The sequence below is a fragment of the Natronococcus sp. A-GB7 genome, assembly GCF_029688865.1.
Lineage (GTDB): Archaea > Halobacteriota > Halobacteria > Halobacteriales > Natrialbaceae > Natronococcus.
The window spans coordinates 56086-101718 of sequence record NZ_JARUKV010000019.1 but is presented as its reverse complement, the minus strand read 5'-3'; the positions used below and the strand labels follow the sequence as shown (position 1 = coordinate 101718).

42 protein-coding genes and 1 tRNA gene (1 of these 43 only partly in view) are annotated in these 45633 nt (G+C 66.5%); 19 read left to right on the top strand and 24 right to left on the bottom strand.

The annotated features are described in order from the left end of the window. Positions 1 to 810: 810 nt before the first annotated feature. A tRNA-Ser gene (locus tag QA609_RS16920) sits at positions 811 to 895 on the bottom strand. A 125-nt stretch (positions 896 to 1020) separates the two neighbouring features. On the opposite strand from QA609_RS16920, the gene QA609_RS16915 reads away from it, so the two are divergent. Continuing rightward, on the top strand, positions 1021 to 1977 hold the full coding sequence (locus QA609_RS16915; RefSeq protein ID WP_278303787.1) for a MoxR family ATPase: 957 nt from the start codon (positions 1021 to 1023) through the stop codon (positions 1975 to 1977). Between the two features lie 26 nt (positions 1978 to 2003). Next, positions 2004 to 2144: a hypothetical protein gene (locus QA609_RS16910; protein ID WP_278303786.1), complete on the top strand. Its 141-nt coding sequence runs from the start codon at positions 2004 to 2006 to the stop codon at positions 2142 to 2144. 354 nt (positions 2145 to 2498) lie between these two features. Here QA609_RS16910 and ppc read toward each other — a convergent pair whose 3' ends face one another. The 4 genes from ppc to QA609_RS16890 all read right to left on the bottom strand — a co-directional run bounded on the left by ppc (position 2499) and on the right by QA609_RS16890 (position 10053). After that, the gene (ppc, locus tag QA609_RS16905; protein ID WP_278303785.1) at positions 2499 to 5189 is read right to left on the bottom strand and encodes a phosphoenolpyruvate carboxylase; all 2691 of its coding nucleotides are present in this window, start codon (positions 5187 to 5189) and stop codon (positions 2499 to 2501) included. A gap of 588 nt (positions 5190 to 5777) precedes the next feature. Further along, positions 5778 to 6752: an electron transfer flavoprotein subunit alpha/FixB family protein gene (locus tag QA609_RS16900; RefSeq protein WP_278303783.1), complete on the bottom strand. Its 975-nt coding sequence runs from the start codon at positions 6750 to 6752 to the stop codon at positions 5778 to 5780. After that, the gene (locus QA609_RS16895; protein ID WP_278303782.1) at positions 6749 to 7519 is read right to left on the bottom strand and encodes an electron transfer flavoprotein subunit beta/FixA family protein; all 771 of its coding nucleotides are present in this window, start codon (positions 7517 to 7519) and stop codon (positions 6749 to 6751) included. Before QA609_RS16895 ends, QA609_RS16900 begins: the two co-directional genes overlap by 4 nt. 2 nt (positions 7520 to 7521) lie before the next feature. Continuing rightward, the gene (locus QA609_RS16890) at positions 7522 to 10053 is read right to left on the bottom strand and encodes an FAD-dependent oxidoreductase (RefSeq protein ID WP_278303781.1); all 2532 of its coding nucleotides are present in this window, start codon (positions 10051 to 10053) and stop codon (positions 7522 to 7524) included. A 309-nt stretch (positions 10054 to 10362) separates the two neighbouring features. Here QA609_RS16890 and QA609_RS16885 point away from each other — a divergent pair, with 309 nt between their 5' ends. After that, positions 10363 to 12078 (top strand): formate--tetrahydrofolate ligase, encoded by a 1716-nt coding sequence (locus QA609_RS16885; RefSeq protein ID WP_278303780.1) that lies wholly within the window; start codon positions 10363 to 10365, stop codon positions 12076 to 12078. Between the two features lie 5 nt (positions 12079 to 12083). Here the strand turns inward: QA609_RS16885 and QA609_RS16880 are convergent, their stop codons facing one another. Beyond that, entirely contained in the window at positions 12084 to 12656 is a 573-nt protein-coding gene (locus QA609_RS16880) for a hypothetical protein (RefSeq protein ID WP_278303779.1), read from the bottom strand. A gap of 154 nt (positions 12657 to 12810) precedes the next feature. Here QA609_RS16880 and fdhF point away from each other — a divergent pair, with 154 nt between their 5' ends. Then, positions 12811 to 14946 (top strand): formate dehydrogenase subunit alpha, encoded by a 2136-nt coding sequence (gene fdhF / locus QA609_RS16875; RefSeq protein WP_278303778.1) that lies wholly within the window; start codon positions 12811 to 12813, stop codon positions 14944 to 14946. A 68-nt stretch (positions 14947 to 15014) separates the two neighbouring features. Here fdhF and QA609_RS16870 read toward each other — a convergent pair whose 3' ends face one another. Both QA609_RS16870 and QA609_RS16865 read right to left on the bottom strand, forming a co-directional pair. After that, positions 15015 to 16871 carry a BCCT family transporter gene (locus QA609_RS16870; protein WP_278303777.1) on the bottom strand — a complete coding sequence of 619 codons (1857 nt, stop codon included), beginning with the start codon at positions 16869 to 16871 and terminating at the stop codon, positions 15015 to 15017. Positions 16872 to 16962: 91 nt separating this feature from the next. Beyond that, positions 16963 to 18186, bottom strand: a complete 1224-nt coding sequence (locus QA609_RS16865) for an NAD-binding protein (protein WP_278303776.1) — start codon at positions 18184 to 18186, stop codon at positions 16963 to 16965. Positions 18187 to 18357: 171 nt separating this feature from the next. Between QA609_RS16865 and QA609_RS16860 the strand changes: the two genes are divergently transcribed. From QA609_RS16860 to QA609_RS16845, 4 genes are all read left to right on the top strand, one after another. Beyond that, a complete protein-coding gene (locus QA609_RS16860) occupies positions 18358 to 18795 on the top strand; it encodes a universal stress protein (protein WP_278303775.1) in 438 nt (145 codons plus the stop codon). A gap of 137 nt (positions 18796 to 18932) precedes the next feature. Next, a complete protein-coding gene (locus QA609_RS16855; RefSeq protein ID WP_278303774.1) occupies positions 18933 to 19103 on the top strand; it encodes a hypothetical protein in 171 nt (56 codons plus the stop codon). Between the two features lie 37 nt (positions 19104 to 19140). Next, positions 19141 to 19296, top strand: coding sequence for a hypothetical protein (locus tag QA609_RS16850; RefSeq protein WP_278303773.1), 156 nt, complete (start codon positions 19141 to 19143; stop codon positions 19294 to 19296). 86 nt (positions 19297 to 19382) lie between these two features. Next, positions 19383 to 19805: a universal stress protein gene (locus tag QA609_RS16845; RefSeq protein WP_278303772.1), complete on the top strand. Its 423-nt coding sequence runs from the start codon at positions 19383 to 19385 to the stop codon at positions 19803 to 19805. Between the two features lie 79 nt (positions 19806 to 19884). Here QA609_RS16845 and QA609_RS16840 read toward each other — a convergent pair whose 3' ends face one another. Both QA609_RS16840 and QA609_RS16835 read right to left on the bottom strand, forming a co-directional pair. Next, positions 19885 to 21681, bottom strand: coding sequence for a BCCT family transporter (locus QA609_RS16840; protein ID WP_278303771.1), 1797 nt, complete (start codon positions 21679 to 21681; stop codon positions 19885 to 19887). A 315-nt stretch (positions 21682 to 21996) separates the two neighbouring features. Continuing rightward, positions 21997 to 22302 carry a hypothetical protein gene (locus QA609_RS16835; RefSeq protein ID WP_278303770.1) on the bottom strand — a complete coding sequence of 102 codons (306 nt, stop codon included), beginning with the start codon at positions 22300 to 22302 and terminating at the stop codon, positions 21997 to 21999. A gap of 195 nt (positions 22303 to 22497) precedes the next feature. Here QA609_RS16835 and QA609_RS16830 point away from each other — a divergent pair, with 195 nt between their 5' ends. Continuing rightward, the gene (locus tag QA609_RS16830) at positions 22498 to 23868 is read left to right on the top strand and encodes an aminomethyl transferase family protein (protein WP_278303769.1); all 1371 of its coding nucleotides are present in this window, start codon (positions 22498 to 22500) and stop codon (positions 23866 to 23868) included. Then, on the top strand, positions 23868 to 24734 hold the full coding sequence (locus tag QA609_RS16825; protein ID WP_278303768.1) for a methylenetetrahydrofolate reductase: 867 nt from the start codon (positions 23868 to 23870) through the stop codon (positions 24732 to 24734). Before QA609_RS16830 ends, QA609_RS16825 begins: the two co-directional genes overlap by 1 nt. Positions 24735 to 24737: 3 nt before the next feature. Here the strand turns inward: QA609_RS16825 and epsC are convergent, their stop codons facing one another. After that, positions 24738 to 25595, bottom strand: coding sequence for a serine O-acetyltransferase EpsC (epsC, locus tag QA609_RS16820; RefSeq protein ID WP_278303767.1), 858 nt, complete (start codon positions 25593 to 25595; stop codon positions 24738 to 24740). 97 nt (positions 25596 to 25692) lie between these two features. Here epsC and QA609_RS16815 point away from each other — a divergent pair, with 97 nt between their 5' ends. Further along, complete coding sequence (locus QA609_RS16815; protein ID WP_278303766.1) at positions 25693 to 26565, top strand: tetrahydrofolate dehydrogenase/cyclohydrolase catalytic domain-containing protein; 873 nt, start codon at positions 25693 to 25695, stop codon at positions 26563 to 26565. Here QA609_RS16815 and QA609_RS16810 read toward each other — a convergent pair. Beyond that, positions 26562 to 26732: a hypothetical protein gene (locus tag QA609_RS16810; RefSeq protein ID WP_278303765.1), complete on the bottom strand. Its 171-nt coding sequence runs from the start codon at positions 26730 to 26732 to the stop codon at positions 26562 to 26564. The genes QA609_RS16815 and QA609_RS16810 overlap by 4 nt on opposite strands. Positions 26733 to 27056: 324 nt before the next feature. Between QA609_RS16810 and QA609_RS16805 the strand changes: the two genes are divergently transcribed. Then, positions 27057 to 27512 carry a hypothetical protein gene (locus QA609_RS16805; RefSeq protein WP_278303764.1) on the top strand — a complete coding sequence of 152 codons (456 nt, stop codon included), beginning with the start codon at positions 27057 to 27059 and terminating at the stop codon, positions 27510 to 27512. On the opposite strand, the gene QA609_RS16800 is transcribed toward QA609_RS16805, so the two are convergent. Beyond that, complete coding sequence (locus tag QA609_RS16800) at positions 27497 to 28189, bottom strand: O-methyltransferase (protein ID WP_278303763.1); 693 nt, start codon at positions 28187 to 28189, stop codon at positions 27497 to 27499. The two genes, QA609_RS16805 and QA609_RS16800, sit on opposite strands and share 16 nt — an antisense overlap. Positions 28190 to 28245: 56 nt before the next feature. After that, positions 28246 to 29508 (bottom strand): Zn-dependent hydrolase, encoded by a 1263-nt coding sequence (locus QA609_RS16795; RefSeq protein ID WP_278303762.1) that lies wholly within the window; start codon positions 29506 to 29508, stop codon positions 28246 to 28248. Positions 29509 to 29597: 89 nt separating this feature from the next. Here QA609_RS16795 and QA609_RS16790 point away from each other — a divergent pair, with 89 nt between their 5' ends. Beyond that, the gene (locus QA609_RS16790) at positions 29598 to 30065 is read left to right on the top strand and encodes a dCTP deaminase (protein ID WP_278303761.1); all 468 of its coding nucleotides are present in this window, start codon (positions 29598 to 29600) and stop codon (positions 30063 to 30065) included. Between the two features lie 73 nt (positions 30066 to 30138). Further along, positions 30139 to 30675 carry a hypothetical protein gene (locus QA609_RS16785; RefSeq protein ID WP_278303760.1) on the top strand — a complete coding sequence of 179 codons (537 nt, stop codon included), beginning with the start codon at positions 30139 to 30141 and terminating at the stop codon, positions 30673 to 30675. Positions 30676 to 30886: 211 nt separating this feature from the next. Here QA609_RS16785 and QA609_RS16780 read toward each other — a convergent pair whose 3' ends face one another. Further along, positions 30887 to 31924 carry a DMT family transporter gene (locus QA609_RS16780; RefSeq protein ID WP_278303759.1) on the bottom strand — a complete coding sequence of 346 codons (1038 nt, stop codon included), beginning with the start codon at positions 31922 to 31924 and terminating at the stop codon, positions 30887 to 30889. Positions 31925 to 32093: 169 nt separating this feature from the next. Continuing rightward, positions 32094 to 33668, bottom strand: coding sequence for a long-chain fatty acid--CoA ligase (locus QA609_RS16775; protein ID WP_278303758.1), 1575 nt, complete (start codon positions 33666 to 33668; stop codon positions 32094 to 32096). A 157-nt stretch (positions 33669 to 33825) separates the two neighbouring features. Here QA609_RS16775 and QA609_RS16770 point away from each other — a divergent pair, with 157 nt between their 5' ends. Continuing rightward, on the top strand, positions 33826 to 34434 hold the full coding sequence (locus QA609_RS16770) for a universal stress protein (protein ID WP_278303757.1): 609 nt from the start codon (positions 33826 to 33828) through the stop codon (positions 34432 to 34434). Between the two features lie 28 nt (positions 34435 to 34462). Here the strand turns inward: QA609_RS16770 and QA609_RS16765 are convergent, their stop codons facing one another. Then, the gene (locus QA609_RS16765) at positions 34463 to 35110 is read right to left on the bottom strand and encodes a hypothetical protein (protein WP_278303756.1); all 648 of its coding nucleotides are present in this window, start codon (positions 35108 to 35110) and stop codon (positions 34463 to 34465) included. A 237-nt stretch (positions 35111 to 35347) separates the two neighbouring features. Between QA609_RS16765 and QA609_RS16760 the strand changes: the two genes are divergently transcribed. Further along, positions 35348 to 35749 carry a MoaD/ThiS family protein gene (locus QA609_RS16760; protein WP_278303755.1) on the top strand — a complete coding sequence of 134 codons (402 nt, stop codon included), beginning with the start codon at positions 35348 to 35350 and terminating at the stop codon, positions 35747 to 35749. Positions 35750 to 35845: 96 nt separating this feature from the next. Here the strand turns inward: QA609_RS16760 and QA609_RS16755 are convergent, their stop codons facing one another. Further along, entirely contained in the window at positions 35846 to 36166 is a 321-nt protein-coding gene (locus QA609_RS16755; RefSeq protein WP_278303754.1) for an Htur_1727 family rSAM-partnered candidate RiPP, read from the bottom strand. Positions 36167 to 36283: 117 nt separating this feature from the next. On the opposite strand from QA609_RS16755, the gene QA609_RS16750 reads away from it, so the two are divergent. Both QA609_RS16750 and QA609_RS16745 read left to right on the top strand, forming a co-directional pair. Continuing rightward, positions 36284 to 37372: a radical SAM protein gene (locus QA609_RS16750; RefSeq protein ID WP_278303753.1), complete on the top strand. Its 1089-nt coding sequence runs from the start codon at positions 36284 to 36286 to the stop codon at positions 37370 to 37372. A gap of 39 nt (positions 37373 to 37411) precedes the next feature. After that, positions 37412 to 38632 carry an FAD-dependent oxidoreductase gene (locus QA609_RS16745; protein ID WP_278303752.1) on the top strand — a complete coding sequence of 407 codons (1221 nt, stop codon included), beginning with the start codon at positions 37412 to 37414 and terminating at the stop codon, positions 38630 to 38632. On the opposite strand, the gene kynU is transcribed toward QA609_RS16745, so the two are convergent. Next, complete coding sequence (kynU, locus tag QA609_RS16740; RefSeq protein ID WP_278303751.1) at positions 38629 to 39927, bottom strand: kynureninase; 1299 nt, start codon at positions 39925 to 39927, stop codon at positions 38629 to 38631. The genes QA609_RS16745 and kynU overlap by 4 nt on opposite strands. A gap of 114 nt (positions 39928 to 40041) precedes the next feature. Here kynU and QA609_RS16735 point away from each other — a divergent pair, with 114 nt between their 5' ends. Then, on the top strand, positions 40042 to 40980 hold the full coding sequence (locus QA609_RS16735) for an alpha/beta hydrolase (protein WP_278303750.1): 939 nt from the start codon (positions 40042 to 40044) through the stop codon (positions 40978 to 40980). 13 nt (positions 40981 to 40993) lie between these two features. On the opposite strand, the gene QA609_RS16730 is transcribed toward QA609_RS16735, so the two are convergent. The 5 genes from QA609_RS16730 to QA609_RS16710 form a co-directional block, all read right to left on the bottom strand. Next, positions 40994 to 41662 (bottom strand): type 1 glutamine amidotransferase, encoded by a 669-nt coding sequence (locus QA609_RS16730; RefSeq protein ID WP_278303748.1) that lies wholly within the window; start codon positions 41660 to 41662, stop codon positions 40994 to 40996. Positions 41663 to 41748: 86 nt separating this feature from the next. Then, positions 41749 to 43578, bottom strand: a complete 1830-nt coding sequence (locus QA609_RS16725; RefSeq protein WP_278303789.1) for an acetyl-CoA carboxylase biotin carboxylase subunit — start codon at positions 43576 to 43578, stop codon at positions 41749 to 41751. A gap of 109 nt (positions 43579 to 43687) precedes the next feature. Beyond that, the gene (locus QA609_RS16720) at positions 43688 to 44437 is read right to left on the bottom strand and encodes a hypothetical protein (protein WP_278303746.1); all 750 of its coding nucleotides are present in this window, start codon (positions 44435 to 44437) and stop codon (positions 43688 to 43690) included. 206 nt (positions 44438 to 44643) lie between these two features. Next, positions 44644 to 44967: a hypothetical protein gene (locus QA609_RS16715; RefSeq protein ID WP_278303745.1), complete on the bottom strand. Its 324-nt coding sequence runs from the start codon at positions 44965 to 44967 to the stop codon at positions 44644 to 44646. A gap of 1 nt (position 44968) precedes the next feature. Then, positions 44969 to 45633, bottom strand: partial view of an acyl-CoA carboxylase subunit beta gene (locus QA609_RS16710; protein ID WP_278303788.1) — the 3' portion only. 880 nt of this gene lie beyond the right edge of the window; only the last 665 of its 1545 coding nucleotides appear in the window; its start codon lies off the right edge, out of view — the gene reads right to left on this strand; the stop codon is at positions 44969 to 44971.

Sequence of the window (45633 nt, the reverse complement as noted above, 5' to 3'; positions counted from 1 at the left end):
CTTGATTTCATTGTGTAGTCGATTAGATAGACATACTACATATGAGTATTGTATAGTGGCTACGTCTTTGCAATGCTCGATACTGTCTACTCTCGTGTAAGTAGCTGCTACAGCCGTGCTGACTATGCGCTGTATATTCGGCACGGCCCTCCAGACACATCTGTTAGTAGATAGAAGTGATCGCGTCAGGTTCGCCTACCGACGTATCGAATCGATCCGTTCAGGCCCAGCCTCAAGAACTGGTGAGGAGACGCACTGTGAGGAAGATTTGAACCACGCCCGAGAACCTGCGCGAAGCGCAGAACCTCGGTCTAATTCAAATCTCTGACGTCGTTTTCCGCTCACGGATGTCGAGCACACGCTACGCGGTGCTCGACGGTGTGGTTCGCGGAAAAGCGCCGAGAGGGAGATTTGAACCACGCGAAGACGGTCATCCTCGCTCCGTTCGGATGCTGCGTCTTCCCTCGTTCAAACTCCTCTGTGTTGTTTTCAGCAGCACGGACGACTCGCTACGCTCGTCGTTTGGTACTGCTGAAAGGCGCCGAGAGAAAGATTTGAACCACGCCCGAGAACCTGCGCGAAGCGCAGAACCTCGGTCCAACTCGAATCTCTGACGTCGTTTTTAGCAGCACGGACGACTCGCTACGCTCGTCGTTTTGTGCTGCTGAAAAGCGCCGAGAGGGAGATTTGAACCACGGTCGTTCCGCTCGCTGCGCTCGCTTCATTCCCTGTTTCAAATCTCATGGTTGTTTTACAGCAACGAGTAGTTCGCGCCGCTACGCGTCGCTCACTGCTTTGTTGCTGCAAAAGCGCCGAGAGGGAGATTTGAACTCCCGAGTCCGTGAGGACAGCAGATTTCGAATCTGCCGCCTTGGCCGGGCTAGGCTATCTCGGCTCACCCCTATCTACCGCGGTGATGTTTTTATCCGTTTCGAATCGTCGCGCCGCCTGGGAACCGCTGACGTCCGAACGTGACAGTCGGACGAAAGACGTTTTACGCGAGCCTTCGAGGTCGACGCCATGGACGTTACCCAGGCCAGCCGCGAGTGTTCGACCGTCCTCGAGGAGATCGGCGACGCCGTCGTCTGCGATCGGTCCTTCCTCGAGGAGATCCTCGTCGGCGTCGTCGGGCGGGGCCACGTCCTCCTCGAGGACGTCCCAGGGACGGGCAAGACGCTGACGGCTCGCAGCGTCGCCACCGCGCTCGGGCTCTCGTTCTCCCGGATTCAGTTCACGCCCGATCTGCTGCCGACCGACGTTACGGGTACGCACGTCTTCGACGAACGCGATCGGAGCTTCGAGTTCAACGAGGGGCCGCTGTTCGCCAACATCGTACTCGCCGACGAGATCAACCGCGCACCGCCGAAAACCCAGGCCGCGCTGCTCGAGGCCATGGAGGAGGGCCAGGTCACCGTCGACGGCGAGACGCGCCCGCTGCCGGACCCCTTCTTCGTCATCGCGACCCAGAACCCCGTCGAGCAGGAGGGGACGTTCCCGCTGCCCGAGGCGCAGGTCGATCGCTTCCTGATCAAGACGTCGATGGGCTACCCCGACGCCGAGGGCGAGGTCGAACTGCTGCGACGGCGCGCGAGCCGCGAGGCTGGGAGTCCAACCGTCTCGACGGTCCTCGAGCCCGAAGAGATCGACTCGCTTCGGCAGGTACCCGAGACAGTTCGGGTCGACGAGGACCTGCTCGAGTACGTCGCTACCGTCGCCCGCGAGACCCGCGGCGACGGCCGGGTCGAGGTCGGCGTCTCCCCGCGGGGCACCCAGCGGCTGTTCGAGGCCGCCCGCGCGTACGCGGCGCTGGTCGGTCGGGAGTACGTCACCCCCGACGACATCAAGCGAGTCGCCGAACCGGTGCTCGCCCACCGGCTCGTGTTGACCCCCGACGCGACGGTCAATCGGGTCGAGAAGAGCGCGATCGTCGAGAACGTCCTCGAGAGCGTTCCGGTGCCGACGCTCGAGCGACAATGATCGGCGCTGCACTCTAGCGGTTCGCGATGGTACTCGCGCTGGTCGGTGGTCTCGCCGAGATCGTCTTCAACAGCGGCGGATCCCTCCTCGTGCTGGCACTTCCAGTCGGGATTCTCGGAGTGTCGCTCGAGCTGTACCAGTTTCATCGGCTCGACTCGAGCGGTTGAGAACGCGGTAGTGGTCTGCTTCGAAGAAGACCGTGTATCCGAGTACGCTGCTCAGACTGGCAACACGGAATTTCCACGTCCTCCCCAGCCGATTCGCTCACGGGTCGTTCCTCCCCGTTCGCTCATCCACTGGCAGAGCAAGCTCTGCCAAGCCCTTCGCTCGTGTTACTTGCGAAGACCTCGCACAATGTCGTCGATCGGTTCTCGCTATCGCTCGAACCTGATCGACAGCGTGCGCCACCGCAGCGGAGGCCAGTCGAGCCAGTCGATACATGTGTACCGTTGTGTTGTGCGATAGCTGTTTGAGACAAAACCAACGGCTGAGAACCGGGTTCGAAGGGCTAACTCGAGCTACTACCCGGTGTTTTTCATCCCGGCGGCGATCCCCTTCACCGTCAGCCGAAGGGTTCGCTCCTCGATGTCAGTACGGTGGGTACGATCGAGCAGGTAGACCTGTAGCAGGTTCAGCGGGTCGACGTAGGGGTTCCGTCGCTCGAGGTTTTCGCCGAGCCAGTCACGGGTGTGAAGCTCCTCGCGCTGGCCGATCGTCGTCACCAGCTCGGCCGCACGCTCGTACTCCTCGCTCAGCCGCGGGAAGAACCGATCCCGGAGGTCGGCGTCGGCCATTCCCGCGTAGGTCTCGGCGATCTCGAGTTCGGTTCGGGACAGCGAGAGCGCGGCGTTGTCGAGCGTCGTTCGGAAGAACGGCCACTCCTCGTACATCTCCTGGAGGGTCTCCTCGGAGCCGCCGTCCTCGAGGTAGGCGTCGAGCCCCGTCGCCAGGGCGTACCAGCCCGGCAGGATACACCGCGACTGGGTCCAGGAGAACACCCACGGGATCGCCCGGAGGTCCTCGACGGTGCGCTCGCCGGATCGCGAGGCCGGCCGGGAACCGAGGTCGAGGTCCTCGATGACGGTGATCGGCGTCGCCTGCTCGAAGTACCGGACGAACCCGTCGCTCTCGAGGAGGTCGCGGTACTCCTGGCGGGCGGCGTCGGCCATCGTCTCCATCGCGTCGATCCACTCCTCGTCGACCCTCTCCTCGGGCTGTTGCTCGGCGTAGAGCCGGGACCGGAGCTGGGCGTTCAGCATCTGCTCGATGTTGCGTTCAGCGATGCGGGGGTTGCCGTACTTCTCGGCGATCGCTTCGCCCTGTTCGGTGAACTTCACCTGGCCCGTTACAGTGGAGTTCGGTAGCGCGAGCAGCGCCTCGTTCATCGGACCGCCACCCCGCGAGATCGAGCCCCCGCGGCCGTGGAACAGCCGCATCGTCACGTCGTGATCGTCGCAGATCTCGCCCAGGCGGCGCTGGTTCTTGTACAGCGACCAGTTCGCGGCGAGGAAACCGTTCTCCTTGTTCGAGTCCGAGTAGCCGAGCATGATCTCCTGGGTGTCGCCGCGAGCCTCGAGGGCCTGGACGTAGGCCTCGTTCTCGAACAGCGTCCCCATGATCCGACGGGCACCCGAGAGGGCGTACTCCGTCTCGAGCAGCGGGACGATGTCGAGCCCGCAGTGTTCGGGTAGGGAGACGACGCCGGCCTGATCCGCGAGGAAGAGTACCTCGAGGACGTGGCTGGGCTCCTCGGTCATCGAGATAGCGTAGGTGTCGATCGCGTGGACGCCGTACTCGGTCTGCCAGTCGCCGAGCTCGTCGAACAGCGTCAGCACCCGCTCGGAGTCCTCCGAGAGCCCCTCGGTCTCGGTGAGATCGATCACGGGCTCGTCCTGGAGGACCGCGTCGGTCAGGAGCTCGACCCGTTCGTCCTCGTCGAGTCCGTGGTAGTCGATCCCCTCGCGCTCCAGCGCCGCGGCGATGGCGTCGGTGTGTTTCTGCTGGTGGTCCCGGAGGTCCATGCTGGCGAGCGAGAAACCGAAGGTGGCGACCCGCCGCCGGATCGGGTCGACGTGGGCGTCGACGACGCTCTCGGCGCCGTTGTCACGCAGGCTCTTGGCGACGACCTCGAGATCGTCGAGCAGTTCGTCGACCTCCTCGTAACCGCCCGGGCGGACGTCGCCGATCCGCGCCAGACGCTCGCGCATCAGCTTGAGCTTCTGGCGGTAGGGCTCGCCCGGATACCGGTTTTCCGCGGTGCGGGCGCTACCGGGCAGCAGCTCCCGGTCGTCCTCGAGGCTGGCCTCGAACTCCGGCCCGACGTCGATCCGACTGCCGTCCTGGCTCAGCACGCCCGAGAGGCGCTTGAGCTGGGTGCGGTACTGTTCGAGGACGACCTCCCGTTGGCGCTCGAGGGTGTTGGCGGTTACCTCGGGGGTCACGTAGGGGTTGCCGTCCCGGTCGCTGCCGGCCCACGAGCGGAACTCGAACAGTTTCGGAATGTCGAGGCTGTGGCCGACCGCCTCGTCGATGGCGTCGTCGAGTTCGTCGTACACCTCGCCGACGACGTCGAACAGCGTGTTCTCCAGGTACCACTGGACGTTGCGGGCCTCGTCAGCGACTTCGGGCTGCCGTTTCCGTACCTGAGGGGTCTGCCAGAGGCTCGTCACCTCGGCGTCGACGTCCCGCCAGACCTGATTGCGCTCCTTGTCGGTCAGCAGCCGCTCGTCGAGCGTCTCGAGGTGGGTCGCGATCGTCCGCAGCTTCGATTTGACCGTCTTGCGCCGAGCCTCCGTCGGGTGGGCGGTAAACGTCGGTTCGATCAGCACGTCGTCGAGGACCTGCTGGACCGTCTCGACGTCGGTCTCCGCGAGTTCGGCCGCGGCCGTCTCCAGGCTGTCCTCGAGGGTGTCCTCCTGGGAGCCGGTTCGGATCGAACGCACCCGCTCGCGTTCCTCGGCGAGGTTGATGAGTTCGAAGTACGTGGTGAACGCCCTGGCGACGACCCGCTGCTGGTGGGGCGAGAGGTTGTTGAGCTCAGTTGCCAGGGGGTCCCGTGACTCGAGGTCGCCCGAGCGGTAGTCGATCGCCGTCGTTCGACAGGATTCGACCGTCTCGAACGCCCGTCGCGAGGTCTGATCCTCGAGGACGTCTCCCAGAAGCGCCCCGAGTTCGCGAACGTCCTGGCGTACGGTCCTGTTATGCAGTGTCATTGCAGGGTCGTACGGACCGTAGCATAAAAAGCCCGGTAGCATCCCGAAGCCTTGCCTCACGCATCTTTTTCCCTGATAGTTACGTCGTTCGGTACGAGTTCGACGATCCCGAGGTCCGAACCGATCCGTTTCGAGTGCTGTCGATTCGACGGTATCCGAAACAGACGTTTCGCTAGAACTATCGATTCGATTTCCGATACTACTTCGAATATATATCGAAACATAAACCTAAAACCGTGGCAGCTCGAGACGGGGATCTCGACTCTCGGACCGTACGCTCGTATCTGTGACCCCCTCTCAGCCCCTGATCGAGGGAATGACGATACTCGCACGAGGGATGGCTCGCCCGACAGTGATGGTCTACCGACTTTAATATCGAAATCTCTTACTAGCTATCTTAGATATATGTCAGCCACATCGCACAATTAATTACACACATACGCACGTAATAACAGAATTTTCAAACACCAATAATTACATCGTAGACAGGTCGTGGATCGGACGGGACGGCGTCGGGAGCGACGACTCCGATCGGAAGGGGAGGAGTCGGAGTTCGACCGGGTCCGACCGACCGGAGAGGCGACCCGCTCACGTCGCGTCGCGAAGGGTCTCGTTCAGTTCCGGCACGACCTCGTGGAGGTCGCCGATCACGGCCCAGTCGGCCTTCTGGACGATCGCCGCCTCGGAATCCGTGTTGATCGCGAGCAGCGTATCCGCACCCTTGCAGCCGACCATGTGCTGGACCGCACCGCTGATCCCGCAGGCGATGTAGACGTCCGGGCTGATCTTCGCACCGGTCTGTCCGACCTGGTCGTCGTGGGGGCGCCACCCCTCGTTGACCGCGGCGCGGGAGGCACCCACGGTTCCGCCCAGCAGCTCCGCCAGCTCCTCGAGTTGGTCGTAGTCCTCGGCGCTGCCGACGCCTCGGCCACCGCCGACGACGACCCGGGCCTCGCCCAGCGGGATCCCCTCCTCGTCACCCGACTCGACGCGATCGACCTGTACCGTGAACAGGTCGTCCTCGAGGTCGGGCTCGACCGTCGAGACCGACGGCTCCGTCGGCGACGCGGCGGGTTCGATCGGAAACTCGTGTTCGGCCGCTGTCAGGAGCTTGTGCTCGCCCGTGAGACGGGCGTGCTCGATCAGGCTCCCGCCCCAGCGGTTCCGCCGGAGCTCGTAGGCACCGTCGTCGGCAACGTCGACCGCGAGACAGTTCGTCGCCAACGGCGCGTCGAGGGACGCACCGACGCGAGCCAACACCTCGCGGCTGCGGTCGGTTCCTGGGGCCGTGATCGTCTCCGCCTCGCGCCTGGAGGCGAGCTGGACAACGCTTTCGGCCCAGGCGTCGGGCGCGTAGCGCTCGAGGCGGTCGTGAGCGACGCAGTGGACCGTCTCGACGCCGTACTCGCCGAGTTCGTCGCCAAGCGCGTCGGCCTCGTCGCCGAAGGCGACGGCCTCGAGCGGCTGTCCCTCTGCGGTCGACAGCTTGCGGGCCATCGCGAGCCCCTCGAGCGAGAGTTCCTCGGGCGTGCCGCCGTCGTGCTCGACGAGCGCGAGAATCATACGACTTCCACCTCCTCGGCGAGGATCTCGACGATTCTGGGCACTGCCTCCGGCCCTTCGCCCAGGATCTCCGCGGGTGAGTCGTCGGTCTCGGGCGCCTCGAGACGAACCTTCTCGAGTCCGTCCGAACCGGATTCGGTCCGGGGCTCCACGCTCTCGATCTCCTGGCGGCGGGCCTGCATCTTGGCCCGCATCGAGGCGTAGCGGGGCTCGTTGAGCCCCTCCTTGACCGTCACGACGGCCGGAAGGTCGAGTTCGTACACCTCCTCGCCGCCCGACACCTCGCGTTTCGCGATCGCGGTCCCGTCCTCGATCTCGAGGTCCTTGATCCCGGTGACGCAGGGGTACCCCAGTTCGTTCGCGACACGGACGCCGACCTGGTAGTTGGCCGCGTCGGCCGACTCGTTGCCGAACAACAGCAGGTCGAACCCCTCGTCGTCGCCGAGCCGACCGATTCCGTCGGCGATCGCGTCCGCGGTCGCCCGCGGCGACCACTCCTCGCCGTCGGTCTCGAGCAGGGTGGCCTCGTCGGCCTGCATGGCCAGTCCGGTCCGGAGCTGTTCGTCCGCTTCGGACGGACCGAGGGTAAGGACGTGGGCCGACCCGCCGTGGGTCTCGACCTGTGCGACCGCCTCCTCGATCGCACACTCCTCGTGGGGGCTCATCGTAAAGCCCAGTCCGCTCGTGTCGATTCGCTGCTCGTCCTCGGTGAGGACGATCTTGGCGCCCGTGTTCGGGACGCGTTTGATACAGGCGAGTACCTTCATGGTTAGCTCCGGATGCGGTCGTTCTCGGGGTCGAACAGCGGTTCGCTGCCGGCGACCTCGACTTCGACGGGGTACTGCTGGCCCATGTACTCGACCGCGAGCTCGCGGCCCTCCTCGGCGTACGCCGGCGGGAGGTACGCCATCAGGAGGTGTTTGCCGACGGTCGGGCCCGTCCCCGCGCTGGTGACGTAGGATTCCCGACCCTCCTCGTCGACGATCACCTCGCCGTCGTCGTCGAGGATCGGCTCGCCGCCGAGCATGAATCGGTGCTCGCCGCCCTCGGGCGCGTGGTCGGCCACGGAGAGGGTACACAGCGTCGCCGCGTCCTCGGTCTCGAGGGCCTCCGCGTAGGCCTCCTTCCCGACGAAGTCGGCGTCCTTGACGCCGTGGAACGTCAGGCCTGCCTCCGAGGGGTCGTACTCGAGTTCGAGCTCGTGGCCGTAGAGGCGGTACCCTTTCTCCATGCGACCGGTAGTGCCGTAGACGCCCATCCCCACTGGACGGATGTCGTGGTCCTCGCCGGCCTCCTCGATCAGCTCCCAGAGCCGTCGGCCCTGGCCCATCGGCGCGTAGAGCTCCCAGCCGCGCTCGCCGACGTAGGAGAGCCGCATCGCCCAGGCGTCGACCTCGCCGACGGTGATCTCCTGGGCGGTGTAGGGCGGAAACGCCTCGTGGGAGACGTCCTCCTCGGCGACCGACTCGAGGACCTCGCGGGCCGATGGTCCCCAGACACCGAGCGTACACAGCGACTCGGAGTTGTCGATCATCGTGACGTCGGCGTCCTCGGGGACGTGGCTCCCGAACCAGGCCCGGTCGGAGCCCGCGGCGGCCCCACCCGTGATCAGCCGGAAGTGGTCGGGGCCGAGCCGAGCGATCGTCAGGTCCGAGACGAAGCCGCCGTTTTCAGCCAGAACGGGCGTGTACACTGTTTTCCCGACGTCGACGTCGATCCGCCCGGCGGCCATCCCCTCGAGGAACTCGCAGGCGTCCCCGCCTACGAAATCGAAGATGCCGAAGCCCATGTCGCCGACCATCGCGACCTCGTCGCGCATGTGGAGGTGTTCGGCCAGGATAGTCGGGGACCACCACCGGGAGTCCCACTCGCTGGGTCGTCGCAGCCCCTCGAGTTCCTCGTCGTAGCGCTCGAGGAGATCCTCGTTGGACTCGTACCACTGGGGCCGTTCCCAGCCCGCGGCCTGGAAAAAGCGCGCGTCGAGTTCCTCCTGGCGGTCGTAGAACGGGCTCGTCCGCAGCGGCCGGGAGCTCTGCCACTGCTCGTGGGGGTGGACGATGCCGTAGATCTTCTGGAACCCCTCGTGGGCGCGGTTCTTGACGAACTGTCTGGAGTTGCCGTACTCGTAGAAGCGGTTGATATCCGAGCCGTGGAGGTCGATGTCGGACCAGCCGCGGGTCATCCACTGGGCGACGGCCTCGCCGACGGCGGGAGCCTCCTTGATCCAGACTGCGGCACAGGACCACAGCCCGTCGACGTCCTGCAGCGGGCCCAGCAGGGGCGCCCCGTCGGGGGTGACCGACAGCAGGCCGTCGATCTCGTGGCGGACGCCGGCCTCGGGATCGTCGAGCAGCTCGGGCACCATCTCGAGGGCGTCGTGCATCGACTGCTCGAACGCGTCGTCGGTCAGCGGCGGCTGGGTCGGCGACAGCGGCGCCTCGTCGATCGAGGGGATCTCGTCGACATCCCAGAGGATCGGGCGGTGCTGGTAGGAGCCGACCTCGAGGTCGTTGCCGTGCTGGCGCTCGTACATCTGGGTGTCCATGTCCCGGACGACGGGGAAGGAGATCTCGCCCTCGTAGTCCTCGAAGAAGGAGATCGGACCGACGCTGACCATCTGGTGGACCGCCGGGGTCAGCGGGATCTCGGCGCCGGCCATCGCGGCGATCTTCGGGCTCCAGAGCCCGCAGGCGATCGCGACCTCGTCGGCCTCGACGGTCCCGCGGTCGGTCTCGACCGCGCTGATCGCGCCGTCGTCGACGTGAAGGTCGAGCACCGTCGTGTTCGGCGAGACCGTCAGGCCGCCGTCGGTGTACTCGTCGGCGCGCGCCCGCATCACCTCCCCGGCCCGCAGCGGGTCGCAGGTCCCCGCGCTCGGGCTGTAGAAGCCACCCTTGATGATGTCCGTGTTCACGTAGGGAACCATCTCCTCGATCTCGTCGACCGAGAGCAGCCGCCCGGGTTCGCCCCAGGCCTTCGCCGACTGGACTCGTCGCTCGAGTTCGGCCATGCGCTCTTCGGTCCTGGCCACCTCGATCCCCCCGCTGTTGGTGAAGGTGTCCATCTCGTCGTACTGCTCGATGCTCCGGCGGGTGAGGTGGGTTATCTCCTTGGAGTGTTCGACCGGCATCAGGAAGTTCGACGCGTGACCGGTCGAGCCGCCGGGGTCCGGCAGCGGTCCCTTATCCAGCAGCAGGATGTCTTCCCGACCCTGATCCGCGAGGTGGTAGGCGAGACTGTTGCCGACGATCCCCGCGCCGATGACGACGGTACCCGCACTCGAGGGGAACGCGTCGCTCATCCGAGATCGCCCCGCTCGAGATCCGTCCGTGCTCCGTGTGAGTGCCGACTGCCCGAACCGTGTCTGTTGGTAACTCTCATACTACGTTCCAGTTTCGTAGCAACGGCATCCAGGATATTAAATTTCCGCAGTAGACGGTGAGCACGCCTGAATCGGGACGAACTGGTTCGGGCGAGACCCCCCTGATAAAGTAATACCCGCGGCCGATCCGAGACGTCGACCGAACGCGATTCGAGTCGCAACCTCGTCGTATTTGGAACACGACACATGAGCTAACACTTATCACGGATTCTGGAAAACGTATTCTAGATGACGGATTCGAACCAGGACGGGGGGATCCCGACCGACTACGAAATCGCACAGGACGCCGAGAAGCGCCCAATTACCGACGTCGTCGGGCCGTTCGGGCTCGCGGACGACGACCTCGAGCCGATCGGCGACTACAAGGCGAAAGTCTCGCTCGAGGCGATCGAGCGGCTCCGGGCTGAGGAGTCCGACGACGGGAAGCTGATCCTCGTCACCGGAATGACGCCGACGCCGCTGGGCGAGGGGAAGACGGTAACGACGGTCGGGCTCGGCCAGGCGTTCAACCGGATCGGTCGGGAGGCGCTGATCGCGATCCGGGAGCCGTCGCTGGGGCCGGTCTTCGGCGTGAAGGGTGGCGCCGCGGGCGGGGGGTACTCCCAGGTTCTTCCGATGGAGGACATCAACCTCCACTTCACGGGCGATCTGCACGCGCTCACGTCGGCGCACAACCTGATCTCGACGATGCTCGACAACCACATCAAGCAGGGCAACGAGCTCGATATCGCGGTCAACTGGGTCAACTGGCCGCGCGCGATCGACATGAACGATCGGGTCCTTCGGGAGACCGTGATCGGCCTGGGCGGTGAGGTTACCGGGGTCCCCCGCGAGGACGGGTTCATCCTCACGGCGGCCTCCGAGATGATGGCCGTGCTCTGTCTCGCAGACGGTATCGAGGATCTCAAGGCTCGAATCGGCCGGATCATCGTCGCCTACGACGAGGCGGGTGAGCCGATCACGGTCGACGACATCGGCGCGACCGATTCCGCCGCCATCCTGCTGAAGGACGCGCTCAAGCCGAACGTCGTCCAGACCATCGAAGGGACGCCCGCGTTCGTTCACGGCGGTCCGTTCGCGAACATCGCCCACGGCACCAACTCCCTGATCGCCGACGAGGTCGCCTCCTACCTCTCGGAGTACCTCGTCACCGAGGCCGGCTTCGGCTCCGATCTGGGCGCCGAGAAGTTCATGAACATCGTCTGTCGGTTCGGCGAGATGGAGCCCGACGCCGTCACGCTCGTGGCGTCGGTCCGGGCGCTGAAGTACCACGGCCAGAACATGTGGCCGCCGAACCTCGACGAGTTGGAAGACGAGAACGTCGAGGCCGTCGAGCGTGGGCTCGAGAACCTCGACAAACACGTCGCGAACCTCCGGAAGTTCGGCGTCCCCGTCGTCGTCGCGCTCAACCGATTCCCCGACGACGCCGACGCGGAGGTCGAGGCGGTCCTCGACCACTGCCGAGAGGACCTCGAGGTGCGGGCGGCGGAGTCGACGGTGTTCAGCGACGGCGGCGAGGGCGGCGTCGACCTCGCCGAGAACCTCGTCGACGCGGCCGAAACCGAGTCGTCGTTCGAGCCGCTGTACGACCTCGACGCGTCGATCGAGGAGAAGATCGAGACCGTCGCGACCGAGATCTACGGCGCCGACGGCGTCGAGTACCACAGCGACGCCGAGAGCGACATCGAACGGCTCACCGAGCACGGGTTCGACGACGTTCCGATCTGTATCTCGAAGACGTTCCACTCGCTGAGCGACGACGCCAGCCGCAAGGGCGTTCCCGAGGACTGGACCCTCGAGGTCAACAAGATCTACCCCTCCGCGGGCGCGGGCTTTCTCGTCGTGTTGACCGCGGACGTGCTCACCCTGCCCGGCCTCCCCGAGGAGCCGGCGGCCGCGAACATGGAGCTGCATCCCGGCGGGAGCATCGACGGCCTCTTCTGACCCACTTACGTCCCCGTTTCGGACCGATGGCCGAGCAGCCACAGCGCGCGGTAGCAGTCCCAGAGCTCGCAGTCACAGCGGTCGGCGATCGTCCGACAGCGCTCGAGGTAGCGCTCGTAATCCCCACTATCGGGCGACTCGGGGTACGGTTCCTCGAGCTCCCCCTGCTCGCGCAACACGTCCCACTCGCGGGCGCTCATCGCCAGATACCGGTCGGGCTCGAGGAACTGCAGGAACGCCGTTCCGATCGGGACGTCGACGCCTTCGAGTTCCGTCAGCGACTCGAGTTTCGCGCGCGCCGTCTCGGCCTCGAGGGCGCCCTCGATCGCGGTCTCGAGGTCCTCGTACTCGTTGTCGTCGAAGCGCTCCTCGGCGGCCCGCCGCTTCGCGTCGGGGTACCGACCGAGGAAGCGCCGGAAGTACCACTGGACGATCCACTCGACGTCGCGCCAGCCGTAGGAGCCCTCGGCGAGGGTCGCGGGCAACAGCTCGCGGTGTTCGTCCTCGACGGCCGCGAGCGGCTGTTCGTCGGGGTACTCGTCAGCGAGGGCTGTGACCGTCTCCGGAGAGAGAGCCATCGTCGGTCCGGTTGTTCGGCCGACAGTGTGAACGTTTCCCTCGCGGTGCTCGCAGCGAGAGGGAGAAACTTTCATACCTCGTCGAGGGAAACGGTACACTAGATCATGAGTAGCTTCCACACAGTCGCGAGTGGCTCCCGCACAGGTGATTCCGATGGCGACTGAGGAATCCGAGCCCGTCAAGACGATCTGTCCGTACTGCGGCGTCGGTTGCGGTATCCAGGTCAACCAGGGCGAGGAGCCCGGCGACGTACAGTTCATGCCCTGGGGCGACGCCCCGGTCAACGAGGGACGGATCTGCATCAAGGGTGGCGCGGCGACGGAGGTCGTCGACCACGAAGACCGACTCACCGAGCCGCTGATCAAGGAGGACGGCGAGTTCCGCGAGGCTACGTGGGAGGAGGCCTACGACCGCATCGTCGACGAGCTCGAGCGGATCAGCGAGGAGTACGAGCCCGACGCGATGGGCTTTTTCGGCTCCTCGAAGACGATGAACGAGGAGAACTACCTCCTCCAGAAACTCGCCCGACGGTACGGCACCAACAACGTCGACAACTGCACGCGGATGTGTCACGCCTCGACGGTGTGGGCGCTGCGGACGAGTCTCGGTGCCGGCGCGATGACGAACAGTATGGCCGACCTGGAGGAGTCGGCCGACATCTTCTGGATCCAGGGGGCAAACCCCGGCGAGCAACACCCCATCGCCAACAGCCAGTACTTCCGCCAGGCCGTCCTCGAGGGCGCGACGGTGATCCAGGTCGACCCCCACGCCAACAAGACGACGAAGTCGTTCCAGATCGACGACACCGATCGCCACCAGCATCTCCAGCTCGAGCCGGGAACCGACATCCCGCTGCTGAACATCGTCATCAAGACGATCCTCGAGAACCACGAGGAAGACCCCGAGGCGGGCTGGATCGACGAGGAGTTCATCGAGGAGCGAACGGAGGGGTTCGACCACCTCAAAGAGACCCTCGAGGAGTTCGACAAGGAGGAGGCCGCCGAGCAGTGTGGCGTCCCGCTCGAGGATATCGAGCTGGCCGCCGAGAAGTACGCGATGGCGAACAACGCGGCCATCTTCACCGGGATGGGGATGAGCCAGCACACCTGCGGGGTCGACAACGTCCAGAACGAGATCAACCTCGCGCTGATCACGGGCAACCTCGGCAAGCCGGGAACGGGCGTCAACCCGCTTCGCGGCCAGAACAACGTCCAGGGGACCTGCGACGTCGGCGCGATGCCGAACGTCCTGCCGGGCTACCAGCTGGTCGACGACGACGAGGCCCGCCAGTCCGTCGAGGAGGAGTGGGGGTTCGAGGTGCCCGACGAGCCCGGACTGACGAACGTCGAGCTCTCCCACGAGTTCGGCAACTCGGTGAAGGGGCTGTACGTGATGGGCGAGAACCCAGTCGTGAGCGAACCCGACGCCAACCGGGTCATCGAACGCATCCAGGATCTGGAGTTCATGGTCGCACAGGACATCTTCATGACCGAGACGGCTCAGTACGCCGACGTCGTCCTCCCGGCGACGACCTGGGCCGAGCGCGGCGGCACCGTCACCAACACCGACCGCCGGGTCCAGCGGATGCGTGGCGTCGATAAGGTTCACGAGAACACGAAACACGACCTCGAGATCCTCATGGAGGTCGGCAGCCGGCTGTTCAGCGAGGACGAGTTCCGCTTCGAGGACGAGGAGGCCGTCTTCGAGGAGCTCCGGCAGGTCTGTCCGAGCTACTACGGGATGACCTACGACATCCTCGGCGAGGAGGGGGTGCAGTGGCCCTGTTACGAGCTCGGCGACGAGGGCGACCGGTTCCTCTACGAGGACAGCTTCGACACCGACAACGGCCTTGGGCGGATCGAGGGCGTCACCCACCAGCCGCCCAAGGAGACCCCCGACGAGGAGTACCCGCTGATCCTGACGACCGCCCGGCTCGAGGAACACTACAACACAGGGACGATGAGCCGTCGGTCGCCGACGCTGAACCGCCAGACGCCCGAGAACTTCGTCGACGTCCACCCCAACGACGCCGAGCGCTACGGGATCGAGGACGGCCAGCAGGTCCGTCTCAAATCCCGCCGGGGTGAGATCACCGTCGAGGCCCAGGTCACGGAGGCAATCAAAGAGGGCTCGGTGTGGACGACGCCGCACTTCGCGGCTGCCTCGGCGAACAAGCTCACCAACGACGTCTTGGACGAGCGTGCGAAGATCCCCGAGTACAAGGCCGCCGCAGCCGAGATCGAGGTCGGTATCGAGCCGGCCGACTCGGAGGCCCCGGCCGACGACTGACGACTGCCGACCGCCCGTTCGGCTGTTTTTTCGGCCCGTCGCCCGACGGACTGACGAGTCCGCACGTTTCAGCCGCCCTCGTCCTCGGTATCCCCGGCGAGTTTCGCCCGCGCGGCGCCGACGATCGACTGCCGACCGCGTTCGTGCCGGCGGAACGCCGCGACGAGCCCGACGAGCGAGACCAGAACGAGCAGGGCGAACGGGGCGCCGGTCAGCACGGCCGTCGCCTGCAACACCTCGGCGCTGTCGGTGACGAGGACAGAGACGGCGACGAGTCCCTGGATGATTCCCCAGAAGACGATCGCCCCGGTCGTCGGAGCGAACTCCCGTTTCGTCGCCAGCACCGCGACGGCGAGCGTCGAGGTGTCCGCGGAGCTGGTCATGAAGACGACGATCAGCGCCAGGAAGCCAAACACGAGGAGCTGACCGATCGGGAGGCTCTCGAGGACCGGGAAGCCGGCGACGGCCTCGGAACCCCCCGCGGCGCCGATCGCGCCGAGGACGTCCACAGTGCCCGTCTGCTGGAGGTGCAGCGAGGTCGACCCCAAGAGGAGAAACCAGGCCATCGTCGCCAGGGAGGGCGCGATCACGCCCGTCAGGACGACCGTTCGGATCCGTCGCCCGCGGGAGAGCGCGGCCAGAAAGAGGCCCGCGAACGGCGCCCAGGAGAACCACCACGCCCAGTTCCAGATCGTCCAGTCGGCCACCCACGCGCTGGCGATCGGGCCGTTCCCCAGGTAGACGCTCATCGGGATCGCGTGGACCGCGGAGCTCCCGATCGCCCGCGAGGAGTACTCGAGGACGGCCGTTCGCGGGGCGACGGCGACGAACAGCACCGCGAACAGCCCGAACAGGACGAGGGTGACGGCGGCGATCCGCCTGATTCCACGGTGGACGCCGCTCTGTGCCGAGACGACGAAGACGAACGTCAGGCCGGCGACGAACAGTACCGAGCCGACGGTGTCGGACGCGACGCCCCACTGGAATTCGATCCCCGCGAGGAACTGGTCCCCGACGAGCGCGATCGAGGTGGCGATCCCCCCGATCGTCGCGAACACCGCGAGCAGGTCGACGAGCCGACACCAGATCGAATCGAGGTTCGCGACGCCGAGAAACGGCGCCAGGATCGTCGAGACGCGCAGCGGCGCCCCCCGCTGGTAGACGTAGTAGGCGATCGGGACGCCGACGGCGACGTAGGCGCTCCAGGCGGAGATCCCCCAGTGAAACAGCGTATAGGTGAGTGCGGCCCCGGCCGCGGCCTCCGATCGCGGCTCGACGCCGAAGTAGGGCGGCGGCGTCTCGTAGTGAAACAGCGCCTCGGCCGGGGCCCAGAAGACGATCCCGGCGGCGATCCCGGCCGTGAAGAACATCGCGAAGTAGACGGGGTAGGTGTAGGCCGGCTCGGCGTCCGGGCCGCCGAGTTTCACCGTCCCCCAGGGCCCTACCAGCAGGTACAGCGAGACCAGTACCGCGATCGCCATGACGGCGGCGAACAGCCAGCCCCCGTACGTCGTGACCGCCCGCTGTGCGGCGTCGACGGCACGGATCGTTTCGGCTGGCACCAGCAACTGCCCAAAAAAGAAGAGAACGAACGCGACGACCGGGATCCCAAACGCAATTGGATCCTGCCGCGAGAGGAACTTCCCGAGGGTGTCGGTCAACCCGAGCCGCCGCACCAGGAGCAGAGATTCCGGATCGAACGGGTCGGCGTCCTCGTCGGATTCGGCCGGCAACACGGCGAGATAGCCGAGTCCGGAGCCGAAGAACACGAGCGAGAGGACGAGCCACGTTGGCCCGGAGACCGGTTCCACGACGAGTTCGGGAAAGAAGAAGCCCGCCGTGACAACGGCCCCCGAAAGGAGACAGAGCGGTCCCAGCAGCGTCCGGAGCATCCGTTCGATCGGCCCGACCCCCTGAAGGCCCATGCCAACGTATCGCACGCACTCCTCGTTAGTCCTTCCGCTCTGCGGTCCCGACGGAGCGTTCGAACATCACCGTCGACGGTCGGAGACACCCTCAGCCCCCGCCGTCGGTGTCTTCGAACAGCGAGTCGGCCGACGATCGCCCGAGGACGGAGCGACCGAGGAGTCGGCCGCCGATCTCCATCGGGCTGATCACCTCGTCCGCGCCGACCGCCTCGAGTTTGTCGACGTGCTCCCGGTCGTTCGCGGCGGCGACGATGCGGACCGCCTGGTTCGCCTCACGGGCTGCGAGGACCGTCAGGACGTCTGTGGCGTCGTCCTGGGTCGCGACGACCACGCCGGCGGCGTCGTCGATCCTGGCCTCCTCGAGCGTGTCGGCGAGGGTCGGATCGCCGGCGACGACGGTGACGTTCCGGGCGTCGACCTCGTCGGTCTCGTCGGTATCGGGCGCGACGACCACGACGTCGACCTCGATACCGAGTTCGTCGAGCAGCGGTTCCGTGATATCGTCGTAGCCGAGAACCAGCACGTGATCCTCGAGCAGCGTGAGTTCCGTAGGGGTCATGGTTCCGAACGCGGCGGCCATTCGCTTCTCGATCGCCGGGACGATCAGCGCCCCGATCGCCACGGTGAACGCGCCGGTTCCGAAGACGATAACCGAAAGCGAGAACCACTTCGCTCCGGTCGTCAGCGGCGTAATGTCGCCGTAGCCGACGGTCGCGATGGTGACGATGACGTAGTAGACGGAGTCGCTCCAGGTTTCGAGGCCGCCGAACTGGTCCCGGAGCGCGTACGAGCCGGCGGTTCCGTACAGCCCGACGCCGACGATCGAGGACAACGAGGCGATCTGCAGCGAGGTGAGTTCGAGCGGCCGGTCGAACGCCGCCCGGTTGACGAGCAAGAGCGGGAGCGCCAGGAGAATCACGAGCAGGAGCGGGACGTCCGTGGCCTGAAGCGTCGTCAGGGGCAATACCGCAGCCAGCGGGAGGACCGCGAGCGCGAGATACCACGCGATTCGACGCCGACGCTGGAGGCCGAACACCAGGATTCCGAGTACGAACGCGAGCAGAACGCCGGTGAACTGCAGGAAGACGGGATCGCCGGGAATCGCCGCCGCCAGCGGCCCGTCGAAGGCCGGCTCCGGCTGGCTGAGGTTCGACAGCCCGGTGATAAACGAGAGCACTGCGGCGAGCCCGGTCAGCCACACCGCCGCTTTTGCGCCCGAGAACTCCCCCCAGTAGACGAGCCGCACCCTCTCGGAGCGATAGAACAACCGCTCGAGTGCGGGTTCCGACGGATCCGGGGTATCAGCCCCCATTCTCTAGGTGTAACGGGAGCAAGCTATTTGACGTCTTCCCCGCCGTCGGTCGGCATCGAGAGACAGTACTGATGTGGGCGAACGATCGACGGGATCGTGATGCATGGTAACAAAAGCAAGGACTATATGAGTGACTCTCGATGTTTCAGACGAGCACGAGGACGAATACTCATGTACGACAACGTTCTGATCGCGACGGACGGCAGCGACGAGGCCGAGGGTTGCGTCGAACACGGACTCGATATCGCGGAGCGAGTGGGTGCGAAGGTACACGTGCTGTACGTGGTCGAGACCAAAGCGAGCTACATCCTGACGGTCGGCATCTCCGACGACGAACTCCGGTCTTACCGGAAGTACGGCGAGGAGGTCGTCGGCGAGGTGATCGAGCGCGTCTCCGAGCGCGATCTCAGCGGCGAGGGCGTGATCAGAACCGGTCGGCCGGCCGAGGAGATCGTCGAGTACGCCGAGGAGAACGACGTCGATCTCGTTTTGATGGGGAAACAGGGCCACGGGGCGATCGACAGACACCTCGGAAGCACCTCCGAGAAGGTCATCCGAATGGCCGACACGCCGGTAACGGTCGTTGCAGGCACACAGTGGACGACCTAGCCCCGGCACGGGCGTGCGGGCCTCCGACTCTCTCCGGAGCCGACCCGGCTCCCATCGACATCGAGACGTCTCGCCGAGTTTCCGTCCTCGAACCGCCAGCTTTGAGCCGTTCGCGATCGAACCGACGTTTCGAACGCATGCGCTGGACCCCGCGGACGTACCTGCGGCTGTTCCTGCTCGGCGGCGGCCTCCTCCTGTTCGGAAGCGGGCTCCTCGCCGGCGACCCCCTCGAGATGCTTCTCGGTGCCGCCGGCGTGGCCCTGGGCGGGATCGGTCTCGTCACCGAGTGGCGAGACGCCTCGGACTGACGATACCGATAAGTCACGTCCGGACAGTGGCCTCGGTATGTCCAGATTCGTCGCGATCGCTGCAACGATTCTCGCAGTGGTACTGGCAGCCGCGAGCCTCATGTTGTTGCTGGCGGGTCGACACTTCATCGCCGGGACGCTGCTAACGTTCGTGGCGTTCTCGATCTACCTTCGCGAGATCAACCTCGAGTGAACTCCCCCCCGGGTAGCACGCCTTTCGGACCCCCGAACTCGACCCAAACTATTTGCGCGAGTCCGCCGAAAAACCCCAGTAAGAGGATGTTAGACAGGATACTGATCGCGACGGATGGGAGCGAGAAAGCCGCGGCGGCGATCGATCACGGACTGGATCTCGCGGAAACGTTCGGGGCCGAGGTCCACGTAATCTACGTCGTCGAGACGAAGGCGTCGTACATCCTCAGTATCGGCGCGAGCGAGGAGGGACTCGAGGAGTACCGACAGTACGGCGAGGGGATCGTCGGCGAGGTCGTCGACCGAGCCGAGGAGCGAGGGCTCGACGGCGTCGGCGTGGTCGAATCCGGTAAGGTCGCACAGCAGATCCTCGAGTACGTCGAGACGGCGGAGATCGACACCGTCGTTATGGCGGAACGCGGCCGAGGAACGCTCGAGAAGTACCTCGGCTCCAACGTCGAGAAGGTCGTTCAGCTGTGTCCGCAGCCGGTCACCGTCATCCGTTCCTGAGCGGATCTCCATCCCGTAGGTGAGTGCCGGTGCAACCCGATCACCTTGGTTGCACCGGAAAACCGTTACGCGGTCCGTCTCAGTCGTCGCCGACGTCGACGACAGTGCCCTCCCTGGTTCTGACGTGCGTGACGAGGTCGCCGGTCTGACTCGTGACGACGATCTCGTCTTCGTCCTCGAGGTCCTCGATCAGCTCGGCGAACTCGTCCGACTGGAGCGTTTTGTACTCCCGTCTGAGCCCCACGAGGACGGCGTACATCATAAACAGGAGGATGAAGGTGAACGGAAGGCCGCTCGCGATGGCGGCCGCCTGTAACGCCTCGACGGCGGCGTCACCGCCGGCGATCAGTAGGGTGGCGGCGACCAGCCCCTCCGAGGCGGCCCAGAAGACCCGCCCGGCCGGCGGCGTCTCGTGTTTCCCGCCAGTACTCAGGTGCTCGAGGACGAGCGAGCCCGAGTCCGTGGAGGTCACGAAGAACGTCGTAACGAGGACGATCGCCAGCAACGAGAGGATCACCGTCCCTGGCATCAGTTCGAACATCGCGAACATCGCGACCTCCTCGCCGACCTCGAAGACCGGGCCGCTGATCGCGCCCTCGGTCGCCTCGCTCAGCTCGAAGTTGAGCGCGCTTCCGCCCATAGCCGAGAACCAGGCAAACGAGAAGATGACGGGGATCAGGAGCACGCCGCCGACGAACTCCCTAATCGAACGCCCCTTCGAGATTCGTGCGATGAACATCCCGACGAACGGCGACCAGGAGATCCACCATGCCCAGTAGAACACCGTCCAGTCGACGAGGAAGTTCCCCTCTCCCTCGCCGCCCGGCCCGTAGAACTCCGAGCCCTGGAAGTAGTGATTGTCGAAGGTGTTTCCGAAGAACGACAGCTCGAAGAAGTTTCCGAGGTAGCCGCCGATCGCCTGCGGGAACGCCCCGAGGATGAACAGCGTCGGTCCGAGGACGAACACCGACGCCAGCAGGGTTATCATCAGCGCCAGGTTCAGATTGCTGAGTCGCCGGATCCCCTTGTCGAGACCGAGGTAGACCGAGATGATCGCCAGCCCGGTGACGACTCCGATGATGGCGATGACGACCCAGATCGAGTCGGGGACGGCCGGGAACGCGCCGACCTCGTCGCCGACGAACGTTAGTCCCGCGTTGATCTGTAACGCGCCCAATCCAAGCGAGGTGACGAGGCCGAACAGTGTCGCGAAGATCGTGAAGACGTCGATGACGTGTCCTGGCCAGCCGTAGATCCGGTCACCGAGTACGGGGTAGAACACCGACCGGAAGGTCAGCGGGAGCCCGCGGTTGAACGAGAAGAAGGCGAGTCCGAGCGCGACCAGCGCGTAGATCGCCCACGGATGGAACCCCCAGTGGAACAGCGACACCGCGAGTGCTACCTCGCCGGCGCCCTCGGTCCCCGCCTCCGCGCCGAGATGCGGGTCGAAGAGGTGAAAGACCGGTTCGGCGACGCCGAAGAACATGAGGCCGATCCCCATCCCCGCGCTGAACAGCATCGCGATCCAGGAGATGTCGCTGAACTCCTTCTCGCCGTCGACGCCACCCAGCCGGATCGAACCGTACTTGCTGATGGCGAGATAGATCATGAAGATGATAAACGAGTTCGCCGCCAGGATGAACAGCCAGTCGAAGTAGTCCGAGACCGCAACCCTCGTGTCCTGATATACGGCCCCGGCCTGGTCCGGGAACACGAGCGAGAGGATAATAAAGAGGGCGATCAACCCACCCGCGGTGAGAAAGACGGGCGGGTTGATGTCGAACCCGTACCCCTGCCAGTTCCTGTCACCCGGTTCTCGGTCCGTCTCCGCGTGGAAGAGATTTTCCTGTATTCCGCGCTTATCTTCGTCTGCCATGGTTTCCCTCCGTGTGCGTGCCGCCGTAGTTGTGCTGCCTGAAGCGCCTGAAGCCGTGCGCCGATCCCGTTCGAAGCGGTAGTTCGTGACACTCCACTCGAGCCGATCGATCCGACTTACCAGCCCCGACTGCGTGGTCCGCCCGTTCGCCGTTGCCGTGCGAACGCATCTCGAATGTCATCACCTACCAATCCCATTATACCGATTCCCTGCTGTCAGGTATATAGCTTTGGTAACTATCCGTGTAGTTGCCAAAGCACCACACTGTCGGATAGTCCTTTCGACCCATGCCAGTCCCGATCGCTGGACTGGTCGTCAGAGCCGCGTGAATATGAACCCGAATCGGGACGGGGTAGCGAGAAACGAAACGAGAAACGTCACCACGGCGAGTCCGAACGAGACGGCGGCGAGTCCGGCGAGAAGCGGTGCTAATCCGGTCCAGATGGGGATCGAGAGCACGATCGCCGTCATCGAACAGACGACGATCAGGAGAAACCCCATCGAGATCCGTAGCCCCATCTGACGGGGATTGAACCCACACCGGGGACAGCCTTCCTCGTCCCCCTCGAGTTCGCACCCGCATCGGTTACAGTGCGGAACGCCGCCCGTGAGCGGAGCCATGGCGTACCACTCTCACCGAAGCGACAAAAAGACGCGGCTCCGCGGTCGTCCGTCGCTCGAGCCCTGGACCGGGGCCGGGACCGCTCCTCGAGAACGATCCACAACAGTCCAGAACGCTGTAACGTAGAGTTTCCAGAGGCCGGTTTCCAGCCTCAACTCCCACATTTATGTGCTCCCGAAGACACACATATGGTAATGTCTGACAAGGAAGCAGGACGGAGCGAGAGCCACCCGAACTACCCGACGGTCGACCAGTCCGATCGAACCCTCCCGCGGAACCTTCGCCAGTCCGGTGATCCCGGGATCGAGATGCTCGTCTCCACGCGGGTTCGGAAGTCGCCGTTCTTCCACAAGTCCTTCGTGGAGAACGGCGCCTGGCGTGCGACGGTGTACAACCGGATCTACCACCCGCGCGGGATGCTGACGCCCGAAGAAGGGGGGATGATGGAAGAGTACGACGCGCTCGTCAACCACGTAACCCTGTGGGACGTCGCGGTCGAGCGCCAGATTCGCGTCAAGGGACCCGACGCGGAGGCGCTTACGAACTACGTCATCACGCGGGACGCGACCGAGATCGAGCCGATGCACGGGAAGTACGTCATCCTCTGTAACGAGGACGGCGGCATCCTGAACGACCCCGTCCTGTTGCGCCCGGCCGAGGACGAGTTCTGGTTCTCGATCTCCGACTCGACGCTGATGCAGTGGCTCCAGGGAGTCAACGTCGGGAAGAACTTCGACGTCGAGATCGACGAGATCGACGTCGCTCCGATGCAGATCCAGGGACCCCGATCGGTCGACGTGATGGTCGACGTCGTCGGCGAGGAGGTCAAGGAGATTCCCTACTACGGGCTGATGGAGGCCGAGATCAACGGCTGTTCGGTGCTGGTGAGCCAGACCGGCTTCTCCGGCGAGAAGGGGTTCGAGATCTACGTTCGCGACGCGACGAAACACGCCGAAGCCGTCTGGGACCCCGTTCACGAGGCCGTCGTCGACCACGGCGGGATGCAGGTCGCCCCGGCCCACCACCGTCGCATCGCCGCCGGCATCCTCTCGTGGGGCCAGGATATGGACCACGAGACGTCGCCGTTCCAGGTCAATCTCGCCTACCAGGTTCCCGACGACAAAGACGCCGACTACGTCGGCAAGGAGGAGCTCGAGCGCCAGCAGGAGCTGATCGAGGACGGCGAGTACCCGTTCGTCCACAAGATGGTCGGACTGAAGCTGGCCGGCGAGCCGATCCGGGACTACGCGCCCGACTTCTGGCTCATCTCCGATCCCGACACTGGCGAGGAGTGTGGCTACGTCACCTCGCCGTGGTACAACCCCGAACTCGAGACGAACCTCGCGCTCGGGTTCGTCCCCGCCGAGAAGCTCGACGGCGACGTCTCCGAGGTGTACGACGGCGACATCGAGACGGAGTTCCAGGTTCACCTGCCCGACGAGTACGCCGAGGAGCCCGGTGAGCCGGTGTACGCCAAGGTCTCTGAGGTTCCGTTCAAGCCCTCGGTCAACCCGAGTGCGCGCGAACAGGCGAAGCTGAGCGCTCGCGAGGAGGCTTCCGAATAGTGTCCGGAGAGATTCAGTCCGTCCCGACCGCCGAGGGGATGGTCGAACTCCTCGAGGAGCCACGCTTCGAGCTGATGCCGTTCGAGAGCATCGACGAACAGCTCGGCCACCTCCCCGAGGGGTCGGAGATCGCGATCACCACCTCCCCGACGCTCGGGCTCGAGGCGACGATCGAGTGGAGCGAGCGGGCCAGCGAGCGCGGCTACGAGATCGTCCCCCACGTCGCCGCCCGCTACGTCGAGGACCGGGATCACCTCGAGGAGATCGCCCGGCGTCTCACCGAGGCCGGGGTAACGGATATCTTCGTCCCGGGCGGGGACCGCGAGGAGCCGGCCGGCGAGTTCGAGTCGGCCCTGGAGCTGCTGGTTGCCCTCGAGGAGCTACCGTACTCGTTCGCCGAGGTCGGGATCACGGGATATCCGGAGGGTCATGCCTTCCTCGACGACGAGACGCTGGCCGAGTCGATGGCCGAGAAGGAGCCCTACGCCACCTACATCGTGACCCAGCTGTGTTACGATCCCGACGCCGTTCTCGAGTGGATCGAGGAGATTCGCGCCCGCGGCGTCGAACTCCCCGTCGAGATCGGCATCCCGGGCGTGATGAAGTACCAGCGACTGCTCGGGATTTCGAAGAAGGTCGGCGTCGGCGACTCCGTCCGGTTTCTCAAGAAGACGAGCGGAATCGTCGGCTTCGTCCGCCAGCTCGTCGGCTCCAGGGGGACGTACTCGCCCGACACCCTGCTCGAGGGACTCGCGCCGTACGCGACCGACCCCCGATACGACATCCGGGGTGTCCACATCTACGCGTTCAACCAGGCGTCCGATCTCGAGTCCTGGCGAGCCGAGACCCTCGGGAAGCACCGCTGACGCTCATCCGTTCCGTTTTCGCTCCTGCTCGGGGTGTTCGGAAACGAACACGCTGGTGTGATCCGGGATGTCCTCGGTCACCCAGGAGTTGGCGCCGATGCTGACGTGATCGCCGACGGTGATCGCGCCCAGCACCTTCGTTCCGGCGCCGATCACCACGTTGTCGCCGATGTCGGGGTGGCGCTTGTACCCCTTCTTGAGGGCCTTCTCGTCGTCCTCTTCCTCCTCGAAGTGGAGCGCCCCCAGGGTGACGTCCTGGTAGAGCCTGACCCAGTCGCCGATCGTCGCCGTCTCGCCGATGACGACGCCGGTGCCGTGGTCGATGAAGAAGTGGTCGCCAATCTGTGCCCCAGGGTGGATGTCGATCCCCGTCACGGTCTTGGCGTACTCCGTGAGCTCCCTCGCGTACTCGGGAACGCCGGCCTCGTAGAGGCAGTGAGCGACCCGCTGGACCATGATCGCCTGCAAACCGGGGTAGGACCGAACGATCTCGACGACCGACCGCGCGGCCGGGTCGCCCTTGTAGGCGGCCTCGACGTCTTGCTCGAGGGTTCGGCGAAGCTCCGGAAGGCGGTCGAGGACGTCGGTCGTCGTCCCCGCCGGATCCGACCCCGAGTAGGCTCGGATCCCCGCCTCGTAGTGTGAACCCAGCTCCGTGAGTGTGTTCCGAACCGCGACCTCGTCCTCGAGCAGCTTCCGGGCGTTCCAGCAGCCCGGAAACAGGAGCCGCCTGAGCAGGTTCAGCTCCGGCCGTCTGCGGTCCTGCGGGAACGGCGCCGCCGACTCCGGACCCGTGGCGGCGTCGGTGTCGTACGTCTCGAGGAGACGCGCGGCCGCATCACCTGTGTACTCGTATGCCATGGTCGGATACTCGAACGGGAGGACCAAAGGTTTTCCAGCCGCTCGAGTCTCGCGGGGCCGGCGAACCCTACAAGTCGCCGGTCGACGAACGTCGACTGTGTCGACAGAGCTGCTTCGCGGGGAACCGGTCGCGGAACCGATCCTCGGGCGCGTCGCCGAGCGGGTCCGAACCCTTCGCGAGGAGGGGACGACGCCGACGCTCGCGACGGTCCTGATGAGCGACGATCCGGCCGACGAACGGTTCGTCGAGCTGAAACACGAGACCTGCGACGACGTCGGAATCGCTACCCGGGACGTCCGGCTCGAGCCCGGCGCACCCGCCGAACGGCTCTACCGGGAGGTCGAACGACTGTCCGACGATCCCGTGGTCGACGCCGTTTTTGTCCAGGTTCCGCTGCCCGACGGTGTTTCGCTAACGGGAGTCAGACGGCGACTCGAGCCGACGAAAGACGTCGACTGCCTCCACCTCGAGAACGTGGGGCGGCTCGTCGCCGGCGAGCCGCGGTTCGTTCCGGCGACGACGGCCGCGGTGTGCCGGCTGCTCTCGGCGTACGACGTCCCGGTCGCGGGAGCCGACGTCGTCGTCGTCGGTCGCTCCGGCGTGATCGGCACGCCGCTGGCGAACCGACTGCTGTGGGACCGGTCGGTCGGTAACGCGACCGTCACGGTTTGTCACTCGAGGACGACGGATCTCGCCGCCCACACGCGCCGAGCCGACATCGTCGTCACCGCGGCCGGCACTCCAGGGGTGGTCGACGGTTCGATGCTCTCGAGCGGTGCCGTCGTCGTCGACGTCAGTGCGACTCGAAAACCGGAGGGGGTCGTCGGCGACGTGGCCTTCGAGAGCGCGGCCGAAAGAGCGAGCGCGATCACGCCCGTTCCCGGCGGCGTCGGTCCGGTGACCCTCGCGGCGCTCGTCGAAAACGTCGTTCGGACCGCGACGCGGCGGGACGGGGACCGCGAGGGTTAGCGGCTCGTCTTCTCGCGCTCTCGCTCCGCTCCGATCCGGCCGCGCGGACGGAACAACTGCTCGAGGGTCCCGATCAGGCTATCGGGAGTTTCAAACGCCGTGGGCGTCCCCGGAAGGTAGTAGTCAACATCGTACTGGTCGTCCGAGTCGATACGGGTGCTCTTCATACTCGAACGTCGAGGCTCGATCGGATTAAAAATTTTGTATCGCACATAATTCGAGGTTATCGACCTGCTATCTTTCCATTGTCTCGAGTTATTTGGAGATAATGGGCCCAGATGTTGGAACGGGTGAATAGTATAAAATCGGCGGTCGAGAACGATCCGATCCCGGTCTATCGCGGTCGTACTGCGCGGCGGTTCGGTGTCGACATCGAGCGACGCGGACTCCGTTCCTCGCGTTTACCGGATCCCGGTCGTGCAGGCGAATCCGGGCGGTTCGGAGGCAGCCAACAGGTATTTGTACGGTCGAGTGTTGCTCCCAGGAAAACGGTGCTCGACGTGTTCCCGACAGTTCATCGGTCCGATCGGCGGCTGCTCGCCGTCTCGTTCGCCCTCTTCGCCGGTGCCGGCGCCGCGACCGCCGCGGGCGTGGGTCCCGCGATGACCGCCGGCGCGACCGCGCTGGCGGTCGGCGGCGTCTACTGCGCCGCACTGTACGCCAACCGGGTCTCGCGCCCGACGCTGGCCCGGCTCTCGCTCGGGCTCTGGATCGCCTTCCTCGGCGTCGCGGGACTACATCTCGTCGGCCTCGAGACGATCGCGGGAGCCGCACCCGGGCCGACGGCGGCGGGCGTTCACTCGCTGTCGGCACTGACCTGGGCCGCGTTGCTGTTACCCTGCTCGACGACGGTCTTCCTCGGCTTCCGGGAGTACGCGAGTTCGGGCGCCGACGTCGCCGACGAGCAGGCCCTCGAGGGCGACACGTCGGACTACTCCACCCGGTAGCTGACGGCGATCCCTTCGCCGAGCGGGAGGACGACGGTCTCGAAGGACGAGTCGCCGGTTACGCGCTCGAGGTAGGCCGCGATACCGCGGGTGTGTTCGTTGGCCGAGTCGGGGATCGTCCACTCCCCCTCTCGCTCGGCCTCCCGCTCGACGACCTCGAGCAGCGTCTCGAACTCGATCGGTCCCGCGGTGATCGCGTTGTCCGCGACGACGACGCCGCCGACGGGGATCTTCGGTCGAATCGCCTCGAACGCGTCGACGTAGCGGTGTTTCTGGTGGTCGATCAGCGCGACGTCGAACGGCCCCGCGTACTCCTCGATCGTCTCGAGGGCGTCGCCGAGTTCGTAGCACGCGCGGTGGTCGTACCCACCCGCAGCCATGTACTTCCGGGCCAGCTCGAGTTCGTCCTCGTCGACCTCGGTGAGGACGATCTCACCCGTTTCTGGGAGCGCGTCCGCGAACCAGTACGCCGAGTAGCCGTATCCCGAGCCGAACTCGAAGACCCGCTCGGCGCCGACGACGCGGGCGAGAAATCGCAGGAAACCGCCCACCTCAGGTCCGACGTGGGGAAAGCCGGCCGAGTCGGCGTACTCGTCCATCTCGCGTAAAGTCTCGTCGGGCTCCGGGCCGACCGCGCGAACGAACCGCTCCATCTCCTCGCTGAGGACGTCGACCATATCTCCCCTTACGGGAGGCCGTACCAAAGCGTTCTGGAACCCCTCGAGCCGCCCGACTACTCCTCGGCGCCAGCCAGTCGCGCCAGCGCTCCGGCGAGAACCTCGGTCGCCGTCGCACAGTCCGCCCAGTCGGTCCACTCGAGGGGCGTGTGCGAGAGCCCGTCCTCGGAGGGGGCGAACAGCATCCCCGCGTCGGTCACCCGCGAGACCCGCATTGCGTCGTGGGCCGCCCCCGAGTGCATCGCGAGGGTGTCGATTCCCGCCTCGGTGCCGGCCCGCTCGAGGGCGTCCCGACACCGCCGATCCATCGGCGCCGGCTGGACGTCGATCTCGCGCTCGAAGCTCGTCTCGACGCCACGGTCGGCCTCGAGTCGCTCGAGGGTCGTCGTCGCCGTCTCGAGGATCGACCCCATCGTGTCGTACTTGACGTCCCGCACGTCGACGCCGAGCTCGACCGCGCCGGGGACGACGTTCGTCGCGTTCGGGCGAACGGTTCCCTTGCCGACGGTCGCGACGGCCGTCCCGTCACCGGCCGCGGCATGCTCGCGGCCCGCCGACTCGAGTTCGAGCACGAACTCGCTGGCCGCCGCGAGGGCGTCCGTCCGCTCGTCCATCCCCGTCGCTCCGGCGTGGTTCGCCTCGCCCTCGATCTCGACCGTCGCGTGGGCGATCCCGGTGATCGTCGTCACGATTCCGACCGGGACCCCGTGCTCCTCGAGGCGGGTGTCCTGCTCGACGTGGAGTTCGAGGAAGCTATCCCACGCACTCGCGTCGAGAACCCCCTCGCCGCGGTAGCCGATCGACTCGAGGGCGTCCGCGACGGCGACCCCCTCGTCGTCGGTCGCGGCGAGCGCGTCGTCGACGCTCCGGCGACCCGTGGCGACCGACGAGCCGAACATCCCACCGCCGAAGCGGGTGCCCTCCTCCTCGGTGAACGAGACGACCGCGATCGGGCGCTCGAGACTGCGCTCGAGATCGGTCTCCTGTAGCGTCCGGACGGCCTCGAGGGCGCCGTAGACCCCCAGCGGCCCGTCGAAGATCCCGCCCTCGGGGACCGAGTCGAGATGGCTGCCCGCCGCGATGGGCGCGGCCTCGGGATCGGCGCCCTCGGGGAGCCAGGTCGCCGCGATGTTGCCGACGGCGTCGACCGTGACCTCGAGACCTGCGTCCTTACAGCGGTCGACGAACCGATCCCGCGCCTCCCGGTTGGCTTCGGTTCCCGCGAGGACGGTCCGGCCCCGTCCCCTCTCGGCGTCGGTCGCGCCGAACGCGGCGTTCTCCTCGATGTCCTCTCGCAGTCGTCGCCGATTGACGTCCATGCGTCGCCGTTCCTCCCGGCGGTACGATACCGTTTCGCTCTTCGCGGGCGGCACATTTTTTGCCGCTCGGGACCGTCGGTTCGACCGATATGAGCGACGACCACCCGATCGCCGACGCCGTCGACAACCTCGTGTACGAACCGGTACAGGTCCACGACCGCGGGATCGACCTGACGGTGAGCGCGATCTACCAGGTTGCCGCCCCCGGAAGCCTCGACTTCGGCGGCGACGAGCTGGCCGACGCCGACCTCGAGCCCGTCGAAACTGCCCGGCGAGACCCCGACGACGAGTACGGCTGGTGGTCCCTCGAGGGCGGCCGGTACGTCCTCCAGCACAACGAGTTCCTCACCGATCTCGAGGAGCCGCTGCTCCTCCAGCCGAACAACGAACTGCTCGCCCGCGGGGGCTCACACCCGACCGTCCAGGTCAGTTCTCACCTCCCGCTGCTCCCGCTTTCAGTTCCCGACGGGGGGCTCGAGATCAAGGAGAACGCTCGCGTGTCGACGCTCGCGCCCGTCGGCACCTCGCTCGAGGGGAGCGGTCTCGAGGAGCCGTAGGCATACGGGCGTCGTCTCGCGGTTCGTTTCTGCCAGCCCGAAGATACTTTGTTGAGCCCGGAGCGTGTCGGGTATGAATCGCCGAACGGTTCTCGCCTCCCTCGGCTCCGTCTCCGTCGGTGCTACCGCGGGCTGTGTTGCCGCCTTCCGCGACCGGGGGGAAGACGTCCATCTGGGCCGGATCGTTCTCACGAACGAGACTCGACGAGAGCGGACCGCCGGTATCGACGTCCACCGAGGCGACGAGCGTGTCTTCTCGACGACCGAGACGGTGGCGGCCTACGAGGACGAGGAGGGGGTCGTCCCGGGGACGGACGTCGACTGCGGCTGGCCGGCCGAACCGGGGCGGTACCGCGTCGACGTTCGGTTCGACGGCCACGAGGCGGCGTCGATCCGGGTGTTCGAGACGGACGCGGCCAGGGACGCCGACGACGACGGCGAACGGTCGGGCGACCGCGAGGACGATCGAGCGGTCGACTGTTACGCCGCGGTCGCCGACCTGTTGTCGAACGACGAGACGAGGACGTGGTTCGCGCGCTGTCGGTCGACGACCTCCGATCTCGACGCGGACGTCTGTCACCTCGAGGAACTCGACCCCGAAGATCAGTGAGGTCCTCTCCTGGGGTGGTGCGCACCGGCGAACGGGAACGTAGTGACCCGTGAGCAAACCGACCGGCCGCGAGCGAGGACGCTCGACGATGTCGCGCGAGGTCTTCGCGAGTAGTACGGGACCGACGGTCCCGCGTATCGTACGAACGGTGCACGGTTCGAAGCGAACGGAGTGAGCACGGGTACTCGAGCGGGAGCGGAATCCGACGTCCTCAGTCGTCCGCAGTCGGGATTCCGTAGGAGTCCCGGTCGTAGTCGTCGACCTCCGGTTCGGGGGGTATGCAGGCGTACTCGTTTCCGCCGATCCGTATCGAGTTCGACTCGAGGGAGTCTCGAGCGCGCCGAGACTGCTGAATCCCCCGGACGAAGCGCCAAAGCGGACGGATCTGGAAGAGCGCGAAGCCGGCGAGGATCAGCGCGAAGCCGAACGCCATCGTGGTCGTGATCGGCTCACCCAGCAGGGCCGCGCCGAAGACGGCCGCGACGATCGGCGTCGCGTAGCTGACCAGGCCCGAGTTGGTCGCGCCGATCCGGTCGAGCAGCGTGAAGTACAGCAGGAACCCGCCGACGGTGGAGACGAGTCCGAGGTACGCGACCGAGGCGAGCGCCGGGCCGGTCCACTCGAGGTCGAGCGCGGACTCCGCGGGATGGACGAGACTCGTTGCGTGAAGCGTTACCGCCCCAACCAGCATCGCCCAGGCCTGCAGCGAGACGAGCGGGAGCGTCCGCGTGAACCGCTGGGCGAGGACGGAGCCGAGCGCGAACGAGAGAGCCGCACCGAGCAAGAGCGCGACCCCGACCAGCCGGCCGCCGAAGGAACCCCCGGCGGCGGCGATAGTAATGACGCCAGTCAGGCCGACGAGCAGGCCGAGAACGTCGGTCGCTCGGATGCGCTGGTTCGGGAGCAACTTGAGCGCAAACGCCGGTGTGACGATCGGCGCGACGCTCAGCACGATCGCTGCGACGGCACTCGTCACGTAGCTCTGGCCGAGAAACAGCAACGCGAAGTGGACGCCGACGAGAAGCACGCCCGTCGTCAGGACCAGCCAGACGTCGTCGCGGCTTCCCGGTCGCCACCGGGCGCCGCTCGCGACGACGAGCGCGAAGAAAACCACCGCGGCGGCGTCGAAACGAAACGCCGCGAACAGCAGCGGCGGCAACGAGTCCAGTCCGATTTCGATCGCGGTAAATCCAGATCCCCACACGACAGCCAGCAGTCCGAATAGGAGTACATCTCTTGTGTTCGTCATTTGCACCTTGCGCCCACCCGCAGGAAAGGCGACGTACTGGATACGTGATACTAAAATAAAGGACTTTTGAGAACCGTGATATCACGTCCCATCGGAGCGCACGCGGGTGACGCTTCCGCCTCCCGACCGTCGTCCGATGTCTCGTGGCTCGAACCCGTTCCTCGAGCCGCTACTCCGCGGTGTCCGCCTCGCGCTCGCGGAGCTTGAACTTCTGGACCTTCCCGGTCGTCGTCCGGGGAAGTTCCTCGACGAACTCGACTTCGCGAGGGTGTTTGTACTCCGCGAGATTCGTTAGACAGTACTCCCTGATCCCGTCGGGTTCGACGTCGGCGTCGGGAACGGGGACGACGTACGCCTTCACGGTCTCGCCGCGGCGCTCGTCCGGAATCCCGACGACTGCGGCGTCGGCGACCGCCCCGTGCTCGAACAGCAACTCCTCGACCTCCCGCGGGTAGACGTTGTAGCCGCCCGTGACGATCATGTGTTTCTCGCGGTCGACGACGTAGAAGAAGCCGTCCTCGTCGCGGTAACCGAGATCGCCCGTGTGGAACCACCGCTTGCCGTCGCTTTCGGTGAACGCCTTCTCGTCGGCCTCGGGGAGGCCGTAGTAGCCCTTCATCACGTTCGGCCCGGAGACGACGATCTCCCCGGCGATCTCGTCGACGTCCGTGTCCGCTTCGTCGACGGGGCCCTCGGCGATCGGCGCGAGTTCCTCGAAGTTCTCGTCGACGACTCGAGCCTCCACCCCGGGAACGGTCCGCCCGATACTGCCGACGCGTCGCCCGTCGACGGGGCTGTTGAAGTGGGTGATCGGGCTGGTCTCGGTCAGTCCGTACCCCTCGTACAGCCGGACGTCGTACAGCTCCTCGAACCGTCGGAGGACCTCGACGGGGATCCCCGAGCCGCCGACTCCACAGAGCCGCAGCGAGGAGAGATCGAACGACTCGGCGTCGGGCTGATTGATGACGTCGTTGTACATCGCCGGCACGCCGTGCATCAGCGTCAGCTCCTGGTCCTCGACGATCGAGACGGCCTCCTGGGCGTCCCACTCCGGCACCGCGTAGTAGGTACCGCCTCCGAACAGCGTCGCGTTCATCACGACGGTCATCCCGTAGATATGGAACAGCGGGAGGACGCCGAGCTGTTTGTCGTCCGGGCGGATCCCCTCCGGAATGAGTTCGTTGGCCATCCGGGCGTTGGACTCGAGGTTGCGGTGGGTGAGCTGGACGCCCTTGGGACGGCCCGTCGTCCCGCTGGTGTAGGGTTGGACCGCGACGTCGTCGTCGCCGCGCTCGACGACGTCCGGCGTGCCGGGCTCGAGGAACTCCTCGAAGGGCGTCGCGCCGTCTGTCTCGCCGCCGACTGCGACGACGTGTTCGACCTCGGTCTCGTCGCGTACCTCCTCGACGAACGGAACGAGATCGGCCAGCGTAACGACGACCGTCGCTTCGCTGTCGGCGAGCAGGTGACCGATCTCGCGGGCCTTGTACTGCGGATTCATCGGGACGACGACCCCGCCCGCCCGCAGCGTGCCGTGGAAGGCGACGACGAACGGCGGCACGTTCGGCAGATAGATCGCGACCCGGTCGTCCTCGCCGATCTCGCGCTCCTCGAGCGCGGCCGCGAAGGCGCCGGTCTGTCCCCAGAACTCCTCGTAGCTCGTCTCGCTCCCGCGGAACCCGATCGCAGCGTTCTCGCCGTGCTGGCGGACGGTCTTCGCGACGTGGTTGACAAGGTTTGCCATGTTCCACGACAACGTCTTCGCGTGCGATAAAAAGCGTTTACACTGTTCGAGAGAATCGGTCTGTCGGCTACCGACCGTAACACACACTGACGAAGGAGTCGGTACCACCGGCCGTCAGCCCGGGCTATTTATCCCCACCACGCTAACCTTCGGCCCGATGTACCAGAACGTCCTCGTGCCGACGGACGGGAGCGACGGGACCCGACGAGCGATCACCCACGCGCTGACGATCGCGGACCGCTTCGACGCGACGGTCCACGCGCTGTCCGTCGTTCCAGAGGGACCGCTCGGCACCCTCGAGGATCGGGCGGACGTGACGGCGGGCGCGCGACGAGCGGTCGAACGGGTCGAGACCGAAGCCGTCCGCGACGGGATCGCGGTCACGACCGCGGTCGAAAGCGGCGTTCCACACGAGGAGATCCTCGACTACATCGAGGAGGCGGGGATCGACATGGTCGTCATGGGAACGCAGGGGCGGACGGGACTCGACCGCGTGCTGGTCGGGAGCGTCGCCGAACGGGTCGTCCGGCTGTCGGACGTTCCGGTCGTCAGTGTCCGGCTCACCGACGAGATCGAGATCGAAGAGCCCGGGGCGGCCGAGCGCATCGCCCGCACGAAGGCGACCGACGAGGGGTACACCGAACTCTCGCTTCGGGAGCAACCCTACCGGACCAGCGGAACCTGGACGGTCACGCTCGAGACCGACCGCGGGCTCGTCGCGGTCGACGTCGACGCGGTTACGGGAACGGCTCGCATAACGGAGTAACAGACACCCACCTCTCGTTCTCGAGTCCCTACTCCGAGAACGGGCCGAACGACGGTTCGTAGTTCGTTCCGACCAGCAGCGCGAACGCCGCGGTGGCGATCGTTCCGAGCGCCAGCCCGGGGATCGCGATCGCGCCGATAACGGCTGCGAGCGCGAAACTCGTCGCGGCGGCGTTGACGGCGGCGTAGACGCCGATCGCCGAGGACAGCAGCAGGCTCGCGCTCGTCACGGCGAGGACGGTCTCGCGGCGTTCGAGCCGGCCGCCGATGTCGGTGTTAGTGTCGCCCTCGCCGTCGGCGCCGGGCAACTCGAGGTACGGGCGGAACAGCTCGAGCGTCTCGGTCGGGCGCACGATCCCGCGGGACTTGTTGTACTCGATGATCCCCTCCGAGTCGAGTTTCGGGAGGTGAGACTGGTACAACGGGATGTAGACGCGCTGGCGCTCCGTCGAGCTCAGTTCCGCGACGGTCGTGTCGTTTTCCAGGGCGGCGACGTACTCGGCGACGTCGCGCATCTTGACCGGTTCGTCGTGCTCGAGGAGATAACGGATCGCGTCACGACGGCGGTTCGTCTGGAGAATGTGGAAGACGTCGTCGTCGTCGAGCGACGCCATCTCCCCGACCGAGTCTTGCCCGTCGTCGGCAGAACGCGGTAGGTGGTCTGTTTGGAGGGACATTGTCTGCACTCAAACGCAGCAATCAACGACACATAATCTTTTTCTTCCTTCGCCTAGGCTGAAATACTGTTTATTTCTTACTAAATGTTGTCTGAAGTTCCGTCGATCCCCAAAAATAGTCATCGCCAACCGATCCGGGAACCCGTCGTACCGGGGGCGAGTACGGTCGATGCGGCCCCGCACCCGACGAACATGTTCGGAACTATCCGTTTGGTCTCTCGGCCCGTCGTCTCGGTTATGACAACGGAGACGACCGCTGCAGTCGATCAGCAGGTGCAAACGACGACCGTCGACGTTCGCTGTACGGGCCACGTCCGGGACGCCGTCGGTGATCACGACCTCGAGTTCACCTTCGAGGGGACGAGCCTGCGGGAGTTCCTCGAGGCCTTCTTCGAGGAGTACGACGTCGAGGAGATGCTCATCGCCGAGACCGAGGCCGATGCGACGGCCCGCGGCTGGGCGCCGGTTCCCGACGAGCTCCCCGGAACGTGGCGCAAAAACCCCGAGGGCGACCAGACCCGCCCCTACGCTCGCGTCTGTATCAACGGGCGGTTCAACGAACACTTCGAGGGGTTCGAGACCGAACTCGAGGCGGGTGACCGGGTAGCGCTGATCTACCCGTTCATGTTCTGTTGCTGAGTCGCACCGTCGTCCATACGGTTTACTGTACGTCATTTCCAGCGCAACCGCGACCCGGGCGGCGGTTGCGCCGGTAAATCGGTACAGCAATCCGCATCAGCGCTCGCGCGCTCGAGGCGTTCCCTCGGTCTCCTCGTAGACGCGGGGCTCCGCTTCGTCCTCCGGGTCTCGATCGTCACCCTCGGACTCTCGCGACGAGTAGCGCTCGATTTCGTCGGCCGGACAGACCCACACCTCGACGGCATACCAGCCGAACAGCCGCGAGGCGTGCTCGTGGGCCGCCTCGCCGTCGCCTGCGATCACGCTACCTGCGTAGGTCAACTGATCGGACATCTCGTCGCGAACGAACACCTCCCAGCGGGGGCTCGCCCTCGCGAACTCCCCATCAATCCTCGAGCGTCCCGTCTTCTCGACCATACGGGAGTCGAGTCGACGCCTGCCCGAAGACGGTTGTGGCGAACATCTTCCCGCCCGTTCCCGGACCTCGAGAACGCGAGGGACGGTTTTGCTACCGCCGCGATCAGTTTCGAACCGATGTACCACGTCGATACGTCCGAGCGACCGGTCGTGCTCATCTGGGAGGTCACCCAGGCCTGCCACCTCTCCTGTGACCACTGCCGGGCCGACGCCCAGCCCGACCGACACCCCGACGAGCTCACGACCGACGAGGGAAAGCGCCTGCTCGAGGACGCGGCCGCGTTCGGGGAGGGGCAGCTCGTGGTCCTCTCGGGCGGAGATCCGCTCGTCCGGGACGATGTCGCGGAGCTGGTCGCCTACGGCGACGAGCTGGGACTGCGGATGACGATGACGCCGAGCGGAACTCGCTCGCTGTCGACCGAGCGGATCGAGGCGCTCGCCGACGCGGGGCTCGAGCGGATCGCCGTCAGCCTCGACGGAGCGTCCGCCGAGGGCCACGACGCCTTCCGCGGGGAGACGGGGAGTTTCGCCGAGACGATCCGAGCCGTCGAGGACGCTCGAGACGCCGGGATCCCGGTCCAGGTCAACACGACCGTCTGCCGTGAGACCGTCGGCGAACTCCCCGCGATCCGCTCTCTGGTGAGCGAGCTCGGCGCCGTCCTGTGGAGCGTGTTCTTCCTGGTTCCGATCGGTCGCGGGCGAGTCCTCGATCCGATCGACCCCGCCGAGGCCGACGCCGTGATGCGGTGGCTCGCGGCCGTCGCCGAGGAGGAGCCGTTCGGGCTCAAGACCACCGAGGCACCTCACTACCGTCGCGTGCTCGCCCAGCGCAGCGCGGACGATGCGTCGGAGGCGGGCGGGGGCAAGGGCGGTCGAACCGGGGTCATCGCGGGCGACGGCTTCGCGTTCGTCAGCCACACGGGCGAGGTCTACCCCTCGGGCTTTCTCCCCCAGTCGGCCGGCTCCGTCCGTGAACAGCCCGTTCACGAGCTCTACCGCGAGGCACCCCTGTTCCGCGAGCTCCGGAATCGGGACACCCTCGAGGGGAAGTGTGGCGCCTGTCCCTACCGGGCGATCTGTGGCGGCAGTCGCTCGCGGGCGTACGCCCACACCGGAGACCCGCTCGCGAGCGACCCGCTCTGTCCGTACGTCCCGCCGGGGTACGACGGCCCCCTCCCGTGGGATTCCTCGAGCCCTACTGCGTGAGGTGAAAGGTATGTCCCTCCGCGGTCCCTGGAAGGAGATATGGACAACCGAACCGACGTCCTCGTCGTCGGCGGCGGCGCCACCGGCACCGGAATCGCCAGGGACCTCGCGCTTCGGGGCGTCGACGTGACCCTCGCCGAGCGCGGCGGACTCTCGGCGGGCACCTCCGGGCGCTCCCACGGCCTGCTCCACAGCGGCGCCCGATACGCCGAGGCCGACGAGCCCGAGGCTCGGGCCTGTCTCGAGGAAAGTCGCACGCTCACCGAGATCGCAGGCGCCTGCGTCAGGGAGACGGACGGGCTGTTCGTCCAGCTGAGCGAGGACGACCCCGCCTACTTCGAGGCCAAACGCGAGGCCTGCGCCGAGGTCGGGATCGAGACCGAGGTCGTCGACGGCGAGACGGCCCGCGCCGAGATCCCGGATCTCAGCGACGATATCGAGCGGGCGATGCGAGTCCCCGACGGTGTCGTCTTCCCCTCGCGGCTGGTCGCGGCGAACGCGGCCGACGCCCGCGAACACGGCGCGGAGATCCTGACCCACGCCCCGGTGACGGACATGCGCCGCGAGGACGGCCGCATTACCGAGATCGAGCTCGGCGGCGAGGTCGACGGGACGATCGAACCGACGTACGTCGTCAACGCTGCGGGACCCTACGCGTCGTCGATCGCCGACCTGGTCGACGCGACCGTCGAGCTCCGCCCGACGCGGGGTGTGATGGTCTCGGTCGACTACGATCGGCTCGGGCCGGTGCTCAACCGCTGTCGGGATCCCGACGACGGCGACATCGTCGTCCCCCACGACGACGAGGTCGTCCTCGGAACGACCAGCGTCCCCGTCGACGACCCCGAGGAGTACGAGCGAGCCGACTGGGAGGTCGAGCGCTCCGTCGAGGAGTGTGCGAAGATGCTGCCCGCGGTCGCCGACGCCGCCCACCTGCGGACGTGGTGGGGAGTCCGTCCGCTCTACGAACCCGAGGAGGCGGCCCTCGACGCGCGGGGCATCTCGAGGGGCTTTCACCTGCTCGACCACGCCGACGAGGACGTCGCCAACTTCGCGACGATCGTCGGCGGGAAGCTGACGACCTACCGGAAGATGGCCGAGGCGACGGCCGATCTGGTCTGTGCGGACCTCGGCGTCGACGCCGACTGTGAGACCGCGACCCGACGGCTCACCGGCGCGGACGATCCCGAGCGCCTCGACGCGCTCGTCGACGAGTTCGACGGGCAGGGGCCGACCGACGAGGACGTCGTCGGCACCTAGCTCACGCTGCCGTCGGGATCGACGTCCTCGTGGGCGCCCGTCTCGAGGACGTCCCGGAGCCGGGCCGCGAACTCGTGGACGTCGACGAACCCGGTGTACAGCGGGGCCGGACAGACACGGACCACGTTCGGCGGGCGGAAGTCGACGACGACGCCGCGCTCGCGCAGCGCTTCGCTGACCCGTTCGGCTTCGGGGTGTTCGATCGCCACGTGACCGCCCCGGGCGTCTGGTGCCCGCGGTGTCCCGACCGTACAGCCGTACGCCTCGAGGGTCTCGTCGACGAGTCGGATGAGCGTTGCCGTCAGCGCGAGGGACTTCTCCCGGATCCGATCGATGCCGGCCTCGCGGACGAGTTCGAGGGAGCCGGCCAGCGGCGCTGCAGAGAGCACCGGAACCGTCCCGATCTGCCACGCGCCGGCGGAGTCGGCCGGGGTGAACCGCTCGCGGAGCTCGAACTGCGTCTCCTTCTCGTGGCCCCACCAGCCCGCGAGCGCCGGCCTCTCGCCGAAGTGTCGCTCGCTGACGTAGAGCCCGGCGATCGCCCCCGGGCCGGCGTTGAGATACTTGTAGCTACACCAGACGGCGAAGTCGACGCCGTGTGCGGAGAGCTCGTGAGGAACGACGCCGACCGAGTGTGCGAGGTCGAAGCCGGCGAGGGCGCCGTGTTCGTGGGCCGCGTCGGTGATGCGTTCGATATCGAGCAGCTGCCCGCTCCGGTAGAGCACCGAGGGCATGAACACGATGCCGACCTCGCGGTCCTCCAGGGCGGCGACGACGTCGTCCTCCGCGATCGTTCGGCCGTCGCGGCTCTCCACGACGTGGAGGTGCTCATCCGGGTCGTACCCGCGCTGGCGCAGCTGGGATCGGATCGCGTAGTGGTCGGTCGGGAAGTCGAGCTCGTTGACCAGGATTCCGGGCGGACGGCCGTCCCGGGCGTCCAGGAAGGTGCCGACGAGCGTGTGGATGTTGACCGTCGTCGAGTTGGCGACGACGACCTCGTCGCCGTCGGCGCCGACCAGCGACGCGAGGTCGTCGCCGAGGGACTCGCCGTACCGGAACCAGGGACGGTCGGCCTCGGTCCACGCCTCGATGCCGAGCTCGCGCCACTCCTCGAGGGCGCGCTGGAGGGATCGCTCGGCGGCGTCCGAGACCGGGCCCAGCGAGTTGCCGTCCAGGTAGAGCTCGCCGGGAACGTCGAACCGCTCCCGGAACTCGGCGAGAGGGTCGTTTGCGTCCCGTTCGCGGGGGTCGGCCGCGTCGCCATCGGGTCGATCCGGGTCGAAGCCGGGGTCCATGCCGGATAGTTGGGGAGTGCCCACTGGAAGGTTTCGGCGCCGCGGTCGCGGTCGTGCCCGCACGAACCGACGGTGCGACGGTACCGCTAATGTCCTCCGGGATCCAGGCGGCGTATGGACGACGAGGCGACCGCGGAGCTCGACCCCCAGCTTGCCGACCTGCTCCGGAACGGCCGGGTGGCCGATCTTCCCGCGTGGCACGAGCTGTCCGTCTCCGAGGCGCGACGCCTCGAGGACGAGGTCTTCGCCGCAGGCAGTGGCCCGACGCTCGAGCGGGTCCGAGACCGACGTCTCGACGGACCCGACGGCGACGTTCCGGTACGGATCTACCGGCCCGGTTCGCGGGCCGAGCGGAGCCCACCCCCGGCGCTGGTCTTCTGTCACGGCGGCGGCTGGGTCCTCGGCACGCTCGACTCGGCCGACGATCTCTGTCGGGAGTTCGCGGCGCGGATCGGCGCGGTCGTGGTCTCGGTCGACTACCGACTGGCGCCCGAACACCCGTTCCCGGCCGCCCTCGAGTGGATCCGGGACGAGGCCGATCGGATCGGCGTCGACCCCGACCGCCTGGGCGTCGCCGGAACCAGCGCCGGGGGCGGGCTCACCGCCGCGCTCGCGCTCCGGGCTCGCGATCGGGACCTCTCCCTCGCCGTGCAGCTGCTCTGTTATCCGATGCTCGATCGCGACTTCGACAGGTCCTCGTACCGCGACCACGCGGAGGCGCCGTTGCTCTCCCGGGCGGACGTAGCGTGGTTCTGGGAGCAGTACCTTGCGGAGCCAGCCGACGCCGAGAACCCGCTCGCGGCCCCGCTGCGGGCCGACTCGCTCGCGGGCTGTTCGCCCGCGGTGATCGCGACCGCCGGCCACGACGTGCTCCGGTCGGAGGGCGTCGCCTACGCTGACCGGCTGCGAGCCGCCGGCGTCGAAACGCGCCACCGCCACTGCCCGTCGCTCGCTCACGGATACCTGAGTCTCACCGACGAGGTCGACCGCGCCGACGCCGCCATGGACGACGTGGCAGACGCCGTCGGTTCGCTGCTGGATCGCGATTCCTGACGCAGCCTCTCGATCACCCCGTCCGCTCGTCGACGAGCGCCCGGAAGTTCTCGAAAACGTGGTCGGCCGAGACGTCCTCGAAGGAGAACTGCCCGGCCTCCCAGTCGAAGTCCGCGACGAGGCGGTCGCGGACGGCGGCGGTGATCTCGGGGTGGAACTGGACGGTCCACAGCGGGGCCGACCGGTGGCGCGTGCCGAACACTGGGGCGTGGTCGGCCGCGGCGATCACGTCCATCCCCTCGCCCGGCTCGGTGACGGCGTCGCCGTGGACCGCAGGGACGACGGGGTCGACGCCCTCGAGCAGCGGGTCGTCCGCGAGGTCGGTCTCGACGAGCGTCGCGGTCGTGCCGACGTTCTCGACGGTGCCGCCGAGCGCCGCGTTGGCTACCTGGTGGCCAAAACAGACTCCGAGCGTCGGGATCTCTCGATCGACGAGGTCGCGGACCAGCGCCTCCTGGTCGGCGATCCACGGCCGGCGGTCGGCCTCGTAGACGGCCGCGGTGCTTCCCGTCAGCACGACGCCGTCGGCGTCCTCGAGCGGTGGTCGTTCGCCCGCGACGAAATCGATCTCGACGGCGTCGGGAACGCGGGCGGCGACGGCGTCACAGTGGTACTCGCAGCCGGAATCGACCTCGTTACGAACTACGTACAGCGTCGGAGAACTCGAGCGGAGCGCGGTCATTCGTGTTTCCTACTCCGCTATTCGGTCGCGATAGTATATATCGCGGTGGTTCCGGTGACGGGTGCCGAACGACCGAACGAGGACGCCTACTCGAGGACGACCAACGTGTCGCCCATGTCGACGCTCTCGCCCTCTTCGACGGCGATCTGGGAGACGGTGCCGCCCCGAGAGGCGACGATGTCGTTTTCCATCTTCATCGCCTCGAGGACGACCAGCACGTCGCCGGCCTCGACCTCGTCACCGACCTCGACCTCGACGCCGAGGATCGTCCCCTGCATCTCGGCGTCGACGGTCTCGCCGTCGGCGTCGATCTCGGTCTCGGCCTCGCTGGCGCCGCCGGCCGGCTCGGGCGGCCCGCCGGCCTGGGTCTGGCCGCCGCCGTTACCCGCCGGAATCGCCGGCGCGCCGTGTTCCTCGAGGTTGACCTGGAAGCGTTTCCCGTTGACCTCGACGGTGAACTCCCGTTCGACGGCCTCCTCGTCGTCGCCCGCGGCGGCGCTCTCGGAGCCCCACTGGGCCTGGGCCTCCTCGATCCGGCTCTCGTCGAGTTCCTCGTCGAGGTATTTCGTCGTGTGAGTGCTCTCGACGAAGCGCTCGTCGGAGAGCATCAGCCGGTGGAACGGGATGATCGTCGGGATCCCCTCGATCTCGTACTCCCGCAGGGCCCGCAGCGAGCGCTCGAGACACTCCTCGCGGTCGGCGCCCCAGACGACCAGCTTCGCGATCATCGAGTCGTAGTCGGTGACGAGCTTGTCGCCCTGCTTGAGCGCGTCGTCCATCCGAACGCCGATCCCGCCCGGCGGGTCGTAGGTCGTCAGTTCGCCGCCCGTCGCGGGCGCGAAGTCGTTGGCCGCGTTCTCGGCGTTGATGCGGAACTCGATGGCGTGACCGTCGATCTCGACGTCGTCCTGGTCGAAGTCGACCGTCTGGCCCGCCGCGATCCTGATCTGGCGCTTGACGATGTCGATCCCCGTGATCTCCTCGGTGACGGTGTGTTCGACCTGGATCCGGGTGTTGACCTCGAGGAAGTAGAAGTTCGCGTCCGGCCCCAGCAGGCCGTCCCGGCCGAGGTCCTCCTCGACGAGGAACTCGACGGTGCCGGCGTTGGTGTAGTCGGCGGCGGAGACGCCGCGGCGGGCGGCCTCGCCGATCTTCTCGCGGAGTTCGTCGGTCAGCGCCGCGGACGGTCCTTCCTCGATGACCTTCTGGTGGCGGCGCTGGAGCGAGCAGTCCCGCTCGCCGAGGTGGCGGACGTTACCCTCGCCGTCGGCGAGGATCTGGACCTCGATGTGACGCGGGTTCTCGAGGTAGCGCTCGAGGTAGACCGAGTCGTTGTCGAAGTACGCCTCGCCCTCCCGCTTTGCGCTCTCGAGTTGGTCCTCGACCTCGCTTTCGTCCCAGACGACCTTCATCCCGCGGCCGCCGCCGCCACCCTCGGCCTTGATGGCGATCGGGTAGCCGTGTTCCTCGCCGAACGCCTCGACCTCCTCGGGGTCGGTGACGGGGTCGGTCGTCCCGGGAACGATCGGGACGTCGGCCTCGCTCATGATCTTCCGGGCCTTGGTCTTCTCGCCCAGCGACTCCATCGCCGAACTCGAGGGGCCGACCCAGGTGATCCCCTCGGCTTCCTCGACCTTCGCGGCGAACTCGGCGTTCTCGGCGAGGAAGCCGTAGCCGGGGTGGATCGCGTCGGCGTCGGCCTTGCGCGCGGCCTCGATGACGGCCTCGTGATCGAGATAGGAGTCGGCCGCGCGGGCCGGGCCGACGTTGTACGCCTCGTCGGCGTAGCGGACGTGTCCCGAGTCCTTATCGGCCTCCGAGTAGACGGCGACGGTTCCGACGTTCAACTCCTCGCAGGCCCGCATCACCCGAACGGCGATCTCCCCACGGTTCGCGACGAGAACCTTCCTGAACATTTCTGTCAGAACCGTCACGGGGCGCCTACCTTACTTTTTCGCAACGAATCGGTCAACCTGAGAACTCCTTTCGGTTGACAGCTTTCGACCGAAGCAGCCGTACGCGCCGTCAGTCGTCGTGTTCGGCGGCAATCTCCTCGTGAGTCTCCTCGAGCCACGGCGGCTCCTCGGGTCCGGTATCGGTCGGCTCCAGAGAGAACGCTTCCTCGACGGTCGTCCGATCCGTCGCGAGGACCGATTCCTCGTCGTCCGGCAGGATACCCTCGAGCGCGTACGCCTCGAGATAGCCGTCTTCGGCGAGAACAAGCGTGAACGACACCGACTCGTAGCTTCCGAGGGAGTCGGCAACGCCCTCGAGGACGTACCGCTCGCTCGAGCGCTCCTCGACCGCGACCGAGTCGACGGCGTCGTAGGCGTCGTCCAGCGGGATCGGCGGCGACGGATCGACCGAATGGCGGCCGCCGATATCGTAGTTGACGGTGCCGGACTCGTCGTGTCGGACGAGCGGCGTCTCTGGCTCGATCCACTGGTCGTACTCGACTGTCCCGGTTTCGTCCTCCAGAACCGTGCGCTCGCGGGCCGGCGAGCCACCGGGCGCGACGACCTGCGAGACGTCTTCCGATCCGACGACCGTCCCGTCGTCGACGGCCGTTCGCTCGAGTTCCGCCCGGTAGGACCGATCCTCGAGCTGGCTGTGGTGTTCGTTGAGTAGCAGGTTCGAATCCGTCACGCCCGACTCGGTGAGGCCGGGTGCCAGCTCGCGGTCGCCGTCGTCCTCCTCGGCGTCGCCGACGAGCCTGCCACAGCCCGCGGTCGACGCGATGAGCGCGATCCCGAGCAGTACGGATCGTCGCCTCATTCGATGCCGGTTCGGTTCGCCTCGTCTCGCTGCACCGATCCGGTGTGCCCTGAGAGTCGGGTTCGAACGACAGACATCAATATAATGAGATATGTCTCGGGTTGGGAATATATTCCTATCGGCAAGAAGTGGGCTCCGCGGGGACCCGGTTGCGTCGCTTTGGAACAAGCGTGCGGAAAGCGAGTGATCGTCGACTCGAGCCCCGTTCAGAACCGGTCGGTTCGCCCGGCGGCAGACCAGGGATCGGTCGGCGCGTCGAGCGGCACGCGGACGTCACGTTGCTGCTGAGCGCGCACGCGACCGGCGAACGCCCAGCGACGGTCCTGCCAGGTTGCCTCCTCGTCGGCAGCGGCGGCCGCCGCGGCGAGCGCCTGGTCGTGGAGGTGGGCGCCGATAGCGGCGACGATGGCCGCGGCCTCCTCGCTGTCGGCGTCGTCGGGGAGCTCAATGTCGACGCCCTCCGGGAGCCCGCCGAGCGGATCGACGGCGTCGGTGTCGGAGCCGGCGTTCGACTGGTGCTGTGCGGTCATCTCAGAGCGGGATGTTGCCGTGTTTCTTGTCGGGGTTGTCCTCGCGTTTCGTCTCGAGCATCTCGAGGTCGTCGATCAGCCGCGGGCGCGTCTCGGTCGGGAGGATGACGTCGTCGAGGAAGCCCTTGTCCGTCGCCGTGTAGGGGTTGGCGAACTCCTCGCGGTACTCCTCGATGAGCTCGTCCCGGAGCTCGTCGGGGTTCTCGGCCTCGGCGAGCTCCTTGCGGTAGAGGATGTTGACCGCGCCCTGGGGGCCCATGACGGCGATCTCGGCGGTCGGCCAGGCGTAGTTGACGTCGGCGCCGAGATTTTTGGAAGCCATGACGCAGTAGGCCCCACCGTAGGCCTTGCGGGTAATGACCGTCAGCAGCGGCACCGACGCCTCGGAGTAGGCGTAGAGTAGCTTCGCGCCGTGGCGGATGATTCCGCGGTGTTCCTGGTCGGTGCCGGGCATGTAGCCGGGGACGTCGACGAAGGTGACGATCGGGATGTTGAACGCGTCACAGAAGCGGACGAACCGCGATCCCTTCATCGAGGCGTCGACGGTCAGGGTGCCAGCGTTGACCCGTGGCTGGTTCGCCACGAGGCCGACGGAGCGACCGTCGAGGCGACCGAAGCCGACGACGATGTTCTTCGCGAAGTTCTCGGCGACCTCGAAGAACGAGC

Bases quoted from the DNA above. Each gene is read 5' to 3' on its own strand.
- QA609_RS16860 (WP_278303775.1), top strand. From the start codon at position 18,358: ATGTACGACAACGTTCTGATCGCGACGGACGGCAGCGACGAGGCCGAG.
- QA609_RS16770 (WP_278303757.1), top strand. From the start codon at position 33,826: ATGTACCAGAACGTCCTCGTGCCGACGGACGGGAGCGACGGGACCCGA.
- QA609_RS16845 (WP_278303772.1), top strand. From the start codon at position 19,383: ATGTTAGACAGGATACTGATCGCGACGGATGGGAGCGAGAAAGCCGCG.
- QA609_RS16850 (WP_278303773.1), top strand. From the start codon at position 19,141: ATGTCCAGATTCGTCGCGATCGCTGCAACGATTCTCGCAGTGGTACTG.
- QA609_RS16865 (WP_278303776.1), bottom strand. From the start codon at position 18,186: ATGGGGGCTGATACCCCGGATCCGTCGGAACCCGCACTCGAGCGGTTG.
- QA609_RS16885 (WP_278303780.1), top strand. From the start codon at position 10,363: ATGACGGATTCGAACCAGGACGGGGGGATCCCGACCGACTACGAAATC.
- QA609_RS16745 (WP_278303752.1), top strand. From the start codon at position 37,412: ATGGACAACCGAACCGACGTCCTCGTCGTCGGCGGCGGCGCCACCGGC.
- QA609_RS16880 (WP_278303779.1), bottom strand. From the start codon at position 12,656: ATGGCTCTCTCTCCGGAGACGGTCACAGCCCTCGCTGACGAGTACCCC.
- QA609_RS16715 (WP_278303745.1), bottom strand. From the start codon at position 44,967: ATGACCGCACAGCACCAGTCGAACGCCGGCTCCGACACCGACGCCGTC.
- QA609_RS16765 (WP_278303756.1), bottom strand. From the start codon at position 35,110: ATGTCCCTCCAAACAGACCACCTACCGCGTTCTGCCGACGACGGGCAA.
- QA609_RS16735 (WP_278303750.1), top strand. From the start codon at position 40,042: ATGGACGACGAGGCGACCGCGGAGCTCGACCCCCAGCTTGCCGACCTG.
- QA609_RS16895 (WP_278303782.1), bottom strand. From the start codon at position 7,519: ATGAAGGTACTCGCCTGTATCAAACGCGTCCCGAACACGGGCGCCAAG.
- QA609_RS16750 (WP_278303753.1), top strand. From the start codon at position 36,284: ATGTACCACGTCGATACGTCCGAGCGACCGGTCGTGCTCATCTGGGAG.
- QA609_RS16855 (WP_278303774.1), top strand. From the start codon at position 18,933: ATGCGCTGGACCCCGCGGACGTACCTGCGGCTGTTCCTGCTCGGCGGC.
- QA609_RS16900 (WP_278303783.1), bottom strand. From the start codon at position 6,752: ATGATTCTCGCGCTCGTCGAGCACGACGGCGGCACGCCCGAGGAACTC.
- fdhF (WP_278303778.1), top strand. From the start codon at position 12,811: ATGGCGACTGAGGAATCCGAGCCCGTCAAGACGATCTGTCCGTACTGC.
- QA609_RS16870 (WP_278303777.1), bottom strand. From the start codon at position 16,871: ATGGGCCTTCAGGGGGTCGGGCCGATCGAACGGATGCTCCGGACGCTG.
- QA609_RS16890 (WP_278303781.1), bottom strand. From the start codon at position 10,053: ATGAGCGACGCGTTCCCCTCGAGTGCGGGTACCGTCGTCATCGGCGCG.
- QA609_RS16910 (WP_278303786.1), top strand. From the start codon at position 2,004: ATGGTACTCGCGCTGGTCGGTGGTCTCGCCGAGATCGTCTTCAACAGC.
- ppc (WP_278303785.1), bottom strand. From the start codon at position 5,189: ATGACACTGCATAACAGGACCGTACGCCAGGACGTTCGCGAACTCGGG.
- QA609_RS16835 (WP_278303770.1), bottom strand. From the start codon at position 22,302: ATGGCTCCGCTCACGGGCGGCGTTCCGCACTGTAACCGATGCGGGTGC.
- QA609_RS16795 (WP_278303762.1), bottom strand. From the start codon at position 29,508: ATGGACGTCAATCGGCGACGACTGCGAGAGGACATCGAGGAGAACGCC.
- QA609_RS16840 (WP_278303771.1), bottom strand. From the start codon at position 21,681: ATGGCAGACGAAGATAAGCGCGGAATACAGGAAAATCTCTTCCACGCG.
- QA609_RS16780 (WP_278303759.1), bottom strand. From the start codon at position 31,924: ATGACGAACACAAGAGATGTACTCCTATTCGGACTGCTGGCTGTCGTG.
- QA609_RS16755 (WP_278303754.1), bottom strand. From the start codon at position 36,166: ATGGTCGAGAAGACGGGACGCTCGAGGATTGATGGGGAGTTCGCGAGG.
- QA609_RS16785 (WP_278303760.1), top strand. From the start codon at position 30,139: ATGAATCGCCGAACGGTTCTCGCCTCCCTCGGCTCCGTCTCCGTCGGT.
- kynU (WP_278303751.1), bottom strand. From the start codon at position 39,927: ATGGACCCCGGCTTCGACCCGGATCGACCCGATGGCGACGCGGCCGAC.
- QA609_RS16725 (WP_278303789.1), bottom strand. From the start codon at position 43,578: ATGTTCAGGAAGGTTCTCGTCGCGAACCGTGGGGAGATCGCCGTTCGG.
- QA609_RS16775 (WP_278303758.1), bottom strand. From the start codon at position 33,668: ATGGCAAACCTTGTCAACCACGTCGCGAAGACCGTCCGCCAGCACGGC.
- QA609_RS16730 (WP_278303748.1), bottom strand. From the start codon at position 41,662: ATGACCGCGCTCCGCTCGAGTTCTCCGACGCTGTACGTAGTTCGTAAC.
- QA609_RS16800 (WP_278303763.1), bottom strand. From the start codon at position 28,189: ATGGTCGACGTCCTCAGCGAGGAGATGGAGCGGTTCGTTCGCGCGGTC.
- QA609_RS16790 (WP_278303761.1), top strand. From the start codon at position 29,598: ATGAGCGACGACCACCCGATCGCCGACGCCGTCGACAACCTCGTGTAC.
- epsC (WP_278303767.1), bottom strand. From the start codon at position 25,595: ATGGCATACGAGTACACAGGTGATGCGGCCGCGCGTCTCCTCGAGACG.
- QA609_RS16810 (WP_278303765.1), bottom strand. From the start codon at position 26,732: ATGAAGAGCACCCGTATCGACTCGGACGACCAGTACGATGTTGACTAC.
- QA609_RS16760 (WP_278303755.1), top strand. From the start codon at position 35,348: ATGACAACGGAGACGACCGCTGCAGTCGATCAGCAGGTGCAAACGACG.
- QA609_RS16830 (WP_278303769.1), top strand. From the start codon at position 22,498: ATGTCTGACAAGGAAGCAGGACGGAGCGAGAGCCACCCGAACTACCCG.
- QA609_RS16720 (WP_278303746.1), bottom strand. From the start codon at position 44,437: ATGAGGCGACGATCCGTACTGCTCGGGATCGCGCTCATCGCGTCGACC.
- QA609_RS16915 (WP_278303787.1), top strand. From the start codon at position 1,021: ATGGACGTTACCCAGGCCAGCCGCGAGTGTTCGACCGTCCTCGAGGAG.